Genomic DNA, 56,184 nt, shown 5'->3' on the forward strand with positions numbered 1-56,184 from the left:
TCGGCCAGTAGGCGTAGGGCTCTTGTTTTGAGTTCTTGGGGGTATTTGGTGGGCATGGGTGAAGTTCCTTTGCTCTTTTTTGTTTGTTTCCAATGTACGGGGTCGGAACTAAACCCAGTACATATCAGAATGAGGGGGGTGTTCCGACGTTGAGTTTTGGTGTTGGTGATGAGTCTTTTGTGTTTACTCCTTCTGGTCGGTCGGTGCGGAAGTTGACGGTGGAGCGTGTGGAGGATGCGATGCTTGATCGGGGGTTTGCGGGTTTGGGTGTGTTTTTGCCTGATGGTGGGAATATTGGTGGTGTTTCTGATTTGGTGGTGGAGGATACGGTGGTGGCTGTTCAGGGTGAGTTGGAGTATTACACGTTGGTGCCGGCGTATGGTGAGGAGGATCGGCGGTTGATTTTGGATGCTGTTGATCGGTGGGAGGCTGAGCGTGCTGGCGGGGAGTCTTAGAAGGTGATATGTACTGGGTTCAGTCCACACCTTCCACCCACACCCCACCGGAAGGAACAATAAAAACCATGCCCACCAAATACCCCCAAGAATTCAAAGAACGAGCAGTACGACTCGTCGGTGACCGGCTCAACCACCCCGACGCCCCGTCCATAACCGCAGCAATCAAAGACATCGCCCCTCGGCTAGGAATTTCCCACAACACTCTGGCCCGCTGGTGCAACAACGCCGCCCTCGACACCGGCAAAGAAATCACTACTACGAGTGACGCGGCGGCCGAAATCAGACGCCTAAAACGAGAAAACGCGGAACTACGCAGGGCCAACGAAATCCTGAAGACAGCCTCAGCTTTTTTCGCAGCGGAGCTCGAGGCACCGGCCCGATGATGATCCGATTCATCAACACTTATAAGGATCTTTTCGGGGTCGAGCCTATTTGCCGAGTCCTATCCGAGCATCTTGACGGTGGCTTCATGACGGCTAGCGGCTATTACCGCGCAATGAGCCGTGTCGCTTCAGCCAGGTCACTATCCGACCAGCTGCTCATCCCCGAACTGGTAAGAATCTACCAGGAGAACTATGGAGTCTATGGTGTGCGCAAAATGTGGCAGGCCATGAGACGGGCAGGCTGGGCTATTGGCCGGGACCAAACCTACCGGCTCATGCGTGCAGCTGGTATCCAGGGTGTGCATCGGGGCCGTAAACCTGTGACCACCAGGGCTACCAAGGCTCCTGATCGCCGCCCTGATCTGGTCAACCGCCAGTTCACCGCTAAAGCGCCGAACCGCTTGTGGGTCGCGGACTTCACCTATGTGCGCACAGGTAGTGGCTTCTGCTACACGGCCTTCATCACTGATGTGTTCAGTCGAAAGATTGTGGGTTGGGGTGTTTCCTCGAGTATGCATACGCTGGGGATGCCGCTGATGGCTTTGAAGCAGGCTTTGTTTGAAGCCAGGCGGTCAGGGTCTGATTTGACGCAGGGGGACTGTCAGGAAAACGGTGTAAACCCTCCCAACCCCAACAGGAGAAAATAACACCATGACAACAGAACACCAACTCGCCCAAAACCTCATCACCCAAGCCAAAGAACAAGGCCTAGACCTCAGCAGCGACACCCTACTCAAAACCCTCACCCAAGACATCATCCAAGCTGCCCTCGACGAAGAACTCACCGACCACCTCGGCTACCCCAAACACGCCGAAAACCCCAACCAAACAAGCCAAAACACCAGAAACGGCTACCGCACCAAAAGAATCCTCACCGACACCGTCGGCCCCATCGACATCAAAGTCCCCCGCGACCGCGACGGCTCCTTCGAACCGACCATCGTGCCCAAACGAGCCCGTCGACTCAAAAACGTCGATGAAATCATCCTCTCCCTGGCCGCCAAAGGACTCACCTACGGTGACATCGCAGCCCACTTCGAGCAAATCTATGGGGCCAGCATCAGTAAAGACACCATCAGCCGTATCACCGCAACGGTCCTTGACCAGATGAATGAATGGGCCGCCAGGCCCCTAGAAACGGTCTACCTGGCTGTGTTTATCGATGCAATCTACCTGACAGTCCCTCCACCGGTGAGAGCGTTCCTAAAGCCTTCCTCTACGAATTTACGGGGTGTCTTTGCTTCATTGTCGTTGCTCGGTGAAATCAGATAATTCGTTTCATAAGGTAGTCCAGAATATTTTATTTCTGAATTGGATGCCCATCGAGGTCAGCAGCTTTAGCTTCATAAGGCCATGAAAACAAGCGGATTGGCCCAACATGGAAACGAACTTTCTCGCCACTTTTCTTGTTCAGCTCATCAGCTAAATCTTGGGCAGTATCAAAACCTTCATTACGCATTCGTACGAACACAATATTTCCGCAGTCTTGTGTAGTAACGGTTACACTCGGACTGGAACTTGAGGTTTTGAGACCGCCCCCACCGCTACTTCCTGTAGCGCTGACGACAGTGCAATCAATAGGTCGATCGAATTTTATGTTAATCAGATAATATCCACATACCACAACGGCGAAAATAACCAGAAAATAACTAACAAATTTCCCAAATGTTTTATTTGATGCGGGTGGTTGTTGGGAAAGGTTTTTCTTTAATTTTACTGAACTATCTAGACTATCTTTTTTCATAAATTATTGATTCTCCTGACCGTGGGGTGCTCCTGGAATATTTCCTGTTAGAAGATCACGGCGACTTAAGCTCAGGCCATCTAGATGATCGGGAACTGCATCATCAATTATTTGATTAGTTCTTGTATTCAAGTACTTACCTGAAGACGTAGAACCGCCAGCCAAGGAGTTTTTGAGCCCCTCTTCAATAAATTTCATAGGAGTTTTCTCTTGATTGTCATTGATCGGAGATAACAAATAGTTGGTACCACCAGCTGCAAAATCGGTTATCCGGTCAATCGCCGCCTTCTCTATACCTTGTGCTCCTCGAAGCACAACAGTACCTTCGGCAACACCTGGCGTTAACATACCAAGCCCAAAACCAGTCTGAAGTGCCCCGGGAGCAAGCTAACACTCCCACCACCCCGAACCCGGCGGGCTGGGAGGGGATAATAGAACCCATGCCTAGCGTACTCATTCGACACGGACAGACCGACTGGAACCTCGTACACCGCCTACAGGGCTCCAGCGACATACCCCTCAACGACACCGGCCGCGCCCAGGCGCTTGCCGCCGCCCACAACGTGCTCGAATACGCCAAGACCCAAGCGGACGCCCACCCCGGCTTCACCTGGCACGGCGTCGTCACCTCCCCCCTCTCCCGCGCCGCAGAAACCGGTGCCATTATCGCCGACGAGCTGGGCCTACCCGTCCTTGGCTCCTACCCGGGCCTCGCAGAACGCTCCTTCAAAGAGCTCGAAGGCGTCACTAACACCCCCGCCCTCTGGGAAACAATCGAAAACGAAACCGCAGACATCGAACCCCTGTCAGACTTTCTAGCCCGCGTTGAAGATGCCCTTGACCAGGTTGAAGCCGACTACCCGGGTAAGAACCTGATTATCGTGGTGCACGGCATGCTGATTTCCCGCCTACAAACCGCCCGCACCGGCCAGAAAGTGCTGGTGCCCCACAACGGTGAGGTGGTGCCTCTGGCCCCTGCCCGCCGGGCGTCCTCTATCATGCTGATCCGCCACGGCCAGACCGACTGGAACAAGGCCCATCTCATGCAGGGCTCCAGCGATATTCCCCTCAACGACACCGGCCGCGCCCAGGCCCACGAGACCGCTGCCTCTCTTAGGGCTCGGGGTTTCGAGTTCGATGTGGTGGTGTCGTCCCCGCTCTCCCGCGCCCACGAGACCGCAGAAATTATCGGCGCAGCCTTCGGTCTGACCGTCGACCGCACCTACGACGACCTGGTCGAACGCGGCTACGGCGAAGCCGAAGGGCTCGACATTTCAGCCGAGGCCCGCAAGGAGCCCGACGCCTACTACAGCGGCGTTGAAAGCGAACGCTCCGTCTACCTGCGCGGCATCAAGGTGCTGCGCCAGATTGCCCGCGATTACCCGGGCCAGCGCGTCATCGCCGTCTCCCACGGCTCCCTGATTCGCCGTGCCCTCTCTGCCACCCATGGCCGGGAGTTCGGTACCATCGCTAACGCTGAACCCTTCGAAGTTGACCTGCCGGGTCTTGCCCACTGGCTAGAGGTCAGGGAGCCCCTGCTGGTAGGTAAGCCCTAGTGGGGCGTATCTTTCTCTGGGGTATCACCTGCCTGTACGTTGCTGCCGTTGCTTTTATCGTCCTCTGGCCCACCCACGTTGACTCCGGAGAATCGGGTGAAACCCTAGCCCGGATACTTGCGGACGGCCACGCCCGCGGCTGGCTGCCCGGCTGGTTTGGCTACGGGCAGGTGGAATGGCTGTCGAACGTGGTCATGTTTGTACCCGGTGGCTTTTTCTTCACCTGGCTGCTGCGCCCGGCCCGCACCTGGCTCGTACCCCTGGGCGGTCTGGCCTGTACCCTGGCTATCGAAGCCACCCAGCACTTCATGCCCGGGCGCACCAGCTCGCCCCTGGACGTCCTCGCCAACACCCTCGGGTGTGCTATCGGTTGGGTTTTGGCACTGACCCTAGTGAAAGTGACCGAAAAACCCAACCAAAACACCGAAATACACCGGTAGCCGTGGGTTTTACATTGACGTGCCCACAGAAACCCACATAAAATCAACTGTAGATAGGGTCACCCGACCCACCTTCCAGTTGTATAAGGTGATAAACACATGTTCGCTGAAGAACGACGTGCCGAAATAGCGAAGCTTGTAGCTTCTGCACGCCGTGTCAACGGCGCAGACCTGGCTAGACGCTACGAAGTCACGATGGAAACCGTCCGCCGTGACCTAGCAGCCCTCGAAGCTGACGGTAAGCTGCGCCGTGTGCACGGCGGTGCCGTAACCGTAGAGCAGTCGACCTCTGTAGAGTCGTCTATCGCCCTACGTCAAAACATGAACACCCCCGAAAAGCAGAAGATCGCCCTGCGTGCCTACGAGCTGTTGCGCGATTCGGACGCCGGTGCGGTAGTTCTTGACGCCGGTACCACCATCGAAATCCTCGCCGACCGTATCGCCGCCGCTGATTTCTCCCTCAAGTCAGGCGCCGACCGCCTCATCATCACCCATGCCCTTCACATCGCCGTGAAGCTGGCCGAGGCTGACGGCGTGGTACTCGATATGGTAGGCGGTCAGTTGCGCAAAATGACCTGGGCCGCCGTTGGTACCCGGGCCGCCGCCCACTTCGAAACCATCCGTCCCGACATCGCCTTTATCGGCGTCAACGGCCTGGATGCCGAGTTTGGGCTCTCCACTCCCGGTCTCAACGAAGCCATCGTTAAGACCGCCATCGTCAAGTCAGCCCGCCGCGTGGTGCTCCTGTGCGACTCCGCCAAGTTCGGCCAGGAGTCCCTGGTGCGTTTTGCCGGGCTTGAAGACATCGATACTCTCATTACCGATAAAGCGCCCGAGGGTGACCTCGCCGCAGCGCTTGAAGAATCTAACGTAGAGGTGCTTATCGCATGATCGTTACCCTAACCGCTAACCCCAGCATGGACCGCACCGTGGAACTGAACCACGAAATCAAGCGCGGTGCCGTTCAGCGTGCCGTCGCGGCGGCGTCCGACCCCGGTGGCAAGGGCGTGAACATTGCCCGCGCCCTCAACATCTCCGGCTTCGAAACCGTAGCGGTGCTGCCCGGCGACAACGAAGACCCCGTACTGGCCAGCCTCAAAGAGGCAGAGGTGCCCTTCGTTAACATGCCCATCGGCGCGCCGATTCGCTCCAACATCACCGTTGTTGAGCCCGACGGCACCACCACCAAGATCAACGCCCCCGGTGAGCCCCTGAACGATGTGGCCCAGCAGCAGCTGACCCGCCTCATGATCAAGGAAACCATCGAGGCCTCCTGGCTAGTGCTGGCAGGGTCCCTGCCCGCCGGCGTCCCCTCCGACTACTACGCCGTTGTGGGCCGCTCAATCCGCGAGTCCCTGGGCGAGAAGGCCCCCCGCGTTGCCGTTGATACCTCCGGTGCAGCCCTGCGCGACGCCCTCGTTGGCCTGGATGGCATGCCCAACCTCATCAAGCCCAACTCCGAAGAACTCGCTGAGCTGGTCGGCAAAATCGAGATGGCGGACGAGCTTGAAGCCAGCCCCGAACTCACCGCAGCTACCGCCAAAGAACTGGTCGACCGAGGTGTCGAAATGGTCCTTGCTACCCTCGGCGGGGGAGGAGCCGTGCTGGTGACAGCAGAAGGCGCCTGGCACGCCGTCCACGCCCCCGTCAAGGTGCGCTCCACCGTTGGCGCAGGCGACTGCTCCCTGGCCGGCTTCCTGATTGCCCACGAGCAGGGCAAAACCCTGCCCGAATGCCTGGTGCAGGCGGTAGCCCACGGCTCAGCTGCAGCCTCCCTCCCCGGCACCCAGGTGCCCACCCTAGAATCAACCACGCCCGAAGCAGTCACCCTGCGCGAGCTGGCCCTCTAAACCCCAACCGAACCACATTCTCAAAACCCTAAAACACAATCCGAGGAGGAGCACATGTCTGCTCTCATCACTGCGGATCTCATCAGCCTCGATGAGAACCTCGGCGAGACCCGCTTCGATGTCATCGAGCATCTAGCTGGTGCCGTCGTAGGTGCTGGCCGCGCCACCGACTTTGAGACCCTCTACGCCGCTGCGCGCGCCCGCGAGGAAAAGACCGACACCGGCATCCCCGGTGGTATCGCTATTCCCCACTGCCGCAGTGAAGCAGTCACCGAGCCCACCCTGGCTATGGCCCGCCCCAACCCCGCCGTCGACTTCGGCGCTAAGGACGGCCCCGCCGACCTCATCTTCTTCATCGCAGCTCCCGCAGACGGCGACGAAGCCCACCTGAAGATCCTTTCTCAGATGGCTCGCTCCCTCATGAAGAAGTCCTTCACCGCTGCCCTGCGCGAAGCCAAGACTGCTGACGAGGTCGTCGTCCTCGTTGAAGAGGCCCTGGGCCTGCGCGAAAAGGCAGCTGAGGCACCCGCTGCGGGCGCCGCGTCCGGCTCTGTTGCAGCCGCTGGCGCTGCCGATGCAGCACCTGCCCGCCGCAAGAAGATTGTGGCTGTGACCAACTGCCCCACCGGTATCGCTCACACCTACATGGCAGCCGACGGCCTCAAGTACGCCGCCGAAGAGCTGGGCTACGACTTCAAGGTTGAGCCCCAGGGTTCATCCGGTGGCGACAAGCTCACCCAGGCCGAAATCGACGAAGCCGACGCCGTCGTCTTCGCCGTTGCCCTGCCTGTTCGCGGCCGCGAACGCTTCGCCGGTAAGCCCTACGTTGAAGCCCCCGTCAAGCGCGGTATCGACGAGCCCAAGGCCATGATCGAAGAAGCCCTTGCCGAAGCTGAGAAGCCCAACGGCAAGCGTGTTGCCGCAGGTGCAGCTGACTCCGCTGAAACCGCAGAAGAGGGCGGTTCCTGGGGCACCCGCATCTACAAGGCCCTGATGACCGGCGTCTCCTACATGATTCCCTTCGTGGCAGCGGGCGGTATCATCCTGGCTATCGGCTTCATGCTCGAAGCCATCACCATGCCCAACCTGGGGGACGTTGACACCGAAGCCATCCTCTCCGGTGCCTCCCTGACCAACCTGGGCGACACCCCCCTCTCCCTCTACCTGGGTGCTGCCCTGCACACCATCGGTGCCTTCGGCCTGGGAGCCATGGTTCCGATTCTGGCAGCCTACATCGCCTACGGCCTGGCCCAGCGCCCCGGCATCGCTCCCGGCTTCATCGCCGGTTCTGTTGCCGTCATGGTCGGCGGTGGCTTCCTCGGCGGTATCGTCGCCGGTCTGCTCGCAGGTCTCTGCGCCTACTGGCTCTCCCTGCTCAAGCTGCCCCGCTGGCTCGCTTCCATGATGCCCGTGGTCATCACCCCGCTGGTTGCTACCCTCTTCGCCGGTGGCCTCATGTTCTTCCTGCTCGGTGGCCCCTTGGCTTGGGTTACCACCTCCCTTGAGAACTGGCTGAACTCCATGACCGGTGCCTCAGCTATCCTGCTGGGCATCATCCTGGGTGCCATGATGGGCTTCGACCTCGGCGGCCCCGTCAACAAGGCAGCCTACCTCTTCGCCACCGCCGGTCTTTCCGCCGGTACCCTGGCTTCCCAGCAGGTCATGGCGGCCGTCATCATCTCCGGTATGGTACCCCCGCTGGCTATGGCCCTGGCCACCGCCGTCCGCCCCAAGCTCTTTAGCGCTCCCGAACGCGAAAACGGCAAGGCAGCCTGGCTGCTGGGTGCCTCCTTCATTTCCGAAGGTGCCATCCCCTTCGCTACCGCCGACCCCCTGCGCGTGATTCCGTCCTCCGTTGTTGGTGCAGCCGTTGCCGGTGCTATCTCCATGGGCGCAGGCGTCGCCTCACCCGCACCCCACGGTGGTGTCTGGATCATCGCCCTGGTTGAGAACCCCCTCATGTTCCTTGTGGCCGCTATCGCAGGTACCGTAGTGGGTGCACTCATGTATATTGTTCTCAAGTCACTTGCAGGCCGTAAGGTCGAGGCAACTGCCTAAATCACTTCAACCTCTTAGAAGGAAAACACTATGACTATCTACAAGGGTGTCGGCGTCTACGCCGGCCGCGTTATCGGCAAAGTCCTTCAGATGCCCGAGCCCATCAAGGCTCCCTCATCATCCCTGAAGCTCTCCGCCGACGAAACCCCCGAGCAGGCCGCCGAGCGTATCAAGGCAGCTGCCGAGACCGTCAAGAACGGCCTGTTGGAACGCGCCGAGCACGCCAGCCGTGACGGCAAGGCCGTGCTCAAGTCCACCTCCCAGATGGCAACCGACCGCGCCCTGCTCAAGAGCGCTATCAAGATTGTCGAGAAGCAGGGCAAGGCCCCCGAGCTGGCAGTCTGGGAAGCCGCATCAGCCTTCGCTGACCAGATGGCAGCCCTGGGTGGCTACATGGCCGAGCGTGTCACCGACATTCACGACGTCCGCGCCCGCATCGTCGCCGAACTGACCGGCCAGCAGGCCCCCGGCATCCCCGTCTCTGCTGAGCCCTTCATCCTGGCAGCTATCGACCTGGCACCGGCAGACACCGCCACCCTTGACCCCAAGCAGGTCGTCGCCCTTATCACCTCCGACGGCGGCCCCCAGGCCCACACCGCGATTCTTGCTCGCGGCCTCGGCCTGCCCGCCATCGTTGCCGCTAAGGGCGTCACCGACATCGAAAACGGCACCGAAGTCTACATTGACTCCAACGAAGGCACCGTCAACACCGAGGTCACCGATGAGCACCGCGACCTGGCCGAAAAGTACGCCAACCGCAAGGAACTGCCCGACTTCGACGGTACCGGCGTCATGGCAGACGGCACTCTCGTGCCCCTCTACGCCAACGTCGGCGACGGCAAGAGCGCAGAAAAGGCAGCAGGCCTCAAGGCTGAAGGCGTTGGCCTGCTCCGCACCGAATTCGGCTTCCTGGGCCACGATGCTGAACCCTCAGTAGAAACCCAGACCGCCAGCTACAAGGCTGTCTTCGACGCCTTCCCCGGCCAGCACATCGTCGTCCGCACCCTCGACGCAGGCGCCGACAAGCCCCTACCCTTCCTCAACGTCAAGGAAGAAGAGAACCCCGCCCTCGGCGTCCGCGGCTACCGCACCGACTGGACCGTGCCCGGCGTCCTCGAACGCCAGCTCGAAGCTATCAAGGCAGCAGCCGACGGCTCCGACGCCGACATCTGGGTCATGGCCCCCATGATCTCAACCACCTCAGAAGCCCGCCGCTTCAAGGAAATGGTTGATGAAGTAGGTCTGGCAACCCGCGGCGTCATGGTCGAAACCCCCGCAGCAGCCGTCAACGCTGAAGCGATCCTCGGTGAAGTCGACTTCGTCTCCATCGGCACCAACGACCTCACCCAGTACACCATGGCAGCAGACCGCCTGCTCGGCGACCTGGCCCACCTCAACAACCCCTGGCAGCCCGCCGTACTCAAGATGATCAAGCTGACCGTCGAAGGCGCCAAGCGAGCATCCGCCAAGGCCGGTGTCAAGAAGTACGTCTCCGTCTGTGGTGAAGCAGCAGCCGACCCCGCACTGGCCGTCGTTCTCGTCGGCCTGGGCGTTGACACCCTCTCCATGAACGCTGGCGCCATGGCAGCTGTCTCCGCCGTGCTCAAGTCGGTCACCCCCGAAAAGGCCCAGCAGATCGCCAACGACGCCCTCGACCAGATCTCCTCAGCAGAAGCTAAGGAAGCAGCGCGCAAGCACCTGCCGATCCTGGACGAGCTCGGCCTCTAACCTCCACCGTCCACTACTGAATAAATCACACCAAAATAAGCGGTTAACACGCGCGAAACATACGCACCTGATTTAGACTCAGTAGTGGACAACAAATCCGCACCCCCTTTATAAGGAGAACACCATGGCAGAACGTATTGCCACCATCGCAAGCCGTGTTGGCCTGCACGCCCGCCCCGCAGCGATCTTCGCTGAAGCAGCAGGCGACCTCCCCGTTGAAGTCACCATCGCAGCTGAAGGCGAGCCCGCAGACGAGGCAATGGACGCAGCATCCATCCTGTCCCTGATGTCACTCGGCGCTAAGCACGGCGACAAGGTCGTTCTGCGCGCAGAGGGCGAAGGCGCTGAAGAAGCACTCGACACCCTGGTCAAGATCCTCGAGACCGACCACGACGCCGAGTAATTTCAGCCTAACGGTTTAAACGTGAAGCCCCCGCTTACTGCAAGCGGGGGCTTCACTGTGCCCGGGTAAGGGGCGACAGAGTAGATACCCAGCTACACCAGATGAAACTCACGGCAGCTGAGGGTGCACACAGTTAACAAGAGTGACTAGACTGGGAATCTGAAACCTTACCCGCGCCTAAGCGCACCCCACACCTAAGTAAAAGAGGGACCTTGCGAGAATTCACAGCCCGCTTCGCAACCGATGCCGAAATTTCCTCCTGGGATGACCACGTAACCGCTAGCCCCGGTGGCGGCGACATGCTCCAGTCCGCATCCTTTGCCTCCGTCAAATCTAAGCACGGCTGGAAGCCCCTCTACCTGGTCTATGAAGGCACCAGCCTGGTCGACGGCCAGCCCACTCCTTTCGCCTCCTACAACCTCGTCCTCGAAAAGACTGTCCCCGCCCTCGGCAAATTCTGGTACATGATCAAGGGCCCCGGCGTTTACTCTGTCGATGACATCCCCGCTATTCTCGACGCCAACAAAGAGCTCAATAAGCGTGAAAAACTGGGCGTTTTCGCCATCAAAATTGAACCCGACATTATCGCCGACGACACCACTACGGCTGTCATGGCAAAAAGCGGTCTCGTGAAGAACTGGAATATCCAGCCCAACGACTCTACCGCCGTCCTTAATACCGATAAGAGCGAAGAAGAAGTCCTCAAATCCCTGTCCTCTCGCGGCCGTAACGCTGTGCGTCGTTCTCTGCGCGAAGGCTGCGAAGTTGAGCGGGTGGAACTGACCGAAGAGAACATGAAGACCATGTACGATCTGATGGGAACCGCGGGGCAGGGAAATGCGAAAATGCACCTGCGTTCCTATGACTACCACCGTGACTTCTGGCTTGCTTTTGAAAAAGCCGGTCAGGGGCGTCTCTACTTCACCTATGAAGACGGAGAGCCTTCGGTTGGTGCTTACGTCGTGGCTTATGGCGAGAAGGGAACCTACAAGCACGGTGGCTCTAAGCCCCGCCGCAAGCAGTACGGTGACTCTCACCAGGTGCAGTGGACCGCTCTGACCGACCTCATGAAGGAATACGGCATCAAAACCTATGACTTCTGCGGTACCCCGCCCAAGGCTGAGCTCAAGAACAAGGAGCACCACTACTACGGCCTGGGTCTCTTCAAGACTTCGTTTACCAAGGACGTCATTGACTACGTTGGTGTCTGGGACCAGGTGCTTTCACCGGTCAAGTACAAGGCCTGGAACCGGGCTGTTGAGAAGGTCATGCGCCAGCTCTGGGTTCGTAAGACCGGTCAGCCCTTCTACTAAAATCACCCCGCAAATCCTACCGGAGCCAAAATCACCGTAAGAGGCGGAAGGAGTAATCCCTTTGACCCCCAGCAAGACTCCCTTGCAGCAAAAGGCTTACCCTTCTGCCTCTGCTTTTGATATAGCTCCCTCTGATGAGGGCACCGGGGCCGGGGCTTTTGGACAGACGGCCCTGCTGCCGCGCGTGGCATCGGGTGAAAGCCCTGCGGCTGGGCAGGGGAGTGCCGGGCAAACTGCACAGGGTTCGGACGCCAGTGGGCAGGACGCCCCCGCCCCCTCGTCCTCTCAGGCTTGGGGGCCCCTGCCGGTCGTGTCGCTTGATGAGGTGCGGGACCCGCAGCTGCGCAACCGCCTGGCCCACCTGGGGCAGGGCGAGAGCGCCTTTGATACTCCTGCTGAAACCGTAGACTCTACAGCTACCGGGGTAGCTGAACCGCCGGCGTCCGCTTTTGATCTGGCAACCCCCGCCACCTATCAGGTGCCCTCAGCTTTTGGCCCGGCTACCGACCTGAGTCTGGGGAGAGCCGATAGCGACAGCGACCCTGGCCCGGTAACTGCGGGAACCCCCACTGTTAACGAGGCAACAGGTCTGCAACAGGCCTCCTACCCCTCGGCTGCTGGGCCCCACACCGTTGCCCTGCCAACGGCTCCCCGCCCGTCCGTCAAGCGTCCCTCTCGAGTGCGGTCCTCCCTCAAGTCTTTTGTGAGCACCGACCAGTCGCTTACCAAACCCATGCGAGGCATCGCCCGCCTGGCCCAGCGTCCTTTCAATATCGCTGCAGCCCACCGGGCCGAATATGTGCGGGAGAAAGAAGAGGCCCGTGAGGTCCTCAACTTCTCCCTGCGTCTGGCTGAGACCATGTTCCACTACGGGGCAGATACCGTCGATGTGGACTCGGCTATCGTAGCTGTGTGTGCAGCCTACGGGCTGGACGACGTAGAAATCGATATCACCAACCAGTCGGTGATTATCAACTACGTCTCCGATATCGACGAGGTCGATGACCGCACCCGGGCTATCAATCTGAGCGAACCTGAAGACACCGCACCCGGTAAAGAACGGTTTAGCCACACGGTCATGCGCGTGGTGCGCTCCTGGTCAGAGAACTACGCTGCCCTGGACGACATCTACAAGCTCATCAACGACATCACCGCGGGCGGGTTGCCCCGCCACCGGGCCGAGCGTCGCCTGCACAAGATCAATACCGCTAAAAAGCCCTACTCGCCCATGATTATCATGCTGGCTAACATTGTGGCGGCCTTCTCCCTGGTTCTGGCCCTGGGCGGGTCTCTCGCTGCGGGGGCTGTGGGCGGTATCGTTTTCCTGGCGATTCACTTCGTTAACAGCCTGATCTCTAAGCTCAAGATGCCCGGATTCTTTAACATGGCTGCGGGTGCCGGTGTGGTTACCTTCGCCGCTATTTATATATCGGATGAGGCATCTATCTTCTCCCAGGTGGGCTTTCACGTTTCGGCTCCCCACATCGTGGCGGCGGGGCTCATTATGCTCCTGCCCACCGCCCGGTTGGTTTCAACGGTGCAGGACGCTCTCAACGGCTTCCCGCTCACGGCGGCGGGTAAGTTCGTCTCAACCGGTATGTCCTTCCTCGGTATCGTGGTGGGGCTGGCCTCGGCGGTAGCGGTGCTGTCGGTACTGGGGGTGAGCGAGCTCGATATCACCGAAACCCGATTTGTGGGTGCGGGTCTGGCGGTCAGCTACACCTTCTTTATGCTGGCCTCTCTTGCCTTTGCTGTGACCACCCACGCCCGTTGGCGAACCCTTCTGTGGATACTGCTGATCGCTACCTGCGGCTTCTGGGTCTACCAGGGCTATACGCTCATGTTTGGCCCCGGGGCGGGGCGAGCCAACACGGCTTTTGCCGCTCTCGTGATTGGCCTGATGAGTACCTTCCTGGCCTATCGCCTGCATGCCCCTGCCTCCATCTTCTACGTGCCTGCCCTGACCTTCCTGCTTCCCGGTCTCTCCGTCTTCCGCGGCCTCTACCTTTTTACGGTCGAAGCTAACTCCGATGCCGGTGTGCCCGGTATGGTAGCGGCTATTGGCATTATTCTTTCTATGGCATCTGGCGTAGTTCTGGGGAGCTACCTCATGCAGTACATCATTCAGCGCTATCTGAGCCCCTCGGTCGAGGGTAGCGAACAGAAAGAAAAGCGTGACCGCTAGCGGGGGGTTTCGCTCTTTTGCCCAGCCCCAGCAGGCTCTAACCGTACCTATCCGCGGGATCGCCCGCGTTGCCCAGCGTCAGGTTGCGCAGGTTGCCTTAGCCCGTTACCGCCAGCGGGTCAGACAGAAGGAAGAAACCCGCGAAATCCTGGCTTTCGCCCTGCGCCTGGCTGAGACCCTCTTCCACTATGGCGCCGACGCAGCAGATGTAGATACTGCGGTAGTGACCGTATGCGCCATGTACGGTATTCACGATGTAGAAGTTGATATCACCTATCAGTCCATCGTGATTAACTACGTCTCTGAGTTCGACGAAGCGGCTAGTCGCGGGCAGCTGCCCGAAGCCGGAGGGCTGGAGAACGAAAAACTGGGCTTGACCCTGGTGCGGGTCGTTCGCTCTACCTCCGAGAACTACTGGGCTCTGCACCAGCTCTACCGACTGGTGCACGATATCGCTCAGGGGACCGTGAGCCGGGCCCGGGCCGAACGCCGCCTAGCTCGGGTCAACGCTCAAAAGAAACCCTATTCACCGGCCGTTTTATTGGCGTGGAACCTGCTGATCGCGGGGGCATTTACCCTGGGTGTGGGAGGGTCTTGGCGGGCTGCGGTTACTTCTCTTGCGGTGTTTACCGTGGTGAACTTCGTTCTGGTGTGGGCGGGGCGTTTGCGCCTGCCCAGCTACTTCATGATGGCCCTGGGTGCTGCAACGATTACGGTGCTGGCCCTACTCGTATCAGATCCCTTAGGGTGGCTGTACAGTAGAGGGTTTTACGTTTCTGCCCCGCACATCGTGGCAGCCGGGCTGATGATGTTCCTTCCCACCTTCCGCCTGGTTTCAGCGGTGCAGGACGCCCTCCACGGCTTCCCGCTGACTGCCGCCGGTAAATTCGTGGTGACGGGAGCAAACTTTACCGGTTTGATTGCCGGGATCTCGGTAGCGGTAACCCTCATGAACTATTTTGATGCCACCAGTCTTGACGTCCAGCAGTCGGTCTTTAGCCCCCCGCCCCTGTGGGTTTCTATTGCCGGTATGGTCATCGGTAGTGCTATGTCTGCAGCTGCCTGGCAGGGGTCAGCGCGCACTATCGTGCTGTCTGGACTGGTGTCTTTGGTGGGGCAGCTAGCCTACTACGGGGTAGGGGCGGTCGCCGGTGAGGACGGCGCCCGTCTGCAGGTGCTGGCAGGGGCAACAGCCGTAGGGCTGAGTGCTGGCTTCCTCGGGTATCTTCTCCATAGCCCAGCGTCGATTTATTATGTTCCGGGCATGATGTTTATGCTGCCCGGTCTCACTATCTTCCGCTCTTCCTACCTCATCTTGAACGGGCAGGATACGCTGATGGGGTTGCAGGGGCTCACTCTTGCTGGCGTGACTGTTTTGCTGATGGCAACAGGTATTGTGTGCGGCACCTATCTATGGGACGCTCTGACAGAGCGGCTGCGCACCTTGGCAAAAAATTAGGTATATGCCTTCATAGCTATGAACTGATAGGCTTCTGACAAGCAGATACTGCGTTTGTGGCTATCGGGGGAGCTGCCAGTTAACGGGCTCTGCCCCCTGCTGAACCAGAAGCTCGTTGACCCGGCTAAAAGGACGAGAACCGAAGAAACCCCGCGAGGCCGAAAGCGGGGACGGGTGCGGGGACTCCACACAGGGGTAGCCGCCGAGCAGGGGCCTGCATTTGCGGGCGTCCGCACCCCAGAGCAACCCCACCAGGGGCATGCCCCGCTGCGCCAGCGCCTCGATGGCGGCGGTCGTGACCTGCTCCCAGCCCAGATTGCGGTGCGACCCCGCCTGACCTGCTCCCACCGAGAGCACCCTGTTCATGAGCATAACCCCCTGGGCGCTCCACGCCGTAAGATCCCCGTGGGCCGGAGGTACCAGCCCGGTGTCGGCCTGGAGCTCCTTATAAATGTTCTGCAGCGACCGGGGAATCGGGCGCACCTCGGGGCGCACCGAAAAACTCAGACCCATCGCGTGACCGGGGGTAGGGTAGGGGTCCTGCCCAATCACCAGCACCTTCACCTCGTTCATGGGGTAGGTAAAGGCCCGAAAAATATCGGTTCCAGGGGGAAGGGTTGCCCGCCCGGCCTCGTGCTCTGCGCGCAGGAAGTTACCCATAGCTCGAATCTGAGGCTCCACCGGGGCGAGGGCTTGAGCCCAGTCAGGGGACATAATCTCATGCAGGGGACGGGCAGGCACAGTACTCCTTGAAAGGGATGCGGTATTCTCCCTACTAAGACTAGACCACTGAAAGTTAAGAGATGAGCAGCGAGACCACCGAACCCGCAGAGGGCTTGAGCGAGCTTGAGGTAGCTATTCTCAGTCTCGAGAAAAAACGCTTCAAATACCAGGGCAGCAAAGAACAGGCTATTACCCGTACTCTGGGGCTGACCCCGGTTGCCTACTATCAGCAGCTCAACGCTCTGATCGACAACCCCAAGGCAGTTGCCGCCGAACCCGCGCTCACCCGCCGCCTACGGCTCAAGCGCGATGCCCTAACCTAAGCCTCTTAGTCGGTAGGGAGGGTGAGCCCGCTTCACCGGCACCTAGCGTGTACCCTAGTAACTAAAAGCCCGCCACCGCGCACAATCATGAGGATGCCCGTGAACAGCTACCCCCGCGATGAGTTTGACGACATCGATGAGAACAACGCCCGCCGCGGCGCCTATCGCGGTGCTGTTGACGATACTGCGACGTCCCGCGCTGGTCTGCTCGCTATTATTGTTAGCGGCGTGCTGGCCCTCATCGTGGGTGGCACCATGTACGTGATCTCTCCGCGCACCGCTGCCCCCGAGGCGTCCGGCTCAACCAGTGCCACCGCTGCCGCATCGGCAAGCCCGAGCGCTGAAGCTACTCCCACCACTAACCCTTCTAGCGTGACCGTTGAGGTGTATAACTCCAGTGCACCTGCTGGCGCTGCTGCCCAGGCTACCGCAGCCCTCGAAGAGGCCGGCTACACCGTTACCTCTACCGCTAACTGGGCAGGAGCCTACACAGCGGAGTCTTTGGTGTACTTCGCCACCGGGGCCTCCTCAGAAGCTAACGAAATAGCCGACACCCTGGGCCTGCCCACCATCGCCCAGGACTACCAGGCTGAGACCGGTCTCGTCTACGTGGTGCTCGGAGCCGACTTTGACCCCACCAGCCTGCCTGGGGCGCCGTCCTCACCTTCAGCTACTGCCCAAGAAACTGCCGATAGCGGCACCGGAGCGGCAGAGATAGGGCCTAACCCCGGTATACCCACCTCCGTTGATCGCTATAGCTATGACCCGGCCACCGCTACCTTCTACCTAGACCCCACCGGTAACTACATCTACGACTCAGCAACCGGCACCTACCAGCTAGGCTAGGGACGCTTACTCGCGGCCAGCGGACGTCCGCCTACCACCTGCCCGGCACCTCTTGTGCGCTGTGGGCGATTAAGGCTCAGCTGGGGGAGCAATAGGTTTGCGCCCCTAGAGCTCAAGTGCCAAGATTGGTATTAGCACTCAGAGGCTTCGACTGCTAAATCATGTGCTAGGTTTAGCCGCCGAACCGCTCTTGAGTAAAACACCTGAAGCGATGCTCTGGTGAGGCGCACCCTACCCGCCCCGACGGCGAGAGATAGGCTGCGCCGTCCGTCGCGGGCACCGAAGAATCGCGCTCACCCCGAATGTTCCAGAAGGAGCGAAAGCCATATGGCAAAGCTGATTGCTTTTGATGAAGAGGCACGCCGCGGTCTTGAAAAGGGTCTGAACACCCTGGCAGACGCAGTGAAGGTAACCCTCGGCCCCCGCGGTCGCAACGTTGTACTGGAGAAGGCCTGGGGCGCACCCACCATCACCAACGACGGTGTTTCCATCGCCAAGGAAATCGAACTCGAAGACCCCTACGAAAAGATCGGCGCAGAGCTGGTCAAGGAAGTCGCCAAGAAGACCGACGACATCGCCGGTGACGGTACCACCACCGCAACCGTCCTGGCTCAGGCTCTCGTCCGCGAAGGCCTGCGCAACGTCGCCGCTGGCGCCGACCCCCTCTCCCTCAAGCGCGGCATCGAAAAGGCTGTAGAAGCCGTCACCGCCGAACTGCTGGAGTCAGCTAAGGAAGTAGAAACCGAAGAAGAGATCGCTGCAACCGCATCTATCTCAGCCGGCGACCCCGAAATTGGTAAGCTGATTGCCCAGGCCATGGAAAAGGTCGGCAAGGAAGGCGTCATCACCGTCGAAGAGTCCAACACCTTCGGCCTGACCCTGGAACTGACCGAGGGTATGCGCTTCGACAAGGGCTTCCTCTCCGGCTACTTCGTCACCGACGCAGACCGCCAGGAAGCTGTTCTTGAAGACCCCTACATCCTGATCGTTAGCTCCAAGATTTCTAACGTCAAGGACCTCGTCCCCGTCCTCGAAAAGGTCATGCAGTCCGGCAAGCCCCTGCTGATTGTCGCTGAGGACGTCGAGGGCGAAGCTCTGGCTCTGCTGGTCCTCAACAAGATGCGCGGTTCCATCAAGTCTGTAGCTGTTAAGGCCCCCGGCTTCGGTGACCGCCGTAAGGCCCAGCTGGCCGACATCGCTATTCTCACCGGCGGCCAGGTCATCACCGAAGAGGTCGGCCTCTCCCTCGACACCGCAACCATCGACCTGCTCGGCCAGGCCCGCAAGGTTGTTGTCACCAAGGACGAGACCACCATCATCGAGGGCGCCGGCGATGCCGACGCTATCGAGGGTCGCGTAGCCCAGATCCGCGGTGAAATCGCTAACTCCGATTCCGACTACGACCGCGAGAAGCTGCAGGAGCGCCTGGCCAAGCTGGCTGGCGGCGTTGCAGTTCTTAAGGCAGGTGCCGCCACTGAGGTCGAGCTCAAGGAACGCAAGCACCGCATCGAGGACGCCGTCCGCAACGCTAAGGCAGCTGTTGAAGAGGGCATCGTCCCTGGCGGTGGCGTAGCCCTGATTCAGGCCGGCGTTAAGGCCTTCGAGAAGCTGGAACTTTCCGGCGACGAAGCAACCGGTGCCAACATCGTCCGCGTCGCTATCGATGCTCCCCTCAAGCAGATTGCCTTCAACGCAGGCCTGGAGCCCGGCGTTGTTGTGGATAAGGTCCGCAACCTGCCCGCAGGTACCGGCCTGAATGCTGCAACCGGTGAGTACGAAGACCTCATGGCAGCAGGCATCAACGACCCCGTGAAGGTAACCCGCTCTGCCCTGCAGAACGCCGCCTCCATCGCTGGTCTCTTCCTGACCACCGAGGCCGTCGTTGCTGACAAGCCCGAACCCGCAGCAGCAGCTGCCGCCCCCGACATGGGTGGCATGGGCGGCATGATGTAATCGCGCCCGCCTGAAAACCGGTTCACGTCCGGTTTCTCATGTGCTGTAAGCTCCGCCGCTTCTTGCCCCCTGGCAAGGAGCGGCGGAGCTTTTTTGCACCCTTCTGAAAATATGACTAAAAATTTTAGATAATAGTATTGCACTTCACACCAATCTGTGGGTATGCTTTAAATCACTAAAGAGGTCTTCTCTTACTTTTACTCATCAGTATCAAAGGCGAAACTGAAAGGTGTGAGGCATATGGTTACCATTGTCGATCTTGTTCTCTACGCAATCATCGTGGGGCTCCTGGCCATGCTACTTGTTGCCTACGCATCCGACGGTTGGACCAAGCTCGAGAAGAAGAGCGCTGAGGCTCTCCATCGCGATCTTGCATTTGGTGCAGGTGGCTAAGAGTTAATAGTGATTGTGTTTTCCTGGAACCGGCGTCTCGGCAACGAGGCGCCGGTTTCTCTTTGCCCGAAGCCCCGCCTATACGCCAGGTGGCAAGGGCTGTAAAATAGTGAAGCTATGCGTTGCCACTACTTCGATGCCGGCCTCTGCCGCTCATGCTCCCTACTTGAAACCCCCTACACCGACCAGCTAGCGGGTAAGCAGCATGACGCCCAGACCCTGCTCGAACCCTGGGGTAACCTCAACTGGCTCCCACCCGTAGCAAGTGCAGACCAAGCCTTCCGCAACAAGGCCAAGCTGGTCGTAGGTGGAACCTCCCAGCAGCCCACCCTCGGTATTCTCGACAGGCAGGGGCAAGGCATTGACCTCACCGACTGCCAGCTTTACCTGCCCGCAATTAGCCGAGCCATACCCGTCCTTGCTGACCTAATCCAGCGGGCTGACCTTACCCCCTACAACGTTCAGAAACGCAAAGGGGAACTGAAAAACATTCTGGTGACCGCTTCCGATAGCGGCGAACTGATGGTCCGCTTCGTTCTGCGTTCCAAAAAACTCATCGTAGCGCTCAAACGAGAACTGCCCCGGCTTCACGAACAGCTACCCCAGCTTGCGGTAGTGAGCGTCAACCTGCTGCGCGAACACGTTGCCCTGGTTGAGGGGAGCGAAGAAATTATTCTGACCGAGCGCACTACCCTGCCCATGCAGGTCAACGATATGACCCTGCACCTGCGCCCCCAGAGCTTCTTCCAGACCAACACCCCCATCGCAGCTGCCCTATACCGTCAGGCCCAGGCCTGGGTTAGCGAAGCAGCACCGGCCAGCCTCTGGGACCTCTACTGTGGGGTAGGAGGCTTCGCCCTGCACGCTGCAGCGGTCATGCCGACGGGGGCTACCGTGACCGGTATTGAAATTAGTAACGAGGCTATTGCCTCTGCCCAGCGCACCGTCGCTGAACGCGGTCTAACGGGTTTACACTTCATTGCCCAGGATGCGCCCGACTACGCCACCAGCAGTGGCCAGGTACCCGAGATGCTGATTGTGAACCCGCCCCGCCGGGGGCTGGGGCCGCAGCTTTCTCACTGGATCGAGGGCAGCGGTATCGACCAGGTGATCTATTCGAGCTGCAACCTGCGCTCTCTCGTTAAAGACCTCAAAAGCATGCCGTCGATGGAGCCCGTACAGGGGCAAGTAATGGACATGTTCCCGCACAGTAGCCACTACGAGACGATTATGCTGCTTAAGCGCAGCCGCTAGTGCGCCACCATTTTTAGGCTCTCGTCAGGCCTGTGTACTAGGGTGAAAGAAGCCCAACTCCGCTCCCCAAATAAGTGTGAAAGAAAGTAAAATGCCTCAGCTCCCTGCCCTGCCTTCGCCTTTTATGCTGGCTAAAGGCACTACCGTAGTACGGGCTGAAGGTGCCCTGACTCCGGTGGACGAGGCAGACGCCCTGAGCCTGGCCCAGCGCCGGGGCTCAGCGGTAGTGGGGCTGATACCTTTTGACCCGGACGCTCCGGCCCAGCTTGCTGTCCCTGACCGCTGGGTGCGAGAAGATATTCCCTTGCCCGCTGATGACACGATGGAACAGCCTGCTCCAAGCCGAGTAGATGGGGAAGATAACGAGGGCTACCGGTCCTCTGTGGCTCGAGCTGTTGAACTCATGAACCGGGGGAAGCTCGATAAGGTCGTCTTGGCCCGCCTGCTACGGGTGCGGTACGAGCAAGAACTGAACCTGCCCCGTCTCTTTGATACCCTGCGTGCTCAGCAGCAGCGGGCTACCGTTTTTAGCGCCCAACTACCCAATGGAAACTACCTCATGGGTGCCTCGCCCGAGCTTGTGTTTCAGACTGAGGGAAGTTCGTTTCGAACTGTGCCCCTAGCTGGCTCCGCTGCCCGAACTGCTGCCCCGGGGAGTACCGACGATGCCCAAATCGGTGAGGCTCTCATGCGGTCTGCTAAAGACAGGGCTGAACACGCAACGGTGGTTAACGACATCCGCCAGCGGCTAGAGGCCCTTACCGTGCAGATGGATGTGCCCGCCGTACCTTCACTTATTTCTACACCCCAGCTCTGGCACCTCAGTACGCCGGTCACCGGCCAACTGCTGCCCGGTGTCTCGTCGCTGCAGGCTGCCCGTGCTATTCACCCCACCCCGGCTATTTGCGGCACACCTACAGAGGTGGCTCGGGGGCTGATTGAAGAGCTAGAGCCTTTCGACCGGGGCTTCTTCGGCGGCCTGGTGGGCTACATGGACGCCCACGGGCAGGGGAGCTGGTACCTGGTTTTGCGCTGTGCCGAGGTCGCCCCGCAAGAGGCTACCCTTTTTGCTGGCGCCGGTATTGTGAAGGATTCAACCCCGGCCGGTGAGCACTCTGAGACCGCAACCAAGCTGGGGACCTTCGCCCGGGCCCTGGGGCTTAATCTGGGCTCCCTATAGCTCTAGTGCATTTCTTGCCCTAGCGCCCGGCGCACCATGAGCGGCGTCGTAACCCTGTGGCTGGTGAGGGTATGGGGCTGGTCGCTGGCAACAGCTAGTAGGTAGGTGCCCTCGTGGACCTGCCAGGTCACCCAGTAGGTGCGGGGCTGCGCCTCACCGGGTAGTTGTACCGAGGCCCTAGCCGTAAGCCCGTGGGCATCTTCCAGAGCGGCGGGCAGGGGCGGCAGAGCCAGCATAACGGTGCTGGGCGCTAATGCCAGGCCGTAGCCGGTAGCCTTGAGTACCGCTTCTTTGGCGCCCCAGAGTAGGTGCCTTGCCAGGGCTGCCTCCGCGGCAGGTAAGGACGCCACCACCCGCTTTTCGTAGTCGGCGAGGGCGATACGGTCGAAGCTATCGTAATAGCTACCGCGCACAGTAATGAGATCGAGCCCTATACTGAGCCCTGCCGGTCCGGTTACCCCGGCCGCCAGCCCTAGGGCCCTTGCCATGCTGAGGTTGACCCCTTCAATACGTGGCTTGCCGTGGGGCTGCCCGCTTCCACATAAAAGGCAGGTGCGGTCTACCGCTATATCTGCGGCCGCCGTCGCCTTAACCCCGAGCAGAGTCGCCGCCATACACCGCATGAGGGTGTGCTGGGCTGCAAAGGCAAGCGCTTCGTCCGGGTTCTTGAATTCAGCGGCCTTCACCTGCTCCTCAATACCGACGTAAGCCAGCCAACTCACCCCGTGGCCCGTGCGGAGGGTCTCTGCGGGCATGCTAAAAAGGGTGAGCTGGGCGCTCGCTGACCCGGCGAAAGCTGAAGGGTGAACCATGATGACCATTCTAGCGGTGACGCCCCAGGTGAGGCGGCGCGTAGAATAAAAGGCGCCTGCAACCTGAAAGTTCGAGGACTATGACCGAAAAAATCATCGCTGCCGCCGACGGCTCTGCCCTGGGTAACCCCGGGCCCGCTGGCTGGGCCTGGTATATCGATAGGGACAACTGGGCTGCCGGTGGCTGGGAGCACGGTACCAATAATATGGGTGAGCTCAAAGCGGTGCTTGACCTCTTTGAATCAACCGCAGACCGGGCAGATGAGCACCTGCACGTTATCTGCGATAGTCAGTACACCATCAACTCCATCACCAAATGGATGCCCGGGTGGAAGAAAAAGGGCTGGAAGAAAAGCGATGGTAAGCCTGTGCTCAACGTTGATTTGATGCAGGCCCTCGACCGGGCTATTCAGGGGCGGAGCTATTCCTTTGAGTGGGTGAAAGGGCATACCGGTCACCCTCTGAACGAGGCCGCTGATGAACGGGCTAACCGGGCAGCCCAAGCCTACCGCGACGGCACTCCGGTAGAGACCGGGCCAGGCTTGGGATCTAAGCGTGGTCTTAGCCCCGTGAACAGTGCAAGCCTTGAACCGCATAGTAGGGGCTCGGAGCAGAGTCTGGCACCGCAGGCTTCCGAGAGCGATTTAGACCCCGTAGCTGAAGCCCTGGCCCACGAAGAGCAGATGCTCAAGCCCTCTATCTACGGGTCAGAAAAGCTTGTGGGGGCTCTGATGCACCCTGAGCTTACCTGGGTCGTCCCGACCGGCCAGGTGACAGATCGGGCAACCGTCCTGGCCTACCGGGAGCGGGCCTGTGCGGCAACAGGAACACCTGAGATTCTTTCCTCGGTTGCCCTGGGGCAGAATGCTGCCCTACTGGTATCGAAGGTACCTACGGCACGAGGAACCCTGCTACGTTCAAGCACCTGGGTGCTCACCGGCGGCAGCTGGAAGCTCCGCTACCGCCAGGACACCGCGACGAGAGACTAACCCACAAACATGGCAGCGTTCGCCATTTCGGTTTCTGAATAGTTCACGCCTGCTCGTGAGAGCGCTTCGTTAATCTGGGCAATCGACTCTTCCACCTGGTGCTGGGTAGCCCGCCAGTGGGCGAGCACGCCCTGGAAATTGGCGGACGCCGAGCCCGTCCACGACCCCTGAAGGTCCTGGAGCGAGGCGGTGAGGGCATTGACCTCTGAAACGATGGTCTCTACCTGGGCGCGGGCCTGGGCTGATTTGCTGGCAATGAGGTCTGCATCGACATTGAACTGGGCCATGGGGCTCTCCTTTGAACAGGGGGTATGTAAGGGGTATCAGGTGCCGATAGGGTGGGCTGCCTGATACCTTTGAGCCTACGGGGGAGCTATCTCTGGCCGGAAGAAAAAGAGCACCTGTGGAAAACCCCGCCCCGGCAGTTGAGCTGCCAGGGCGGGGTTTTGCACACCTCTAGAAGAAAAATATGGTGCAGTGATGACGTCTCTATGACGGCTTCTAGCAGCTATCCACAGGGGCTCTGCACCAGCGGCTCTGCACCAGGGGCGTAGCAAGCTGCCGAGGACAAGAAAGCCCCGACCAAACTTCTAGAGCGTCAGGATAAGGCCTGGTCTAGACCTGCTCACCCGCTGCAAGCGGAATAGGGCCGGTGTGGTCACTGTACTGGGGAATGCGAATAGTGAAGGTAGCTCCGCCGCCTTCTGTCTCTTCAACCCGTACCGTGCCGTCATGCTGGCCTACAATCGCAGCGACGATTGCTAGCCCCAGACCGGTTCCACCCGTCTCACGAGTACGTGAGGTATCAGCCCGGTAGAAACGCTCAAAGACGCGCTCGGCGTCCTCCCCGTGAATACCCGGGCCATGGTCACGGACCTGGAGCACGGACGTCCACGTGCCATCAACGCCCGGTACCGACCCGACCGCAATTTCAATCGGGGAGCCCGCCGGGGTGTAGCGCAGGGCGTTGGTCATCAGGTTGGCGATGACCTGGCGCAGTCTTTGCTCATCGCCCCAGACCAGGGAGGTAAGAGCTTCTGCACCCTCTAGCCCCACCACCTCGATGGTGCGGTCGGGGGCCGAGGCGAAGGCGTCATTAGCGGCGTCCGTAGCTAGCTTCAGCAGGTCTACCGGGGCGTTCTCGGCAACCCGGCGCTCGTCGAGACGAGCCAGGGTCAAGAGGTCTTCTACCAGCTGGCCCATGCGCTTCGACTCTGACTCAATGCGGTCCATAGCCATAGCCACTGCCTCGTCATTGGGCAGACCACCCATACGATAGAGCTCCGAATACCCCCGAATCGAGACCAGAGGGGTACGCAGCTCATGGGAGGCGTCGCCCACGAAACGCCTCATCTTCACCTCTGACCGCTTTTGGGCGTCAAAGGCCTCTTCAATATGCGAGAGCATGGTGTTCAGGGACGTAGTCAGGTGCCCAATCTCGTTATAGGGGCTGTAGTTCTCAATGCGCTGGGAGAGGTCGCCTGCGGCAATCTGGGCTGCGGTTTGCTCCACACGGGCAAGGGGCTCAAAGGCCCTGGTGACGATTACCCAGGTCAGCGCAATAGAGGCCAAGAGTGTAGCCACACCAAAGAGCATGGTCAAGCCCCCCACGATAGCTACCGTCTGATTGATCTGGGTCAGGGGAGCGGCGATGACCAGGGTCTGATTGGTGTCCTCAACCGGGAAAGCGATCAGGCGCCATTCGGTGTGGCCGCTGGCTGAACGTACCGTCAGGGCAGCCTTGTTGTAGCGCTTGACGTTATCGGCGGTGAGACCCGAAATGACGGGGGAGGAGGACTCATCAGCCAGAGTTGCCACCGGGCGTACGATATTCCCGTCGCTGTCTAGCAAATATGCTTCGTAGGGAATGAAAGTTCCCTGGGTTTGCGATAGCTGTTGATCAGCGTAAACCGCAGTCACCAGGTAGCTGTAACTGGCACTAATCTCATCGTCGAGTTGGTCCATCATCTTGGCTCGAATCGCTGAAATAGCGACCAGAGACATCACAGAGATGGCCAGAGCCAGCAGCATAGATGTTAAAAGCACGAGCTGGGTTCGCAAGGACAGCGAACCCAGCCGGTGCACAGAGAGACGAGAGCGCAAACTCGTAACCCCTTAGTTTTTGTTGGCGGTACGAAGCAGGTAGCCGACGCCGCGCTTGGTGTGAATCAGCGGGGGCAGGTTCTGGTCGTTATCGATCTTGCGACGCAGGTAGGAGATGTAGGACTCCACGATAGAGGCGTCGCCATTGAAGTCGTATTCCCACACATGGTCCAGAATCTGGGCTTTAGACAGCACACGGTTGGGGTTGAGCATCAGGTAGCGCAGGAGCTTGAACTCGGTGGGTGAGAGGTCGATTTCGCGGTCGCCGCGGAAGACTTCGTGGGCGTCGTCGTCCAGCACCAAGTCGTCCACGCGTAGGCGGGAATCTTCTTCAATGTGGGGCTGGGTACGGCGCAGGACGGCGCGGATGCGAGCCACAACTTCATCGAGGCTGAAGGGCTTGGTGACGTAGTCATCGCCGCCGACGGTCAGGCCGGTCACCTTGTCTTCGGTGTCGTCCTTAGCGGTGAGGAAGAGAACGGGGAAGAGGCGGCCGGAGCTACGCAGCTTGCGGGTGACGGTGAAGCCGTCCATATCGGGCAGCATGACATCGAGTACAGCCAGGTCGGGTGACTCGGTCTCAGCCTTCTCAAGGGCTTCACGGCCGTTGGCTGCGGTGACAACCTCAAAGCCCGCAAAACGCAGGGAGGTTGCGAGGAGCTCTAGAATGTTGGGTTCGTCGTCGACGACCAGCAGTTTTGCTTCAGGTTCTTTGGTATTCACGCTTTTAATTGTGCGCTTACTACCTGTGGACTAGCTGTGTGCAGCTGTATGTTCTGCTGAGTTTGCCTTAGCCCTGCTGGGAAAATGCGGTAAGTACGCCGTGAGCAAAAGGGCAGAGCCCAGTCTCTAGCTAGCTCGGCGGCGAAGCAGAGTGAGAAACAGGGCTCCTAATAAGGCCAGAAAAGCCAGGGGTAGGGTGAGCAGGGGAGCTAGGCTCAAAAAATTGGGTGCCTGCCCGGTAGCCCACTTGAGCAGGAGCATGGTGACGCCGCAGACAGTTCCCACCAGCATGAGGACGCCGGCGGTAAGCCCCAGCGCCCGGATAGCTCCGCCGTAGGGCAGCTCTGGAATTTCGGTTCGTTCAGAAGACATACCTCTACGCTATCAAGGCCAGCTATACCTACCTAAAGAAGCACGGGTATTACGCCGGGAGGAAGAGCAGCGGCCACAGCCTCTACCGGCCTGCTTTAATAGGAGTATGACTGAAGAGGTAAAAGACGAGCTAACAGCCCCCGGCGCTTCGAGCGCAGAAAGCTACGAGCAGCCCGGCCCCGAAGCCGCTGAGCAGGCACCGGCGTCCGCCCCTGAACCAACCCTGGGTGAACCCACCCGCCGTCGCCGTACCAGCAAGGTCGACGCCGTCCTTGCCGCGGCTAAAGACGTAGCCCTCGCAGGCCTAGCCGATATCGCACCCGAAAACTCCATCGGCCCCGTCCACCACCTGCGCGGTGAAGAAGAACGCCTCACCACCCACCTTTTTGAATGTACCCTTCCCGGCTATCGCGGCTGGTTCTGGTTTGCCACCCTTTCGCGTGCCCCCCGCTCAAAGGTAGCAACCGTCTGTGAGATCGGCCTGCTCCCCGGCGACGACGCCCTACTGGCCCCGGCCTGGGTGCCCTGGGCCGACCGTCTCCTGCCCGAAGACCGGGAGGAAGAAGAGTACGACCATGACGATGCGGACTACGGTGACAGCGCCTCAGAGAGCGAGGACGATACCGACTTCACCGAAGAAGCTCAGGTAGGTGCCAGCGCTAAATGACAGCTGCCCAGAGACCAGAACCCCAACCAGTAACTAAGCGGAATAAAACCTTCCGCTCCCTATGGATTTTTAACTACCGAATCTGGTTTATTGGGGCACTGGTCTCTAACATCGGCACCTGGATGCAGCGCACCGCCCAGGACTGGCTGGTTTTCAACGACCTCTCAAGCCATGACTCTACCCAGATGGGTATCGTCATCGCTCTGCAGTTCGCCCCGCCCCTCTTCCTCGCCCCCTATGCCGGTGCGCTTGCCGATAGGGGCGATCGGCGAAAAATTCTCCTATGGACCCAGAGCACCATGGGCTTGCTGGCTCTCGGGCTGGGCCTCTTGGTGCTATCGGGTCATGTCGCTATCTGGCACGTCTACCTCTTCGCGCTAGCCTTGGGCATCGTCTCAGCCCTTGACTCCCCGGTGCGCTCTACTTTTGTTTCAGAACTTGTTTCAGATGCAGACCTCCCTAATGCCGTAGCGCTCAACTCCATGTCGTTCAATGTTGCCCGTATGATTGGCCCGGCGGTCGCCGGCCTGCTGGTGGTGGTCATAGGCACAGGGCCGGTTTTCCTGCTGAATACCCTGACCTTCATCGCCATGATCCTGGCAATTATCGCTATCCGTGAGAATGAATTACGGCAGTTGCCACGGTCGTCCGCCGCTCACAACCGGGTGCGCGACGGCCTTACCTACCTCAAACATCGCCCCGACATCATCGTGGTGATGGTGGCAGCCTTCCTCATTGGTACTTTCGGCCTGAATACAGCCCTCAATATTGCTGCTATGGCCACCACCGAATTCGGGCAGGGCGCGGGTGAATTCGGGCTGCTGAACTCCGTTGTTGCCATCGGCTCGGTGACAGGCACCCTGCTAGCTGCTCGGCGGGATACCCCACGCATGCGGTTCATGTTTGCCTCCTGCCTGGGATTCGGCGTGGCAACCCTACTGGCGGCGCTCGCCCCCAACCTCTGGCTGTTTGCCCTGGCCCTGATTCCGCTCGGGCTCATGGCGCTGACCATCATCACCTCAGCAAACGCCTACGTGCAGGTAACAACCGAGCCTGCCATGCGAGGGCGGGTTATGAGCGTGTATATGGCAGTATTCATCGGCGGAACCCCTATCGGCTCACCCCTGGTTGGGCTGGTCAACGACGTCTTCGGCGCTCGCTGGGGCCTGGGTGTTGCCTCTGCCTCCGGTTTTCTGGCGGCCCTGATCGGGCTGATCTGGATTATGAAATATAAGCACCTGCACCTGCACTACGACAGGCAGGCCCGCACCCGCCTGGTGCTGCGTCCGCGCCCTGAAACCGCTGAGAGCCCTGACCGGGAGCCGCCCCCGGTCACAGCAGCAATCGACCTGCAAGAACCCCGCTAAAGATTAAGAAAAGAAGGACGCCGCCCCCGACTTCCTGCCCGGTGGCAGGTTGGCGGGGGAGCGGCGTCCTTATCTTTGCCTAGCTACAACTACTTGAGCTTTTCGACCACGTAGTCGATGCAGGTAAGCAGAGCCGAGACGTCCTCGGGGTCAATAGCGGTGAAGGTGGCAATACGCAGCTGGTTGCGGCCCAGCTTGCGGTAGGGCTCGGTATCGACGATGCCGTTAGCGCGCAGGGTCTTGGCAATAGCAGCGGCATCGATGCTCTCATCGAAATCAACGGTAGCGATGACGTTGGAGCGCTCAGCCGGGTTAGCCACAAAGGGGGTGGCATACTCGCTAGCCTCGGCCCAGGCGTAGACGCGGCCTGCAGAATCAGCGGTACGGGCTGCTGCAAAAGCCAGGCCGCCCTGCTCGTTCATCCACTTAATCTGCTCATTGAGCATAATCATGGTGGCCAGAGCCGGGGTGTTGTAGGTCTGGTTGAGGCGGGAGTTGCTAATAGCAGTAACCAGGTTCAGGGAATCGGGAATCCAACGGTCAGAAGCGGCGATACGCTCAGCGCGCTCAACCGCTGCCGGTGACCAGAGCCCCAGCCACAGGCCGCCGTCGGAGGCAAAGTTCTTCTGGGGTGAGAAGTAGTAGACGTCGGACTCGGCCACGTTAACATCCAGACCGCCAGCGGCACTGGTAGCGTCAATCAGCACCAGGGCATCATCAGCGATACCGGCAGGGCGGGCTACCGGGGCAAAAACACCGGTTGAGGTTTCGTTGTGGGGCCAAGCATAAACGTCTACGCCCTCTTCAGCACGGGCCTCGGGGCGGGTGCCGGCTTCAGAAGAAATAACGGTGGAATCAGCCAGGAAAGGGGCCGCCTTGGTGGCTGAAGCAAACTTAGAGCCAAACTCACCGAAGGTCAGGTGCTGAGCCTTGTTCTCAACCAGGCCGAAGGTTGCGGCATCCCAGAACGCGGTGGCGCCGCCGTTGCCCAGGATCACCTCGTAGCCATCGGGTGCAGAGTAGAAAGCGCGCAGGCCCTCGCGAATCTCACCGACCAGGTTCTTGACCGGGGCCTGGCGGTGGGAGGTACCTAGCAGGGTGGTGGCGGCAGCTGATACGGCGGCAACCTGCTCGGGGCGTACCTTAGAGGGGCCAGCGCCGAAACGGCCGTCGGCAGGTAGCATCTCGGTGGGAATCACGGGAAAAGTGGTCACTGAATATCTCCTAGACATGAGCAGCACATGTGCCGTGGCGGCTATGCGTTGATGTGAGGGAGGGGGTGCCGCCGGCGTCCTGCTGTTTCTATTGTGCAACCTGCGCGGGCCCCGCGGCCCTCAAGTACCCCGTACCGGCCCAAAATGTGGGGAATAAATTTATATAGTGAGATGGTCCTGGGGTGTAGCCGTTGAGGTGCGGGCGCAACAATTTCAGCTCTTGAAGAGAGTAAACGCTTCCCTGACCTAGTAGCGCATACAATTAAGGTCAAAACCACTGCACCTAACAACCCGTGCACCGTGCGGGCTGGCCCAAGGAGATTCGAGAAGGCATGACAGACCTCATTGATACCACCGAAATGTATCTGCGCACCGTGCTGGAGCTTGAGGAAGAGGGCATCACCCCCATGCGCGCCCGTATTGCAGAGCGCCTTGAGCACTCCGGCCCCACCGTTTCTCAGACCGTCGCCCGCATGGAACGCCACGGTCTGCTCACCGTCGCTAGCGACCGCTCCCTTCAGCTCACCGAAGAAGGACGACAGAAGGCAGTGGAAGTCATGCGCAAGCACCGCCTAGCTGAGCGCCTACTCGCCGACGTCATTGGTCTTGACCTGGAATACATCCACGAAGAGGCCTGCCGCTGGGAACACGTCATGAGTGAACGCGTGGAGCGCCGTCTTCTAGAGCTGCTCAACGAGCCCAAGTTCTCCCCCTACGGCAACGCGATTCCCGGCCTGGAAGAGCTGGGTGCCGAGAGTGAGGAGAACGACGGACGCACCGTCACCATGTCGATTGCGGGCCGTGACTCGTCTGAAGATGACCGCTTTACCGTGTCTCGTCTGCCCGAGTTTATTCAGACCGACGTGCAGCTACTGAAGCTTCTGGGCGACGCGGGCATTGTCTACGGTGCAACGGTGTCGATTCTGGGTAATAAGGACGGCTCCGTGCTGGTTCACGCGGACGGCGAGGACGAATCATTGACACTCAGCAACGAGGTTGCAGAAGCAATTATCGTCAAGAGATAACGATTTGGTAACAAAATAAGAGCCTTGCCTGCGGGTGGGGCTCTTATTTTGTTACCAAATCGTGATGCTTTTGTGGGTGAAGGGTGTCTTCTGGCTTCACCGTAAGAGTTTGGTGAGTGAATTTAAGGCCCTGCAGGGGTGGATTTTGCCCCCATAAACCCTTAAGTGGTGGGGTTCTCAGTTAAATTAAGGCTGGCAAAACCCTGATAGCGGGAAGCGATGCTGGAGTTTTTGAGAGGCGGCAGAATGCTTTTGTATCTCCTTGTCAAGCCCAACTCTATGTGCCGCATAAGCCTCAGCTGGGTGCGTCCTGAGAGTTAAAAAATCAATCACCCTACTTTGTAGTTCAGGGTTGTTGCAACAAAATCGTGACCAAAGCGTGACAAACCGCTCGAGGGTGTGTAATGTTCTATTTCGTGCTCATCACTGGTCGGATTAGCACCCTACGAACAGCACCGCCTAGTTCTGCCACTGTTCACAGGACAACAAGCAAAATAACATCACGGCAGAAGCGGGGGACCCACTTTTTGGGATCTCCACCGAGAACCCTAGGGGTTAAGTCGCAGACTCTGCGGCCGAGCGAACTTCATGCTCGAACCCGACAGCTCACCTCGTTCGGCAATGGAGGAAAACAAAATGGCTAAGTCAACCGTCGTACGTACCGCAGGTATCGTTGCAGCATCAGGCGCTATGCTCGCCGCAACCGTTGCACCCGCAAACGCATTCGCAGTAGCTGAAGTTTCAGCACCCGCACACTCAGCCCCCTCACTGGCTTCACACTCTTACAACTACAACACCTGGGGCTACGAAGCTACCACCACTGTAGTTGAAAACACCGTCGTTGAGACCCCCTCAACCGTTGCTCCCCAGGCAACCACCACCACCGAGGTTTCCAGCAACGTTGACCTCTCAAACGCTCGTGAGACCGTTCTGGCCGCTGCCTACGACGGCATCGGCGGCTCCTACGTTTGGGGCGGCAAGTCCTACAAGGCTTGGGACTGCTCAGGCTTCGTATCCTACGTTTACGCACAGGCTGGCATCAACCTGACCGCCTACACCTACACCATGGCAACCGAGCTGACCCCCACCTCAAACCCCCAGCCCGGTGACATCGTCTTCACCAACGGCTACGCACACGTTGGCATCTACGTCGGCAACGGCCAGATGATCTCAGCTCTCAACCCCTCACAGGGCACCATGCTAACCTCAGTTGACGGTGGCGGCTTCATGCCCGTCGACGGTTACTACACCGCTGGCATCTAAGACCTCTCACACGGTGCGGGGCAGTCACAACTGCCCCAGCCGGTGACGTTCACTCAGTAACTGGTCACTTTCCTGCTGAAGAACGAACATAAGAATTCCTACCACACATCACACGGTAAGGATCCCCCGCAAACACAGGTTTGCATATGCGCACCAGACGACCAGCTGGGGCGCATTTTTTATACCCACTTTTCGACTCCGGCAGAAGGCACAGCTAGGATTGGAACTATGTCGCAGAAGTTAAACAGCCCCCACTACGAAAGCCCAGCCGGCTCCTCCGACCAAGAATTCACCTACATGGCCATCGGCATGGTAGCCGGCGCCGTACCCGGTATCATCGCCGGACTCCTGATCGCCCTCTTCGCTGGGCACGCCGCCATGTGGGTGTCCATCACCGGCGGCATCGGCATCGTCCTCGGTCTTATTGCCTCCCGAGTAGCCTACCGAAAAAAGAAAACTCGCAACTAACGCCTCCAGACGGGCACAAGAAGTGAGGGTATGCCAGCGCTTCGCGCAGTATGGCATCGGCACAGCAAATTCTAAAACCGGCTAAATCCGGCCTGGGGGCCGTATTTTTAACGCCGGGCACAAAAAGTGAGGGTATGCCAGCGCTCCGCGCAGTATGGCATCAGTAAAGCTAGCTCTAAAACCGGCTAAATCCGGCCTGGGGGCCGTATTTTTAACGCCGGGCACAAAAAGAGAGGGTATGCCAGCGCTCCGCGCAGTATGGCATACCCTCTCTTTTTGTGCCCCCGAGACGATTCGAACGTCCGACACCCGCTTTAGGAGAGCGGTGCTCTATCCCCTGAGCTACGAGGGCGCAACTCCACCAGTTTACACGAAAACCTGTACGCCACCCGAAAAATGCAAACGCCTGTGGATAAGTCGACGGCATATGCACTTTTCCTGCGGCGTTAAGACGCGCTAACCGGCCCCTGCGTCCACAGGGCTAGCGTCAACACCCCTGATTCAGTCACCCTATACACCATGAGCCAGCACCTATATAACTCAGTACTTCTTACCGGTGACCTACGACTACAGGGACTGACCAGTCGCAAAATTAGTGACGCAGTGCGGTCCAAAGAGCTCGTCCGACTCAGACAGGGAGCCTACATCAAAACCCAGACTCTCGCCCAGGCAACCCCTACCGAGCGTGCCCTGATACACCACATAGCGGTGAGCAAAACCCGCTCACACGCCGTCCTTACACGCACGTCCGCTGCTCTTGCCTGGGGAGCGCCCCTCCTTGAACTCCCCTCTCATATCTACCTCGCGAGTTCCTGGCGCGATCGCGGCAAACAGCAGGGCATTCGCCGCTGCGTCACTCCTGCTGAAGCAATAAATAGGGCACAGGAGTACCAGGGCCTTATGGTTCTCTCACCTATAGACACTGTCCTGAGCTGTATCGGTCACCAGCGGGCGCTCACCACGGTGACGGTTGCACACTATTTTCTCCACCAGAACCTTTGCAACCAGTACCTGCTGCACGATGCGCTACTAGCCGTCTCCGACCGTGGTGCGAAGCAAGCTCGTACCCTGGCACGGAGCCTGACGACCGAGCTCGAATCACCGCTAGAATCTCAGGCGTATTTTCTGATGGTGCTTGAAAATCTTGAGCTACCCGCTGTGCAGCGGTGGGTGGTTACGAGCAGTAGCCGCCGCTATCGTCCTGATTTTATGTGGCGGCGCCTCAGGCTTATCCTCGAGGTCGACGGCCGTATCAAGTACACCGGGGCTTATCGGTCTTTTGACGAACAGCGACAGCAAGATCTCTTCCGACAGCGCGAGTTAGAGAACGAGGGCTGGAAGGTCTTGCGAATCACCTATGAAGACCTCACCCACCGCCCGCAGCACGTGGTTTGTCTGTTGCTACGGCACGGGGTGCGGCGACTAGATGCCGCTTAAAAAGTGCAAGTGCCTGTCACTTTTGCACAGGCACTTGCACTTTTCGGGGCGGACGCGGGTGGACGGACGCGGGCGGGCGGGACGCTAGCCTAACATCACTGCCCGGGCAGCTCGCCGCGGGCGAAGGCATCCATCTTGCTTCTGACCAGTCGCAGCGCCAGGTAACCCAGCTGCACCAGGCAGAGCACGAACAGGGCCCAGCGGGCCGTCATGAGAAGAGAAGCAAGCCCGGTAGCGCCGCCCAGCGGGTCGGCTAGGGCTGAATCAACGGCAAAACCACCGGCAATAAAAACAAAAGCGTAGGCCACCGGCAGGGTCAGCATCAGCCGGCCCACCAGTAGCTCAAACTTGGAGGCTCGCACCATATTCCACCAGGTGAAAGCAAAAATCAGGGGCAGAATGAGCCCCGTAGAGCGGTGGAGCACCTGGTAGGCCTGCAAGCCCTCTACGCCCAGGCCCGCCGCTACAGTCTGCAGGTGCTGGGCATCAAAACGCAGCATGAGTTCCGGGGCAGTCGCACCGGCAGCTGCCGACACCCCCGGCAGCAGCATGAGGTAGTAGTAGAGCAAAAACAGCACCGTCACGACAAAGGCAACGCCCAAGAAAATATAGGAACCCCCGCCCTTTTCCGGCTCGGCGGCAAGCTCTGCCCGGCTGTAGTCGGTGACAACGCGCGGCCCTGCCCCTTGCCCGCGAGGGGGCGCGGACGTCCGCCCCGCTTGAGCTGCGGACGGCGCGGGGGAGTGCGCTTGCGTGTTTTCGCCGTAGAGACGTTTCTTCTGACCTTTTGAAAGACCCATGCTGTCTATCTTATCTGTCAGCTCAATCGGGTGTGGGCTGTGGCCCTCTCGCCTAAAATGGGGAGTTGACGGTTGATTTTTGGAGGGTTCTTCTATGTTTGATGACGACGATTTTATGCCTGCGCCCGTCCCGCCGCGCTCTGCTGCGCCTGAGGGGGAGCCTTTCTTTGACGAGCCTCCTTTCGATCCCTTCTACGATGCGGCTCCTCCGGCTGATGATTTTGTGCCCCCTGCCTACCAGGTGGGCGGGTTTATGCCTGATTTTGAGGATGCCCGCCCCGCTCCCAGCGTCAATCCCGAGACACTGGTGGCGGGCCTGAACGAGCACCAGGCTGAGGCGGTAAAGCATGCCGGTAGCCCCCTGCTGATTGTGGCGGGTGCCGGGTCGGGTAAGACCCGCGTGCTAACCCACCGTATCGCCTACCTGTTGGCAACGGGGCGCGCCCACCAGGGGCAGATTCTGGCAATTACCTTCACCAATAAAGCTGCCGCCGAGATGAGGGAGCGCATCACCGCCCTGGTGGGGCCGCGGGCGCAGAGCATGTGGATTTCAACCTTCCACTCCTTCTGCGTGCGGGTGTTGCGCCGCGAGGCGAAAGCCCTGGGCCTCAAATCAACCTTCTCCATCTACGATTCGGCTGACTCCCAGCGCCTGCTGACCCTGATTATCAAGCAGATGAATCTCGATACCAAGAAGTTCACCGCCAAGGTGGTGGGCAACCGTATCTCTAACCTCAAGAATGAGCTGGTCAGCGCCAAACAGTTCGCAGCTGAAACCAGCCCCACCGACCCCTGGGAAGGCGTGATTTCGAAGGTCTACACGGCCTACACCGAGCGCCTGCGGGCAGCGAACTCCCTCGACTTCGATGACCTCATCTTCGAGACCGTCAACCTTCTGAAGAACCACCCTCAGGTAGCCGAGTACTACCGCCGCCGCTTCCGCCATATCCTGGTTGACGAATACCAGGACACCAACCACGCCCAGTACCAGCTGGTGCGGCAACTGGTGGGGGGTGCGGCGTCCTTGCGCCCTGAGACCGGCCCCGCCGATAACGGCCCCTACCCCGATGCCTACCCGCCCGCTGAGCTGACGGTGGTGGGTGACTCTGACCAGTCCATCTATGCCTTCCGCGGGGCTGATATTCGCAATATTACCGACTTTGAGCAGGACTACCCGGCGGCCCATACCATCTTGCTGGAGCAGAACTATCGCTCTACCCAGAACATCCTCTCGGCAGCGAACGCCGTGATTGAGCGCAACAAGGGCCGCCGCCCCAAGAAGCTCTGGACGGCCAGCGGCGACGGTGCCAAAATCACCGGCTACGTGGCAGAGTCCGAGCACGCTGAGGCCCGCTACATCGCCCAGGAAATTGACCGCCTGCGCGATGAACACGGCACCGCCCCCGGCGACGTGGCGATCTTCTACCGCACCAACGCCCAGTCCCGCACCCTTGAAGAAATGCTCATGCGCGTGGGCCTGCCCTACCGCGTGGTCGGCGGTACCCGCTTCTATGAGCGCAAGGAAATCAAGGACGCCCTGGCCTACCTGCGCGTGCTGGTGAACCCTGATGACGACATCAACGTGCGCCGCGTGCTCAACGAGCCTAAGCGGGGTATCGGCGCTAAGTCCGAGAGCGTGGTGGCCGACCACGCCCGCGCTACCGGTATCTCCTTCATGGCTGCCCTGCGCCAGGGCAGCGAGGTGCCCGGTCTGGGCGCAGCCGCCGTGAAAAAAATGGCTGCCTTTGCCCAGATGATTGACGACCTGGCCCAACTCGCTGCCACCGAGTCGGCAGCCACCTGTCTCGAAGCCGTGCTGGAGCAGACCGGCTACCTGGCGGCCCTGCGCGAGTCCAAGGATATTCAGGACGAATCCCGCGTTGAGAACCTCTCCGAGCTGGTGGACGCCGTGCGCGAGTTCGAAATCGACAACGCAGGCGCAACCCTGGAGGACTTCCTCGAACACGTCGCCCTGGTCGCTGACGCCGACCAGATCCCCAACAAGCCCAAGGCCGAGCAGGAGGGCGGGCCGTCCGCCGCCCAGATTGCAGCTGAGGTGGCAGAAGCCCGCTCCCAGGGCGTCATTACCCTCATGACCCTGCACACCGCCAAGGGCCTGGAATTCCCCGTGGTCTTTCTCACCGGTATGGAGCACGGCCTCTTCCCCCACCAGCGGGCCCTCACCGACGACTCTGAGATGAGCGAAGAGCGCCGCCTGGCCTACGTGGGCCTGACCCGCGCCATGGAACGCCTCTACCTCACCCGCGCTGAGAACCGCTCCATGTGGGGCCAGAGCCAGTTCAACCCGCCCTCCCCCTTCCTCGAAGAGATCCCCGAGGAACTCATTGACTGGAAGCGTACCGGCTCCTCCTTTGGCGGATACTCCGGTAGCGGCTACGGGGGCGCTTACGCGGGCGGACGCGGCGGCTGGGCAGGCAACCGCGGCGGCTCATCGAGCGGGTACGGTTCTTCGTACGGGTCCTCCACCTACTCCAGCCGCTTTGACGAACCGGCCGAGCGGCGGCGTCCTGCCGAACCGTCCACCAGCGAAGTCAACGGGTCTTCCACCTACGGACTCAAGGCAGCAGCCCGGCAGGTCTCCCGCGTGCAGCAGAACAAGGAAATTCCGGCGCTCGCGGTTGGCGACCGCGTTGAGCACACCAGCTTTGGTGAGGGCCGCGTGACCGCGGTTGAAGGGGCCGGCGATAAAACCGTCGCCAAGGTGCGCTTCGCCAAAGAAGAGAAACGACTCCTGCTGCGCTACGCGCCGCTGACTAAAAAGACCGACTAAGATATAAGAAGCCCGGTACCGCCCGTGGTGCCGGGCTCTTTTCTGCCCGATTCACTCAAGGATGACCATGGATCACGACTCTAACCTTCCCTCTATCGCCGAAGAATTTGTGGAGGCAATGGATGAGGTGACCGATACCCGCGTGCAGCTTCAGGAGATTTCTGATCTTTTCCTTTTTCGTATTGAAATTGACCCCTCGACCGATGCTGCCCGCCGCATTGAGAAGGTGCTGGGCGCTGCCCTACCGACTACTCGCGGGCAGGTAACGGGCGATGCGACCGCCCTGCATCTGCTGTATGGCACCCGCCAGGTCGTGGCCTGCCTCTACGTTGAAGAGGGCGTGTACCTGGTGGTGACCAGGGTGGACGCCGTAAAACTGGGGCGCGCGCTCACCGCGGCCCTGGGGCGCGATGAGGGGTTGGTGCTCGATGTATCGGTCAATCGCACCGTGCTGAACCTGAGCGGGGTTGCCGCGGCGGACGTCATCGACGAGGTCGTGCACTTCGACTTCCCGCCGGACTTCTTCGACCCGGGCAAGGCCCTGTCCTGCACCGTGGCTGAGGCCCGTATTATGCTCTGGCGTATCGATGAGCTGGAGTACCTGATGGTACCCCGCGCCTCCGATACAGCCCCCTTCCTGGTCAATATTTTGGATGCCTGCGAGAAGGTTAAATAGTCCCGATGGGGGAGCGTCGGTCATAACTGACAGGTTTGTTTCATTCAAAGGGAAATAAGTTCGCACCCCTATAGGCAAGTACGCTAAAGTTTCTTTGTGGAGAAGCTTTGTGTGCTCCAGCTCTCGCAATGGGGCGGGCACCGAACTTCGTACATGTAAACGCCGGGAGCACCGCTTTCTGGCATGACTTCGACGAAGAAGGAATCCCTGTGGACCTGTTTGAATACCAGGCACGCGATCTCTTTGAGAAGCACGGCGTTCCCGTGCTCCAGGGCATCGTAGCTACCACCCCTGAAGAAGCAAAGGCAGCAGCTGAGAAGATCGGTGGCGTCACCGTAGTCAAGGCCCAGGTTAAGGTGGGCGGGCGCGGTAAGGCCGGTGGCGTGAAGGTCGCTAAGACCGCTGACGAGGCTTACGAGTACGCCCAGCAGATTCTGGGTATGGACATCAAGGGCCACACCGTTCACCGTGTGATGATTGCCCAGGGCGCAGACATCGCTGAAGAATACTACTTCTCCATGCTGCTTGACCGCGCTAACCGCTCCTACCTGGCTATGTGCTCCGTTGAGGGTGGCATGGACATCGAGACCCTGGCTGCTGAGCGCCCCGAGGCCCTGGCCAAGGTTGAGGTCAACCCCATGGACGGCATCACCGCCGAAAAGGCCGCCGAGATTGTGGAGGCCGCTGGCTTCGCTGAGGACGTACGCGAGGACGTCGCCGCCGTGCTGGTCAAGCTGGGCGAGGTCTACAAGAAGGAAGACGCCACCCTGGTTGAGGTCAACCCGCTGGTCAAGACCGGCGACGGCAAGATTCTGGCCCTGGACGGTAAGGTCTCCCTCGATGACAACGCTGAGTTCCGCCAGCCCGAGCACGAGGCTCTGGTCGATAAGTCAGCCGAGAACCCCCTCGAAGCTAAGGCCAAGGAAAACGACCTCAACTACGTCAAGCTCGACGGTGAAGTCGGCATCATCGGTAACGGTGCAGGCCTGGTCATGTCTACCCTCGACGTCGTTGCCTACGCCGGTGAAAACCACGGCAACGTCAAGCCCGCTAACTTCCTCGATATTGGTGGCGGTGCGTCCGCTGAGGTGATGGCAGCTGGCCTCGACATCATCCTCAACGACGAGCAGGTCAAGTCTGTTTTCGTCAACGTATTCGGTGGCATCACCTCCTGCGACGCTGTAGCTAACGGCATCGTCAAGGCCCTGGAAATCCTGGGTGATAAGGCAACCAAGCCCCTGGTCGTCCGCCTGGACGGTAACAACGTTGATGAGGGCCGCCGCATTCTCTCTGAGGCTAACCATCCGCTGGTTCACCAGGCAGAGACCATGGATTCCGGCGCAGACAAGGCAGCCGAACTGGCCCACACCGCATAAATCACCGCTGATTATTACTAGAAGGTTTTTACAATGTCTATCTTTTTGAACAAGGACTCCAAGGTCATCGTTCAGGGCATCACCGGCGGTGAAGGTACCAAGCACACCGCCCGCATGCTCGCAGCTGGCACCCAGATCGTGGGCGGCGTTAACGCCCGCAAGGCTGGCACCACCGTTTCCCACAAGGACGCAGCCGGTAACGATGTTGAGCTGAACGTCTACGGCTCCGTTGCTGAAGCCGTCAAGGAGACCGGCGCAGACGTCTCTATCGTCTTCGTTCCCCCGGCCTTCACCAAGGACGCCGTCATCGAGGCTATCGACGCTGAGGTTCCCCTGGTTGTTGTCATTACCGAGGGCGTGCCCGTAGGCGATACCGCTGAGTTCTGGGCCTACGCCAAGAGCAAGGTTGACGCTGATGGCAAGCAGATTACCCGCATCATCGGCCCCAACTGCCCCGGCATCATCACCCCTGGTGAGTCCCTGGTCGGTATTACCCCCGCCAATATCACCGGTAAGGGCAAGATTGGTCTGGTCTCCAAGTCAGGTACCCTGACCTACCAGATGATGTTCGAGCTGCGCGACATCGGCTTCACCACCGCTATCGGCATCGGCGGCGACCCCATCATCGGCACCACCCACATCGATGCCCTCGAGGCCTTCGAGGCTGACCCCGAGACCGAAGCTATCGTCATGATCGGTGAGATTGGTGGTGACGCTGAGGAGCGCGCTGCTGAGTTCATCAAGGCTAACGTCACCAAGCCCGTTGTTGGCTACGTTGCCGGCTTTACCGCCCCCGAGGGTAAGACCATGGGCCACGCGGGTGCGATTGTTTCCGGTTCATCTGGCACCGCCCAGGCCAAGAAGGAGGCCCTGGAAGCTGCTGGCGTGAAGGTCGGTAAGACCCCGTCGGAGGCTGCCCAGCTCATGCGCGAGATTTTCGCTAAAAAGTAAGCTAGTTTCCCCTAGCCGGTAGGACGCCGGTGGTCACGCAGGTGCGTGACCACCGGCGTCCTTGTTCATATGGGGGAAGGGAACCGCCCTGCCCCGTATTCCTGGGGTAGGGGAGCAGACATAGGAAGGGGCCCTGACCAGCAAGCTGGTCAGGGCCCCTGTTCTGCCGGGCAGATTAGTTAGATGAGGTGCCGGTTGAGCAGACGTTCAGAGTGGTGTTGCCACCGATAACGAAGTTCTGGGAACCAGTACGGTTACTGCCGTTGCTCCATGTGAGGGTAATGGTATCAATGGGTTCGGGGAAGCTCAGAGTGACGTTGCCTGCAGATGAAGTGGGGGCCAGTGAGTTCTGGTTCGCTGTGAAAGTTGTGGTGGTGGCGCCAGTAGAGATGGTAGCCCCACCCGATGCAACAGGAGCAGACGTCGCCACACCGTTAAGGGAGGAACTTACAGTGAAGACATCCTGCCAGGGGCCACCGGAACCGCTAGAAGCCTGGTCGACGTCTCCGATAGTGAAAGTGAAACCTGCAATGGGAGCTGAGAAACTCATAGTGATGGTGGACTGCTGGTTACCGCCAGTATAACCGTTGGTGCCGCTCTGCAAACTTTGGAAGAAAAGATAATCTGACAAGCCTGAGTAGCTAGACCAAGTAACGGTGCCCGCTACGTTTTTATTAGTGATGAGATTCTGAGAATTTGAAAGAGAAGGCCCGGTTGAGGAGGTATGAGTGATGGTGAGGACCGCCTGGCCATCATTGGTGGTAACGGAGCCTGAGTGGCTGGTGCTACCCTGGGCAGTGACGGGAGTATCTCGAACGAAATTAGCCCAGGTGATGCTGGTAGCAGGTGAGGTGCTAGAACAGACATCGGAAGGGCTAGCTGCGTAAGCAGGAATAGCAGCGGTGGAGATAACGACGGGAGCTGCCCAAGCGGCGCCCTTTGCCAGGGTACGGCGTGAAACGTTGTTCATTGTTTTCCTTCTAAAGTGAGGCCAAGCGAGTGAATGAAGGCCCCAGTAATTGCGAGTGATTCCAGTGGCGATACGGCTTGAAAGAGTTTTAGGCGACCTCTAATAATGCGCGAGAAAGCCAAAAATTTCACACTGCTATCAAAAAGTATCTGGAAAATTTAGGTTTTAAAACATAGTAGCAGGGGTGTGCTGTTTAGAAGGTGGGGAAATGTGCTGAAACAGTGTGATTTGGGAGCCAAATCTTGGTTTGTCCCCCATAAATATAGGGTTTAGCCTAAAAATCCTGGAATTTATCTGATACTTCTGTGTTGAATAGGTGCTCTTGTGGGGACAAGTGTAGGCTTTTGGGATTTTATGTCTATAAAAAACATATAAATTTTCAGGTGTATCGAACCCTGTTTTCTAATTTATTGTAAATAAATAGTCAGGTTTTTGTGTATTTATACTCTTTAGTTTGATTAGGGGTAAACTTTTTTAACTAGATGATTTTCTGGTGTGCCCCAGGGTGGCTGTATGAAGTCTTGTTTCGACACGCTTGTATCTAATTGACCACTCTTATGGGGACAAATTTGGAATACTTTACCCAGAATCTGTTTCATGTCTAAATTGTTTGCCCAGGTAAATTGACTTTTCCATACTTGATTTTTGTTGTAGCGGTGTCTCTGCAGGGTTCCGTGAATCTTGCGCTTCACCTGGAAAGCCTGGCTTTTCTTGTACATTAACTATGGACTTGTTTTTTATATGAATAAATTTTAGGGAGATAAGTGATGGGCTTAGAGCTGTCACGTCGTTCACTCGTTCAAGCTGGCGCCTGGTCAACCCCTATAGTTCTTGCTGGTACAGCGGTGCCAGCCTATGCGGCGTCTATGTCGCGCCAAAGCGGTATTCAGGCTGGCTTATTTGTCTCGGCGGCCCTGAACGGGGGCAACGTGGGATATGTGCAAAGCCAGGAGTCAACCGGCTGGCCGACAACCCCTCAGAGCTACTTTGAAGCAAAAGCTGCTGGTACCAACCCCGAATCTGACTTCAACTGGGACGATTCGCGTGAACGCGCCCAAGACCTGTCGAGCAGCTGGATCGCGAACGGGGAAGGTTCGTTCACCCCGGTTACCAACAGCGGGTCTGGAAAGCCCGGTGCCTATGCAAACTCTAGTGGCTTCTGGTTTTCCGTCCCCACGACCAATGTCGGAACCGGAACCGACTATGTCGCAGGGGGTAGTGCTACCTTGGCGGCGGGTGCTGTCTTCGTAACGGACGTTGAGTTTTACGTTCCCCAGCAGGCTAACTTTCTTTTTAATGGGAACCCTCAGCTGAATACGGGTATGCAGATTGGTAGCCGCACCAAATGGAACCAGCGGCGCACGGGCACGCTCTCAGACGTGCTCAATACCGGTGCGACCTACCTGGCTCAGGCCGGTGTGCAGTCCAACTGGGTTGCTGATGCCCCAACTGTCACCCTCAATCCTGACGGGTCTGGTACCTTCCGCGGCCGAATTACCGTCACCACAGCTAAGCCTCTCACCGTTACTTACGACTCTAAGGGGCGCCTATATGCTCAGGTCGTTATTATGCCAAGCCCGGTAACGATTCAAAGCGCCTACTACACCGCTCAGAGTCGCCTGCAATTTACCTCGTATATTCAGTCAGGTACGATTACCTACTCTTCTAACGGGGTCACCGGCAGTCGAGTGTTCTCAAATGAGCTGCATACAACGACTGTTCTTCGGTGGGGCTAGGTAAGACGCTGTTGGGGTGGGCCCTTGAAACGCCCACCCCTAACTTTTTCGGGACGGGCTATTTACAGCACCGCCGTATTGAACAGCAGGCCCAGTAGGTAGGTGGCCAGAGCTGCGCCGTAGCCGATCGCTAGCTGGCGCAGGCCGCGCTTGAGAGGTGAGGCACCTGAGAGTAGGCCCACCACACCGCCGGTGACCATCAGGGCAAAGCCCACCAGCAGCATGGAAATCAGCATGGCTGCCCCGCCCGACATGCCGAAAATGTAGGGCAGGATCGGGATGAGGGCTCCGGATGCAAAGAAACAGAAGCTTGAGGCGGCAGCCCCCACATCGCTGCCGAGCGCACCGTGGGCGTCCTCGGCGTCCGCCCCTTCAATATCGTCGCGGAAGGAGAGCGAGGGGTCGCAGTCGCAGGTGAAGTAGCCGAAGCGTTCCATGGCGCGGTGGCGGGCGGCCTCCTCGCTCATGCCGCGAGCCTTGTAAATCAGTTCTAGCTCATTCTGGTTAATATCGAGCTGATGGGCCACATCGAGGGTGACCTGGGTGGGGCGGGAAGCGTCCAAAAGTTCGCGCTGGGAGCGCACCGAAACGAACTCGCCGGCGGCCATGGAGAGAGCGCCTGCAAGTAGGCCGGCAACGCCGGAGAGAAGCACCATGGAGCTGCTGACGCCGGTCGCGCCCACACCCATGATGAGGGCAGCGTTTGAGACCAGGCCGTCGTTAGCGCCAAAGACGGCGGCGCGGAAGTTGCCCGAGAGCTTTTCGCGGCCAGAGGTGGAGAGCGCTCGAATGATTTCTTCATGGATTGCCTCGTCGGCGGCCATGGCTTCGGTGGCGTCGGGGTCTTCCGCGTAGGGGGAGCGGCCCTCGGCGCGCTGGGCTAGGGCGAGTACGAAGACTGAGCCGAAGTTCTTGGCAAGAAGCTCTAGAAAGCGGGCAGATACGGACGGGCGCGGCTCAGGCGTGGCGTGTTCGCCCAGTAGGGTGCGCCAGTGGTCCTGGTGTCGGAGTTCTGCCTGGGCGACTTCTCTGAGGATTTCTGCTTCTTTTCCCTCGGCCCGGTCGGCCAGGGCGGCATAGATGCGGGCTTCTGAGATTTCTTCGGCGAGATAGCGGCGCCAGCGGCGAATCTGGGCGCGGCTTGGCTGGGTGGAGGGGGCGTGCGGGGCGGCTGCTGGCATGGTGTTTACCTTTGGTCAGGAGCCGAAGCGGGGCTAAACTGCATACACTTCGGCTAAAGAAACTGTAGTTTTCTTAGCCGAAGGTCTCGCTCGCCGCTTGTGAGAAGCGGTGGTTTACCGGGTGCCGCACCTAGGGGGTGGGCGAGCCAGTATGTCGATAAACCGCTTTGGCGCTGGGCGCCTGTGGGAACTACTCCCCTTCGTCGCCTACTACTCTATCTATTCAGGTACTTTCTGTGCAAAGTGATATGTAGCTCTGCGCGGACGCCTGTGGGTGGGGAGCGAGCTGAAGGCAGAAAATTTTTTTTGACGGTTTTAATTAGCGCTGGTTCTTTTGCGCTAATTCAGATATGTAGTGTTTGTGGCGGTGTTTGTACTGGTCACCACCGCTGAGGTTAGGCTTGCATAAGCTGAAATGTAGGTATATTTCCTAGTCATGCCAGGTTTTACTTATTATGATTTATTCACAATAAGCCTTGAAAAGCTGCAACGAGATGCGTAAGGTTAGATGTAGACAAGTCACCGGGCTCTCCCGCACAGCCCGGTACACTCACGAAAGGAAAGCCTGCCATGAGCAAGTACGCATCATTCACCGTCCCCGGTCTCACCGAAGAATCAGGCCACCACGTAGCCGACGTTCTGCAGCTTCGCCTGCACGCCCTGAACGACCTGCACCTGGTGCTTAAGCACGCCCATTGGAACGTCGTTGGCCCCAACTTCATCGCTGTTCACGAAATGCTCGACCCCCAGGTCGACCTGGTACGTGGCTTCGTCGATGCCATTGCAGAGCGCATGGCCACCATGGGCGTAGCTCCCAACGGCCTCTCTGGCGACCTGGTCGAAAAGCGCACCTGGGCTGAATACGATGTTGACCGCGCGGATGCTATGACTCACATCCGTGCCCTGAACGAGGTCTACAACGTTGTAGTTGAAGACCACCGTGCAGCTATTGCAAAGGTGGGCGACATTGACCCCATTACCGAGGATCTGCTGATTGGCCAGACCGCTGAACTGGAGCTCTTCCAGTGGTTCCTGCGCGGCCACCTCGAAGACGGCCAGGGTAACCTCAAGTAAGCCTCAGAGCTTCAAAACTCGAACCACGCACTAGAGGCGGGTCTATCATGCGATAGACCCGCCTTTCTATGTGGCAATGTAGCTCTTAGCCCTCGATCAATGCCCGAATCTTATCGAGGGTGAGTTCTGTGTGGGCGTAGCGGGCGTGGCCCAGGTGCTCGGGCACCTCGGTCATGCCAGGCACTACGACCACTTTCATGCCTGCAGCCATGGCGCTCTGAGTGCCAGAAGCAGAGTCCTCTACGGCAACACAGTTTGCGGGATCTACCCCTAGATTCTGAGCTGCGAGCAGGTAGGGCTCGGGGTCGGGCTTAGCGTGGGTGACCTGTTCGTCGGTGACCAGGGTTTTGAAAAGCCCCTCCGGTGCCAGCTTGGCGGTGTTGGCGGCAACCTCGGTAGTCGCGTTGGTGACAATTCCTGCGGGGACGCCCGCCTCAGCCACCTGCACCAAGAGCGCCTCAATGCCGGGCAGGAGCTCCACACGGGCGTCCTTCAAGAGAACCGACATCTTAGCCTTAAGGCGTTCGTAGAGTTCGTCAGTAGAAACATCTGCACCCAGCTCCTGCATGCGGGCAAAGGTGACTGCGGCAGGTTTGCCCAGGGCCATGAGCGTATCCTGTTCGGTCCAGGTAGCTCCGAACTCGGCAGTCAGTGCGGTTTTAGCCTCTGCCCAGAGGGGCTCGGTGTCTACAAGGGTTCCGTCGTGGTCAAAGAAAATAGCTTCAAGTCTGCTCATATATACCACCCTACCCGTCCGCAGGGGGCTCTGCCCGGTTAAGATAGGTGGGGTGAACCAAGAGCACTCTACATCTAGCCCTGACTCTGCTTCTGCCCACCCGCGTCTACAGCGGCAGCCGGGCCTTGTGCGTCAGGCCCTAGCCTACTTGCTGGTACCTATGGCTTTTATCTCGGCCACCTGGATTACTGCCGGGCGCGCCCTCTTTGGCGCCGGGGGAGAGCTTGTGCCTATCTATGCGATATCGTTCGGGCCCGCCTTACTCATCATTCTGCTGGTGGCTGCACTGTTTTCTTATAAAGAGATGGGGCTGCAGGGCGCCGGAAAGCGGGCGGGGTTGCCACCTGTCACCGCCCTTGTGGCGGCGTCTACATGGGTGTTAGCCGGGTTCTTCGGCATGGTTGCTCCCGACCGGCTAGAGGGGCAGAATATCTCGGCGGCGGCAGCCCTGCTGGGGCCCGACGTCATTGGCCTCTCTGCGGCCTTCGGGAATACCAGTGGAATCCTGACCTTCTCATTCGCCATTGCCACCCTACTTCTGGCCATGAGTGACTACCGAAAAGCGCGGGCTCTCACGCGTGGGCTGGACGAAGCAACCCGCGAACGCCTCGAACGAGAAGAGTCTATGTACGACTTTCTCGACTAGAAAAGTACCACAGACCCTTAGAGCCCTAGTTTCTTCAGCCAGCCGTTGAGTACCTCGGTGGCGGCCGCAGTGAGTTTTTCAGCGTAGAGGGAGGCTTCGCGGCGAATGACCGCTACATCCTGCTCTGAGGTCCTGATGTAGTCGGCATAGGCGATGAGCCACTGCTCGATGTGGCGGGGGTTGACCTCAAGGTGGAACTGGAGAGCCAGTGCGTAGGGGCGCCCCGCGGCGTCCTCTAGGGTAAAGGCCTGATTTTCGCACATCTGGGTGCGGGCTAGGCTTGAGGTGCCCTCGGGTAGGGTGAAGGCGTCTCCGTGCCAGTGGAGGACGGGGGTGTTGCCCAGTGGCGCGAGAACAGATTCTTTCCCGGCTTCGGTAAGTTCCACCGGGGAATAACCCAGCTCGATGGCGCCGGTGGGGTCAACCTGGGCTCCTGCAGCTAGAGCAATCTGCTGGGCGCCCAGGCAGATGCCCAGGACTGGTTTCTGTGCGGCGATACGCGCCTTGATGAGTTCTACTTCTTCAAAGAGGAAGGGGTAGTCCTGGGTGTCGTTCACGCTGATGGGAGCGCCCAGAATAACCAGCAAATCCGCCTCGCGCACCTCGGGGGTGTTGAGGGCGTCAATACCGGCGTCACGGTATTCGACGGTAAAACCGCGTTCGGTCAATAAATCTTCAAAGATGCCTAAATCTTCAAAGGCGACGTGGCGAATAGCGTAGGCGGTGCGGGTCATGGTTCTCCCTGTATGTGAAGCGATTGACAGATAGCTTACCCGAGGGAGGGGTCTACCTTATAACCGCTGGACGCAAGACTCTGCCCGCCTGCCAAGAGAAGGGCAACCAGTAAGGCCGCTATGAGAAGGGGCATGAAGGGGAGCTCTGCCCCGAAAGTAAGGGCAGCTTCGCTGGATGGGGAGGATAGCAGCAGGGCTATATGGGTGGCAGCGTAGGCACCCACTGCTAGGAGTAGTGGTAGCCCCATCGGGTAGCGGGCTAGAACCAGCAGGGTGGCTGCGATAACCCAGCTCATGGCGACCCCGCTCAGGCCCCACTGGAGGAAATAGAGCGGAGCAAAGAAGACTAGAAAGAGCGGGGTAAGGGCTTTCATGCCGAGAACCTGAGGCAGAGAGCGGGCCAGGGCTGTGAGCATGATGAGCGGTGTGAGCGTCAGGCTAAGCGAGAACAGCCCTAGCCAGAGGGCATAGCGGTCGACGAAGTGTTCGGTGATGCCGTAGAAGGGGGCTGAAAATGTCCAGCCGAGATGCTGTTCGGCTAGGGCGGGGAGGGCATAGGCGACGGCAAGGAGGCCGAGTAAGGCAGATGTAGCGAGGGCTACCCAGCCGTAGGTGGATTTGATAGGACGGTCTTCCCCGGCTTCGGTTGATGGGGTGAGCGTTCGTAGCACCCGACTGGCAATGAGGTAGAAGATGAGGGCAGAGGGTAACTGTAGGGCCACAAGGCCCGCAAAAATAGGGCCGATAATCGTGAGATAGGCCGGAGAAAAGAGGAGGTAGAGGGGCGCTGCCAGGGTGGCGATGGCAGTGAAGAGGAAGGTGCCCCAATAAAGCCGGTGCGGGGCGTAGAGGTAGGACGGCGGATGTGAAGAAAACATGGGAGTCCTCCATCGGTTGGTAGCTGGCAACGTGAAGCGGACTTCCTGTTTAAATCTAGTTCAGAAATATTAGGCAGGTCAATGGCTGGCCAATGCTGGGTGTGAAAAAGTTCTTGTAAACATCTAGTGCAAATAAGTTGAGTGTAGTAGACTCAAGTTAAAGCTGAGTGGAGTACACTCAAGTATGAACGAACTACCTACGCAAAAGGTAAAGGAGAACAATGAACGCCCAATTTACAACCAAGAGCCAAGAAGCCCTCTCGGCCGCCAATATGAATGCCCAAACCGCGGGCAACCCCACCTTTGACACTCCCCATCTGCTTAAGGCCCTCATGGACCAGCGCGGGGGAGTGGCAGTGGCCGTCCTCAAAGCCGCCGGGCTCGACGTCGACGCCATCTCGCTGGCAGCGTCCACCGAGATTTCCAAGCTACCCAAGGTGCAGGGAGCATCCGCTGCCCAAGCCCAGCCGAGCCGAGCCGTCCTGACCGCCATTCAAACCGCCCAAGCTAAAGCAGCCCAGCTCGGCGATACCTATATCTCCACCGAAATCCTGCTGCTGGCGCTCGCCGCCGGTGACGACGCCACCGCCCGCGCCCTGCAGAAAGCCGGGGCCACCGAAAAGACCCTTGAAGAAGCCATCCCCACCGTGAGAGGAGACCGCACCGTGACAACCCCCGACCCCGAAGGCACCTTCGGTGCCCTAGAACAGTACGGCACCGACCTGACCGCCGTTGCCCGTGAAGGCAAACTCGACCCCGTCATCGGGCGCGATAGCGAAATCCGCCGCGTCATCCAGGTGCTCTCCCGCCGCACCAAAAACAACCCCGTGCTCATCGGTGAACCCGGTGTCGGTAAAACCGCCGTCGTTGAGGGCCTGGCCCAGCGCATGGTTTCCGGCGACGTGCCCGAATCCCTGCGCGGCAAGACCCTAATCTCCCTGGACCTAGGTGCCATGGTCGCCGGTGCCAAGTACCGCGGCGAATTCGAAGAGCGCCTCAAGGCTGTGCTCGAAGACATCAAGAAGTCTGAGGGGCAGATTGTTACCTTCATCGACGAGATTCACACGGTTGTGGGAGCCGGTGCCTCTGAGGGCTCCATGGACGCCGGTAACATGCTCAAGCCCATGCTGGCCCGCGGTGAGCTGCGCCTGATCGGTGCAACCACCCTGGATGAGTACCGCGAAAACATCGAAAAGGACGCCGCCCTAGAGCGCCGCTTCCAGCAGGTCTACGTGGGTGAGCCCAGTGTTGAAGATACCATCGGTATTCTGCGCGGCCTCAAAGAGCGCTACGAAGCCCACCACAAGGTCGCCATCGCAGACTCCGCCCTGGTGGCTGCCGCCAACCTGTCCAACCGCTACATCCCCTCACGCCAGCTGCCCGATAAGGCTATCGACCTCATTGACGAGGCAGCCTCCCGCCTGCGCATGGAAATCGACTCCGCCCCCGAAGAGATCGATGCCCTGCGCCGCGCCGTTGACCGCCTAACCATGGAAGAGCTGGCCCTGGCCAACGAAACCGACCCCGCCTCCGTCGAGCGCCTTGAAGCCCTGCGGGCAGATATGGCTGACAAGAAGGAAGAGCTGGACGCCCTCAACGCCCGCTGGGAAGCCGAAAAGGCTGGCCTTAACCGCGTTGGTGACCTCAAAACCCAGATTGACGAGCTGCGCTCCAAGGCAGAAGTTGCCCAGCGCGAAGGTAACCTAGCTGAAGCTTCCCGCGTGCTCTACGGTGAGATTCCCGCCCTTGAAGCTGAACTCGCCGCAGCCCAGCAGGCTGAGAACACCGCGTCCGAAGAGTCCATGGTCTCTGAAGAGGTTACCGCCGACGATATCGCCGAGGTCATCTCTTCCTGGACGGGTATTCCCGCCGGCCGTATGCTCCAGGGCGAATCCGAGAAGCTGCTGCACATGGAAGACGAACTGGGCAAGCGCCTGATCGGCCAGAAGAAGGCCGTCACCGCCGTGGCCGATGCCGTGCGTCGCTCCCGCGCCGGAATCTCTGACCCCGACCGCCCCATCGGCTCCTTCCTGTTCCTGGGCCCCACCGGCGTCGGTAAAACCGAGCTGGCCAAGGCCCTGGCCGAGTTCCAGTTCGACGACGAACGCGCCCTGGTGCGTATCGACATGAGCGAATACGCCGAAAAGCACGCCGTCGCCCGCCTGGTTGGTGCCCCTCCCGGCTACGTTGGCTACGAAGAGGGTGGCCAGCTTACCGAAGCTGTGCGCCGTCGCCCCTACTCGGTCGTGCTGCTCGATGAGGTCGAAAAGGCCCACCCTGAGGTCTTCGACATCCTGCTCCAGGTGCTCGATGATGGACGTCTGACCGACGGTCAGGGCCGCACCGTGGACTTCCGCAATGTCATCCTGATTCTGACCTCTAACCTGGGCTCCCAGTTCCTGATTGACCAGAGTCTCGACGATGAAGCCCGCAAGAGCGCGGTCATGAACACCGTGAATGCCAGCTTCAAGCCGGAGTTCCTCAACCGCCTGGATGAGGTCATCATGTTTGAGCCCCTCTCAGCCGATGACCTGGCCTCCATTGTGGGTCTACAGATCGCTTCGATGGCCCGCCGCCTGGAAGACCGCCGCCTGACCCTGGACGTCACGCCTGCCGCCACCGAGTGGCTGGGTCTTGCCGGCTACGACCCGGCCTACGGGGCCCGTCCGCTCCGCCGCCTCGTGCAGCGTGAAATCGGCGACCGCCTGGCCAAGGGAATCCTGGCCGGTGCCATCAAGGACGGCGACACCGTGCGCGTGGACGTCAACCCCGACGTTGCCGTTGACGGGCTGGTCGTCACCGCCGAGTAAAAACGGAGCATGACCCTATTGTTTCTCTCTTGACCCTACGGATTATCTCGGGGTCAAGAGAGAAGCGATAGGGTCTTCAGTTTTTAACTTGGGTGGGGTCTAAAGGAAATCTTTTACCCAGCGGCGGAGCTCCGCAAGGGTGGTCGCGTCGACGGTACCAATGCGGGCGGTGAGGCGGTGCCGGGAGATAGTGCGCACCTGCTCGGTCATGGCCCAGGAGTCCTTGCCGAGCCCGCAGTTCGGCGGCACGAGAACATGGTTGCTCCAGCCCCGCTCCTGGGATGTCAGGGGTACAGCAACAGCAAGAGTATCAACCAGCCTGTTATAGAAGGGGTTGCTGATGATCAGGACGGGGCGACGGCCGGACTGCTCCCTGCCGACCGTGGCGTCAGGCTTAGCCCACCACAGTTCACCTTCCTGAACCTCTAGCTCCATGCGTCACTCTGCCATTCTTCGGCTTCTCGGTGATAAGAGGCATCGGGCGGGCTTTTCTTTAAATCCCGGGCGAGCTGTTCAAAGCGCATAGCGCGTTCCTCTTCATCAAGCAGCGCTATGAGGTGCTCGTTGAGGGTATGACCGTAGGCCTTAGCGTGGCTTTTGAGGCGGTCCCGCACTTCCTGGGTTACTCGAATCGTTGTGGCACTCATACATTAAGTATGAGTTATTGAGGGTGAAAGTGTCGAGGGTGGGTAAGTCCTGCAAGAATGGCACTGCATGACCCTATTGTTTCTCTCTTGACCCTACGGATTATCTCGGGGTCAAGAGAGAAGCGATAGGGTCTTTGTCTTTTAAACTGGAAGAGTGAACCAGCCCCAGCCCGCACCCACCCCGATCGATACCCGCTTTGCCGGGGCGTCCGCGTCCATCACCGCCCGCGCTGACATTGCAGCCACCCACGCAGCCGCCCTGCGCTCCATCGACCGGGTCGTTGCCGAAACGGCTCAACCTACCGACCCGCAGGTGGCGGCGGACGGCATCCGGAATCTCCTGCGCGACGGGCAGGTTCTAGTGCTCACCGGGGCGGGCATATCCACCGGCTCAGGAATCCCTGACTACCGCGGCCCCGCCGGCTCCTTACGCAACCACCGGCCCATGACCTACCAGGAATTTCGCTTCGATGAGGTAGCCCGCCAGCGCTACTGGGCTCGCTCCTTTGTGGGCTGGCGGCAGATGAACCGGGCGCGCCCCAACACCGCCCACTACCTGCTGGCTGACCTCGAAGCCCGCGGGCACCTGGCCGGGCTCATTACCCAGAACGTGGACGGCCTGCACACCGCAGCCGGATCCCGCACAGTCATTACCTTGCACGGGGACCTCTCCCGCATCGAGTGCCTAGACTGCGGGGCGGACGAGGGGCGCACCTCCCTGGACGCCCGCATTGAGGCCGCCAACCCCGGCTACCTCGAACGCCTTGCCAGCACTACCTTGCAGGTTAACCCCGACGGGGACGCTGAGATCGACGCCCGTTTTATTCAAGATTTTCAGATGGTCGGCTGCCTGGCCTGCGGCTCGACCAAGCTCAAACCCGCAGTGGTCTACTTCGGCGAACCTGTGCCGTCTGCCCGTAAGCAGGCCGTGAAAGAACTGGGGGAGCGGGCGCGCTCCCTGCTGGTTCTCGGCTCATCCCTGGCTGTGATGAGCTCCTACAAAATCGCCCTCGACTTTGCCCGCGCGGGCAAGCCCATCGCCGTCATCAACCAGGGCCCGGGCCGGGCGGACGCGCGTGCCACCTACCTCTGGCGCGCCGACGTCACCGACGCCCTCTACGCCGTTACAGCCCCGCACGAAGGCATCTAAAACTTTTTCTTCTGTGAGTTTCACCAGGTCAAAGGCACTAAAAGGGCTGTCTGTAGGTGCTCATAAGTGAAGGCTAAGTACAACACAGGCTAAACACAGACTCTGAGAGAACACTGGTTATCAAGCAAAACAAGACCAGATACACCCCTCGGAGAACCCCGTGAACACCATCATCACAGCAGCTGCCCTCGACCTCGTCGCCATTCTGATTCTGTGCGGCATGTACGTCACTCGCCACCGGCTCCCTTACCAGCGTGCGCTAGGGGTCAGTGAGCGAGCAGGACGCCCGCACCCGCTTTACTTGCCAGGGGCAAGGAAGCCGGGGTGGGCGTCCTTATTTTTACCTTTTGACAAGGGGAAATAAAAAAGTTTGGCATGCATAAGTTCAAGCTAAGTTCACCACAGCTTAAACATAGCTTCGCCCACCAGGCTGTTAACAACAGCCCGAACAGAGCACGACAGAACGACCGCCATGACTGCTACAGCCTTCACCCAGAACACCGCCACCCTGGTCCCGGCCCACTGGCCCGGCATCAGCCTGGACGAGCTGAACGCCAAAGCAGCCATGCAGACCCGCGTTGACCGCAAGTGCATCGTCGACGGCCTCTACGCCCGCACCGACCTGACCCTGGCCGGTGAAGGTACCCTGAATGTCACCGGTAACTACGGCGACGGCATCGCCAGCGGCGACGGCCTCACCATCAGCGTCAACGGCTCAGAGGCCGGTACCGCTACCGCAACCTCCGGTGCTGCCGCGGGTGGCATGGGTGGTATGGCACCCGGCGGCCGCTCCTAAAGCCCCATAGACTCAGCCGGCGATAACGACACTCGCAGCCTAGAACTTCGCCGGCTGCCTTACCGCTCCGCGTCACCTCTTTCTGGTCGGGTGACGCGGAGCTTCTCTTTGCCAGGAGGGGAGCTATATGAAATAAAACGACCGTTCTCTATATTTTTGTGGTTTTTAGCAGTTTCTTACATCTCATGTGGCGAACAGGCAAGCAAAGACGCGCAAAAACATGTACCCTTAGATACAGAAAAGACTGAAAGTTTTTCTGGCACACCCCTGCGCGCACGCGGGTGGCCAGATACGAGCGATAAAGAGGGGGTCTCGCCATGGGGCGCGGCCGTCAGAAGGCTAAAGCAACTCGGCAGGCTCGGGAGATGAAGTACTTCAGCCCCGACACCGACTACACTGCACTCGAACGCGAACTGAGCAAGAGCACCAGCTCTCAGCCTAAGACGTCTGGTTATCAGTACGATGACGAGGACGACTACGCAGAATACGCAGATAAGTACGCCGACGATTATCAGGAGAAGTAACCCGCGTAGTACCACGCGGGTTCTTCCCGTCTCTTTTTCTAGCCCGCTACCGCCCGCCGGTGGCGGGCTTTTGTATGGGCGGGGGCGCAACATGTTGTGGCTACCGCCAAATGTGGCAGTGGCGTCGCCACATTTGGCGGTCAGTGCCACAGTTAGAAAAGGGTTAGCGGTGTAGGCGCGGACGTCCGTGCTCGGCTAGGCGCGTCGCGCAGAGTCGTCTGTCTTCGCGGCTCCTGGAGCAGCGCCGATACTTGCAAAGCTGTCAAGCCCTGTGGACGATTCTTAACACATAGCGAGGCCGCTACGACATACAGGCTGATAAGAGCAAAAAATAGCTGAAGTTATCCACAGATTTACCGCCCCCTCTAGAAAACGCGAGGTCTGGTGGTCAAGGTAGTGGGTATGAGCAGGATATACGATCAGATCAAAACCTCATCGGAGCTGAAAGACGAAGGTATCAGCTCGTCCGAAATTTCTCGGCGGTGTCGACGGGGTCTACTGTATAAGATCGCGACCAATGCTTACACGCCGGTGCAGACGTGGCAGAGCTGGGACGGCCGTCACCGGTTTATGGCTCAGCATGTGGCGTTTATGAAGACGCACCCTCAGTATGTGCTGAGTCATTCATCTGCAGCTCTTTGGTGGGGAGCACCTTTATTAGAAGCACCCGCGAAAATGTGGGTGAGCAGCGCTTCTTCTGCTGTGCGGTCAAAACCGGGTGTACATGTGAGTAGGTCGCGCAAAGAGATCTGTGACCAGGCAGTACTGAATCAGGGGCTAGCTGTGACTACGCCTCTTCAGACGATACTTGACTGCTGCCAGAGTCTTCCTTTTTTGAGTGCTTTGTGCGTTGCGGACTATTTTCTGCACCACCGTTTGGTGCCAGCTGCCGAGCTGCGGAGTGCCCTGCTCAAAAGCAGCGGTAGGTATTCGAAACAGCGTCAAAAGATAGCTGAGTATATGAGCGAAAAATCTGAGTCGCCTGCAGAGACGGTTGCACGGTATCTGGTGATGTCGTG

Annotated in this window: 55 protein-coding genes, 1 tRNA gene, 1 pseudogene and 1 riboswitch (1 of these 58 only partly in view); of the genes and pseudogenes, 39 read left to right on the forward strand and 18 right to left on the reverse strand. The window is 59.3% G+C overall.

Annotated elements, in window-relative coordinates:
* The first annotated feature begins 149 nt into the window (after positions 1-149).
* The 4 genes and pseudogenes from L6758_RS10120 to L6758_RS10135 all read left to right on the forward strand — a co-directional run.
* Positions 150-455 carry a hypothetical protein gene (locus L6758_RS10120; RefSeq protein WP_237205984.1) on the forward strand — a complete coding sequence of 102 codons (306 nt, stop codon included), beginning with the start codon at positions 150-152 and terminating at the stop codon, positions 453-455.
* 68 nt (positions 456-523) lie between these two features.
* Entirely contained in the window at positions 524-841 is a 318-nt protein-coding gene (locus tag L6758_RS10125; RefSeq protein WP_237205985.1) for a transposase, read from the forward strand.
* Entirely contained in the window at positions 841-1,488 is a 648-nt protein-coding gene (locus L6758_RS10130) for an IS3 family transposase (RefSeq protein ID WP_237218649.1), read from the forward strand. The genes L6758_RS10125 and L6758_RS10130 overlap by 1 nt, the downstream gene beginning before the upstream one ends.
* Before the next feature lie 4 nt (positions 1,489-1,492).
* Positions 1,493-2,023, forward strand: a pseudogene (locus L6758_RS10135) (transposase); the annotation flags it as partial.
* A 118-nt stretch (positions 2,024-2,141) separates the two neighbouring features.
* Here L6758_RS10135 and L6758_RS10140 read toward each other — a convergent pair.
* Together L6758_RS10140 and L6758_RS10145 are read right to left on the reverse strand one after the other, a co-directional pair.
* Positions 2,142-2,585, reverse strand: coding sequence for a hypothetical protein (locus tag L6758_RS10140; protein ID WP_237195134.1), 444 nt, complete (start codon positions 2,583-2,585; stop codon positions 2,142-2,144).
* Between the two features lie 3 nt (positions 2,586-2,588).
* Positions 2,589-2,933 (reverse strand): hypothetical protein, encoded by a 345-nt coding sequence (locus tag L6758_RS10145; RefSeq protein ID WP_237195133.1) that lies wholly within the window; start codon positions 2,931-2,933, stop codon positions 2,589-2,591.
* A gap of 92 nt (positions 2,934-3,025) precedes the next feature.
* On the opposite strand from L6758_RS10145, the gene L6758_RS10150 reads away from it, so the two are divergent.
* The 10 genes from L6758_RS10150 (at position 3,026) to L6758_RS10195 (ending at position 15,577) form a co-directional block, all read left to right on the forward strand.
* A complete protein-coding gene (locus L6758_RS10150) occupies positions 3,026-4,141 on the forward strand; it encodes a histidine phosphatase family protein (RefSeq protein WP_237205988.1) in 1,116 nt (371 codons plus the stop codon).
* Complete coding sequence (locus L6758_RS10155; protein WP_237205989.1) at positions 4,141-4,581, forward strand: VanZ family protein; 441 nt, start codon at positions 4,141-4,143, stop codon at positions 4,579-4,581. The genes L6758_RS10150 and L6758_RS10155 overlap by 1 nt, the downstream gene beginning before the upstream one ends.
* Before the next feature lie 99 nt (positions 4,582-4,680).
* Positions 4,681-5,472: a DeoR/GlpR family DNA-binding transcription regulator gene (locus tag L6758_RS10160; RefSeq protein WP_237195130.1), complete on the forward strand. Its 792-nt coding sequence runs from the start codon at positions 4,681-4,683 to the stop codon at positions 5,470-5,472.
* The gene (locus L6758_RS10165; protein ID WP_237205990.1) at positions 5,469-6,431 is read left to right on the forward strand and encodes a 1-phosphofructokinase family hexose kinase; all 963 of its coding nucleotides are present in this window, start codon (positions 5,469-5,471) and stop codon (positions 6,429-6,431) included. The genes L6758_RS10160 and L6758_RS10165 overlap by 4 nt, the downstream gene beginning before the upstream one ends.
* 54 nt (positions 6,432-6,485) lie before the next feature.
* Positions 6,486-8,489 carry a PTS fructose transporter subunit IIABC gene (locus L6758_RS10170; RefSeq protein WP_237205991.1) on the forward strand — a complete coding sequence of 668 codons (2,004 nt, stop codon included), beginning with the start codon at positions 6,486-6,488 and terminating at the stop codon, positions 8,487-8,489.
* Positions 8,490-8,519: 30 nt separating this feature from the next.
* Positions 8,520-10,217, forward strand: a complete 1,698-nt coding sequence (ptsP, locus tag L6758_RS10175; RefSeq protein ID WP_237195118.1) for a phosphoenolpyruvate--protein phosphotransferase — start codon at positions 8,520-8,522, stop codon at positions 10,215-10,217.
* Between the two features lie 124 nt (positions 10,218-10,341).
* Positions 10,342-10,620: an HPr family phosphocarrier protein gene (locus L6758_RS10180; RefSeq protein ID WP_135013272.1), complete on the forward strand. Its 279-nt coding sequence runs from the start codon at positions 10,342-10,344 to the stop codon at positions 10,618-10,620.
* Between the two features lie 212 nt (positions 10,621-10,832).
* The gene (locus L6758_RS10185) at positions 10,833-11,933 is read left to right on the forward strand and encodes a lipid II:glycine glycyltransferase FemX (protein WP_237205992.1); all 1,101 of its coding nucleotides are present in this window, start codon (positions 10,833-10,835) and stop codon (positions 11,931-11,933) included.
* 61 nt (positions 11,934-11,994) lie between these two features.
* On the forward strand, positions 11,995-14,118 hold the full coding sequence (locus L6758_RS10190; RefSeq protein ID WP_237195115.1) for a threonine/serine ThrE exporter family protein: 2,124 nt from the start codon (positions 11,995-11,997) through the stop codon (positions 14,116-14,118).
* On the forward strand, positions 14,108-15,577 hold the full coding sequence (locus L6758_RS10195; RefSeq protein WP_237199286.1) for a threonine/serine ThrE exporter family protein: 1,470 nt from the start codon (positions 14,108-14,110) through the stop codon (positions 15,575-15,577). Before L6758_RS10190 ends, L6758_RS10195 begins: the two co-directional genes overlap by 11 nt.
* A 60-nt stretch (positions 15,578-15,637) precedes the next feature.
* On the opposite strand, the gene L6758_RS10200 is transcribed toward L6758_RS10195, so the two are convergent.
* Positions 15,638-16,318 carry a uracil-DNA glycosylase gene (locus tag L6758_RS10200; RefSeq protein ID WP_272878605.1) on the reverse strand — a complete coding sequence of 227 codons (681 nt, stop codon included), beginning with the start codon at positions 16,316-16,318 and terminating at the stop codon, positions 15,638-15,640.
* 62 nt (positions 16,319-16,380) lie between these two features.
* On the opposite strand from L6758_RS10200, the gene L6758_RS10205 reads away from it, so the two are divergent.
* The 6 genes from L6758_RS10205 to L6758_RS10230 all read left to right on the forward strand — a co-directional run bounded on the left by L6758_RS10205 (position 16,381) and on the right by L6758_RS10230 (position 22,249).
* Positions 16,381-16,623, forward strand: coding sequence for a DUF3263 domain-containing protein (locus L6758_RS10205; RefSeq protein ID WP_237205993.1), 243 nt, complete (start codon positions 16,381-16,383; stop codon positions 16,621-16,623).
* A 99-nt stretch (positions 16,624-16,722) separates the two neighbouring features.
* Positions 16,723-17,469 (forward strand): LytR C-terminal domain-containing protein, encoded by a 747-nt coding sequence (locus L6758_RS10210; protein ID WP_237205994.1) that lies wholly within the window; start codon positions 16,723-16,725, stop codon positions 17,467-17,469.
* A gap of 327 nt (positions 17,470-17,796) precedes the next feature.
* Positions 17,797-19,422, forward strand: coding sequence for a chaperonin GroEL (gene groL / locus L6758_RS10215; RefSeq protein ID WP_135013265.1), 1,626 nt, complete (start codon positions 17,797-17,799; stop codon positions 19,420-19,422).
* A gap of 240 nt (positions 19,423-19,662) precedes the next feature.
* Entirely contained in the window at positions 19,663-19,815 is a 153-nt protein-coding gene (locus tag L6758_RS10220) for a hypothetical protein (protein WP_237205995.1), read from the forward strand.
* 117 nt (positions 19,816-19,932) lie between these two features.
* Entirely contained in the window at positions 19,933-21,069 is a 1,137-nt protein-coding gene (rlmC, locus tag L6758_RS10225; RefSeq protein ID WP_237205996.1) for a 23S rRNA (uracil(747)-C(5))-methyltransferase RlmC, read from the forward strand.
* A gap of 91 nt (positions 21,070-21,160) precedes the next feature.
* Positions 21,161-22,249, forward strand: coding sequence for an isochorismate synthase (locus tag L6758_RS10230; RefSeq protein WP_237205997.1), 1,089 nt, complete (start codon positions 21,161-21,163; stop codon positions 22,247-22,249).
* A 2-nt stretch (positions 22,250-22,251) separates the two neighbouring features.
* On the opposite strand, the gene L6758_RS10235 is transcribed toward L6758_RS10230, so the two are convergent.
* On the reverse strand, positions 22,252-23,061 hold the full coding sequence (locus L6758_RS10235) for a 4'-phosphopantetheinyl transferase family protein (RefSeq protein ID WP_237205998.1): 810 nt from the start codon (positions 23,059-23,061) through the stop codon (positions 22,252-22,254).
* Positions 23,062-23,141: 80 nt separating this feature from the next.
* Between L6758_RS10235 and L6758_RS10240 the strand changes: the two genes are divergently transcribed.
* The gene (locus L6758_RS10240; protein WP_237205999.1) at positions 23,142-24,050 is read left to right on the forward strand and encodes a ribonuclease HI family protein; all 909 of its coding nucleotides are present in this window, start codon (positions 23,142-23,144) and stop codon (positions 24,048-24,050) included.
* On the opposite strand, the gene L6758_RS10245 is transcribed toward L6758_RS10240, so the two are convergent.
* From L6758_RS10245 to L6758_RS10260, 4 genes are all read right to left on the reverse strand, one after another.
* Complete coding sequence (locus tag L6758_RS10245; RefSeq protein ID WP_237195082.1) at positions 24,047-24,337, reverse strand: WXG100 family type VII secretion target; 291 nt, start codon at positions 24,335-24,337, stop codon at positions 24,047-24,049. The genes L6758_RS10240 and L6758_RS10245 overlap by 4 nt on opposite strands.
* Before the next feature lie 328 nt (positions 24,338-24,665).
* A complete protein-coding gene (locus tag L6758_RS10250) occupies positions 24,666-26,081 on the reverse strand; it encodes a sensor histidine kinase (RefSeq protein ID WP_237206028.1) in 1,416 nt (471 codons plus the stop codon).
* 84 nt (positions 26,082-26,165) lie between these two features.
* Positions 26,166-26,876, reverse strand: a complete 711-nt coding sequence (locus L6758_RS10255) for a response regulator transcription factor (protein WP_185174100.1) — start codon at positions 26,874-26,876, stop codon at positions 26,166-26,168.
* A 126-nt stretch (positions 26,877-27,002) separates the two neighbouring features.
* Entirely contained in the window at positions 27,003-27,248 is a 246-nt protein-coding gene (locus L6758_RS10260) for a hypothetical protein (protein ID WP_237206000.1), read from the reverse strand.
* Positions 27,249-27,354: 106 nt separating this feature from the next.
* On the opposite strand from L6758_RS10260, the gene L6758_RS10265 reads away from it, so the two are divergent.
* Positions 27,355-27,915, forward strand: a complete 561-nt coding sequence (locus L6758_RS10265) for a DUF3027 domain-containing protein (protein WP_237206001.1) — start codon at positions 27,355-27,357, stop codon at positions 27,913-27,915.
* On the forward strand, positions 27,912-29,282 hold the full coding sequence (locus tag L6758_RS10270) for an MFS transporter (protein WP_237206002.1): 1,371 nt from the start codon (positions 27,912-27,914) through the stop codon (positions 29,280-29,282). Before L6758_RS10265 ends, L6758_RS10270 begins: the two co-directional genes overlap by 4 nt.
* Before the next feature lie 89 nt (positions 29,283-29,371).
* Here L6758_RS10270 and serC read toward each other — a convergent pair whose 3' ends face one another.
* Entirely contained in the window at positions 29,372-30,514 is a 1,143-nt protein-coding gene (serC, locus tag L6758_RS10275) for a phosphoserine transaminase (RefSeq protein ID WP_237206003.1), read from the reverse strand.
* Between the two features lie 314 nt (positions 30,515-30,828).
* Between serC and L6758_RS10280 the strand changes: the two genes are divergently transcribed.
* From L6758_RS10280 to L6758_RS10290, 3 genes are all read left to right on the forward strand, one after another.
* The gene (locus L6758_RS10280) at positions 30,829-31,521 is read left to right on the forward strand and encodes a metal-dependent transcriptional regulator (RefSeq protein WP_237206004.1); all 693 of its coding nucleotides are present in this window, start codon (positions 30,829-30,831) and stop codon (positions 31,519-31,521) included.
* 487 nt (positions 31,522-32,008) lie between these two features.
* Positions 32,009-32,153, forward strand: a riboswitch (cyclic di-AMP (ydaO/yuaA leader).
* 4 nt (positions 32,154-32,157) lie between these two features.
* Complete coding sequence (locus L6758_RS10285) at positions 32,158-32,784, forward strand: C40 family peptidase (protein WP_237195068.1); 627 nt, start codon at positions 32,158-32,160, stop codon at positions 32,782-32,784.
* Positions 32,785-33,012: 228 nt separating this feature from the next.
* Positions 33,013-33,252, forward strand: coding sequence for a hypothetical protein (locus L6758_RS10290; protein ID WP_237206005.1), 240 nt, complete (start codon positions 33,013-33,015; stop codon positions 33,250-33,252).
* Positions 33,253-33,531: 279 nt separating this feature from the next.
* Here the strand turns inward: L6758_RS10290 and L6758_RS10295 are convergent.
* Positions 33,532-33,604, reverse strand: a tRNA-Arg gene (locus L6758_RS10295).
* 251 nt (positions 33,605-33,855) lie between these two features.
* Here L6758_RS10295 and L6758_RS10300 point away from each other — a divergent pair.
* Positions 33,856-34,689 (forward strand): endonuclease domain-containing protein, encoded by an 834-nt coding sequence (locus L6758_RS10300; RefSeq protein WP_237212170.1) that lies wholly within the window; start codon positions 33,856-33,858, stop codon positions 34,687-34,689.
* Between the two features lie 95 nt (positions 34,690-34,784).
* Here the strand turns inward: L6758_RS10300 and L6758_RS10305 are convergent, their stop codons facing one another.
* Positions 34,785-35,489, reverse strand: a complete 705-nt coding sequence (locus L6758_RS10305) for a hypothetical protein (RefSeq protein WP_237206007.1) — start codon at positions 35,487-35,489, stop codon at positions 34,785-34,787.
* 94 nt (positions 35,490-35,583) lie between these two features.
* On the opposite strand from L6758_RS10305, the gene pcrA reads away from it, so the two are divergent.
* From pcrA to sucD, 4 genes are all read left to right on the forward strand, one after another.
* Complete coding sequence (pcrA, locus tag L6758_RS10310) at positions 35,584-38,280, forward strand: DNA helicase PcrA (RefSeq protein WP_423817207.1); 2,697 nt, start codon at positions 35,584-35,586, stop codon at positions 38,278-38,280.
* A 67-nt stretch (positions 38,281-38,347) separates the two neighbouring features.
* A complete protein-coding gene (locus tag L6758_RS10315; protein ID WP_237199300.1) occupies positions 38,348-38,956 on the forward strand; it encodes a sarcosine oxidase subunit gamma family protein in 609 nt (202 codons plus the stop codon).
* Positions 38,957-39,165: 209 nt separating this feature from the next.
* Complete coding sequence (gene sucC, locus L6758_RS10320; protein WP_237199301.1) at positions 39,166-40,332, forward strand: ADP-forming succinate--CoA ligase subunit beta; 1,167 nt, start codon at positions 39,166-39,168, stop codon at positions 40,330-40,332.
* 33 nt (positions 40,333-40,365) lie between these two features.
* Positions 40,366-41,283, forward strand: coding sequence for a succinate--CoA ligase subunit alpha (gene sucD / locus L6758_RS10325; RefSeq protein ID WP_237206008.1), 918 nt, complete (start codon positions 40,366-40,368; stop codon positions 41,281-41,283).
* Positions 41,284-41,458: 175 nt separating this feature from the next.
* Here the strand turns inward: sucD and L6758_RS10330 are convergent, their stop codons facing one another.
* Positions 41,459-42,253 carry a hypothetical protein gene (locus tag L6758_RS10330; protein WP_237206009.1) on the reverse strand — a complete coding sequence of 265 codons (795 nt, stop codon included), beginning with the start codon at positions 42,251-42,253 and terminating at the stop codon, positions 41,459-41,461.
* Positions 42,254-43,119: 866 nt separating this feature from the next.
* On the opposite strand from L6758_RS10330, the gene L6758_RS10335 reads away from it, so the two are divergent.
* Positions 43,120-43,989 carry an amino acid oxidase gene (locus L6758_RS10335; protein ID WP_237206010.1) on the forward strand — a complete coding sequence of 290 codons (870 nt, stop codon included), beginning with the start codon at positions 43,120-43,122 and terminating at the stop codon, positions 43,987-43,989.
* 62 nt (positions 43,990-44,051) lie between these two features.
* Here L6758_RS10335 and L6758_RS10340 read toward each other — a convergent pair whose 3' ends face one another.
* Complete coding sequence (locus L6758_RS10340; RefSeq protein ID WP_237206011.1) at positions 44,052-45,170, reverse strand: VIT1/CCC1 transporter family protein; 1,119 nt, start codon at positions 45,168-45,170, stop codon at positions 44,052-44,054.
* 570 nt (positions 45,171-45,740) lie between these two features.
* Between L6758_RS10340 and L6758_RS10345 the strand changes: the two genes are divergently transcribed.
* Positions 45,741-46,244 carry a Dps family protein gene (locus L6758_RS10345; protein ID WP_135012503.1) on the forward strand — a complete coding sequence of 168 codons (504 nt, stop codon included), beginning with the start codon at positions 45,741-45,743 and terminating at the stop codon, positions 46,242-46,244.
* An 85-nt stretch (positions 46,245-46,329) separates the two neighbouring features.
* Here the strand turns inward: L6758_RS10345 and L6758_RS10350 are convergent, their stop codons facing one another.
* On the reverse strand, positions 46,330-46,980 hold the full coding sequence (locus tag L6758_RS10350) for an HAD family hydrolase (RefSeq protein WP_237206012.1): 651 nt from the start codon (positions 46,978-46,980) through the stop codon (positions 46,330-46,332).
* A 52-nt stretch (positions 46,981-47,032) separates the two neighbouring features.
* Here L6758_RS10350 and L6758_RS10355 point away from each other — a divergent pair, with 52 nt between their 5' ends.
* Positions 47,033-47,626 (forward strand): hypothetical protein, encoded by a 594-nt coding sequence (locus tag L6758_RS10355; RefSeq protein ID WP_237206013.1) that lies wholly within the window; start codon positions 47,033-47,035, stop codon positions 47,624-47,626.
* Between the two features lie 17 nt (positions 47,627-47,643).
* On the opposite strand, the gene L6758_RS10360 is transcribed toward L6758_RS10355, so the two are convergent.
* Positions 47,644-48,360 carry a glutamine amidotransferase gene (locus L6758_RS10360; RefSeq protein ID WP_237206014.1) on the reverse strand — a complete coding sequence of 239 codons (717 nt, stop codon included), beginning with the start codon at positions 48,358-48,360 and terminating at the stop codon, positions 47,644-47,646.
* 35 nt (positions 48,361-48,395) lie between these two features.
* Entirely contained in the window at positions 48,396-49,238 is an 843-nt protein-coding gene (locus L6758_RS10365; RefSeq protein ID WP_237206015.1) for a hypothetical protein, read from the reverse strand.
* A gap of 221 nt (positions 49,239-49,459) precedes the next feature.
* On the opposite strand from L6758_RS10365, the gene clpB reads away from it, so the two are divergent.
* Positions 49,460-52,048, forward strand: a complete 2,589-nt coding sequence (clpB, locus tag L6758_RS10370; protein ID WP_237206016.1) for an ATP-dependent chaperone ClpB — start codon at positions 49,460-49,462, stop codon at positions 52,046-52,048.
* Positions 52,049-52,147: 99 nt separating this feature from the next.
* Here the strand turns inward: clpB and L6758_RS10375 are convergent, their stop codons facing one another.
* On the reverse strand, positions 52,148-52,483 hold the full coding sequence (locus tag L6758_RS10375; protein ID WP_237206017.1) for a type II toxin-antitoxin system PemK/MazF family toxin: 336 nt from the start codon (positions 52,481-52,483) through the stop codon (positions 52,148-52,150).
* Positions 52,474-52,695 carry a hypothetical protein gene (locus L6758_RS10380; RefSeq protein ID WP_237206018.1) on the reverse strand — a complete coding sequence of 74 codons (222 nt, stop codon included), beginning with the start codon at positions 52,693-52,695 and terminating at the stop codon, positions 52,474-52,476. The genes L6758_RS10375 and L6758_RS10380 overlap by 10 nt, the downstream gene beginning before the upstream one ends.
* Positions 52,696-52,912: 217 nt before the next feature.
* On the opposite strand from L6758_RS10380, the gene L6758_RS10385 reads away from it, so the two are divergent.
* The 4 genes from L6758_RS10385 to L6758_RS10400 all read left to right on the forward strand — a co-directional run.
* The gene (locus L6758_RS10385; RefSeq protein WP_237206030.1) at positions 52,913-53,845 is read left to right on the forward strand and encodes a Sir2 family NAD-dependent protein deacetylase; all 933 of its coding nucleotides are present in this window, start codon (positions 52,913-52,915) and stop codon (positions 53,843-53,845) included.
* A 472-nt stretch (positions 53,846-54,317) separates the two neighbouring features.
* Complete coding sequence (locus tag L6758_RS10390) at positions 54,318-54,641, forward strand: carbohydrate-binding domain-containing protein (RefSeq protein ID WP_237206019.1); 324 nt, start codon at positions 54,318-54,320, stop codon at positions 54,639-54,641.
* Positions 54,642-54,958: 317 nt separating this feature from the next.
* Positions 54,959-55,165 (forward strand): DUF3073 domain-containing protein, encoded by a 207-nt coding sequence (locus tag L6758_RS10395; protein ID WP_237206020.1) that lies wholly within the window; start codon positions 54,959-54,961, stop codon positions 55,163-55,165.
* Between the two features lie 402 nt (positions 55,166-55,567).
* A protein-coding gene (locus tag L6758_RS10400; RefSeq protein ID WP_237218648.1) for a hypothetical protein crosses the window boundary here: on the forward strand, positions 55,568-56,184 show its 5' portion. 280 nt of this gene lie beyond the right edge of the window; the window shows 617 of its 897 coding nt (coding positions 1-617); its start codon is at positions 55,568-55,570; its stop codon lies beyond the right edge, outside the window.

Origin of the sequence: Rothia nasimurium, from assembly GCF_928382285.1 — a bacterium.
In the GTDB taxonomy this organism is placed as follows: domain Bacteria; phylum Actinomycetota; class Actinomycetes; order Actinomycetales; family Micrococcaceae; genus Rothia; species Rothia nasimurium_E.

Bases quoted from the DNA above. Each gene is read 5' to 3' on its own strand.
- L6758_RS10125 (WP_237205985.1), top strand. From the start codon at position 524: ATGCCCACCAAATACCCCCAAGAATTCAAAGAACGAGCAGTACGACTC.
- L6758_RS10130 (WP_237218649.1), top strand. From the start codon at position 841: ATGATCCGATTCATCAACACTTATAAGGATCTTTTCGGGGTCGAGCCT.
- L6758_RS10140 (WP_237195134.1), bottom strand. From the start codon at position 2,585: ATGAAAAAAGATAGTCTAGATAGTTCAGTAAAATTAAAGAAAAACCTT.
- L6758_RS10145 (WP_237195133.1), bottom strand. From the start codon at position 2,933: ATGTTAACGCCAGGTGTTGCCGAAGGTACTGTTGTGCTTCGAGGAGCA.
- L6758_RS10150 (WP_237205988.1), top strand. From the start codon at position 3,026: ATGCCTAGCGTACTCATTCGACACGGACAGACCGACTGGAACCTCGTA.
- L6758_RS10160 (WP_237195130.1), top strand. From the start codon at position 4,681: ATGTTCGCTGAAGAACGACGTGCCGAAATAGCGAAGCTTGTAGCTTCT.
- L6758_RS10165 (WP_237205990.1), top strand. From the start codon at position 5,469: ATGATCGTTACCCTAACCGCTAACCCCAGCATGGACCGCACCGTGGAA.
- L6758_RS10170 (WP_237205991.1), top strand. From the start codon at position 6,486: ATGTCTGCTCTCATCACTGCGGATCTCATCAGCCTCGATGAGAACCTC.
- ptsP (WP_237195118.1), top strand. From the start codon at position 8,520: ATGACTATCTACAAGGGTGTCGGCGTCTACGCCGGCCGCGTTATCGGC.
- L6758_RS10180 (WP_135013272.1), top strand. From the start codon at position 10,342: ATGGCAGAACGTATTGCCACCATCGCAAGCCGTGTTGGCCTGCACGCC.
- L6758_RS10205 (WP_237205993.1), top strand. From the start codon at position 16,381: ATGAGCAGCGAGACCACCGAACCCGCAGAGGGCTTGAGCGAGCTTGAG.
- groL (WP_135013265.1), top strand. From the start codon at position 17,797: ATGGCAAAGCTGATTGCTTTTGATGAAGAGGCACGCCGCGGTCTTGAA.
- L6758_RS10220 (WP_237205995.1), top strand. From the start codon at position 19,663: ATGGTTACCATTGTCGATCTTGTTCTCTACGCAATCATCGTGGGGCTC.
- rlmC (WP_237205996.1), top strand. From the start codon at position 19,933: ATGCGTTGCCACTACTTCGATGCCGGCCTCTGCCGCTCATGCTCCCTA.
- L6758_RS10230 (WP_237205997.1), top strand. From the start codon at position 21,161: ATGCCTCAGCTCCCTGCCCTGCCTTCGCCTTTTATGCTGGCTAAAGGC.
- L6758_RS10235 (WP_237205998.1), bottom strand. From the start codon at position 23,061: ATGGTTCACCCTTCAGCTTTCGCCGGGTCAGCGAGCGCCCAGCTCACC.
- L6758_RS10240 (WP_237205999.1), top strand. From the start codon at position 23,142: ATGACCGAAAAAATCATCGCTGCCGCCGACGGCTCTGCCCTGGGTAAC.
- L6758_RS10245 (WP_237195082.1), bottom strand. From the start codon at position 24,337: ATGGCCCAGTTCAATGTCGATGCAGACCTCATTGCCAGCAAATCAGCC.
- L6758_RS10250 (WP_237206028.1), bottom strand. From the start codon at position 26,081: ATGCTGCTGGCTCTGGCCATCTCTGTGATGTCTCTGGTCGCTATTTCA.
- L6758_RS10260 (WP_237206000.1), bottom strand. From the start codon at position 27,248: ATGTCTTCTGAACGAACCGAAATTCCAGAGCTGCCCTACGGCGGAGCT.
- L6758_RS10265 (WP_237206001.1), top strand. From the start codon at position 27,355: ATGACTGAAGAGGTAAAAGACGAGCTAACAGCCCCCGGCGCTTCGAGC.
- L6758_RS10270 (WP_237206002.1), top strand. From the start codon at position 27,912: ATGACAGCTGCCCAGAGACCAGAACCCCAACCAGTAACTAAGCGGAAT.
- serC (WP_237206003.1), bottom strand. From the start codon at position 30,514: ATGTCTAGGAGATATTCAGTGACCACTTTTCCCGTGATTCCCACCGAG.
- L6758_RS10280 (WP_237206004.1), top strand. From the start codon at position 30,829: ATGACAGACCTCATTGATACCACCGAAATGTATCTGCGCACCGTGCTG.
- L6758_RS10285 (WP_237195068.1), top strand. From the start codon at position 32,158: ATGGCTAAGTCAACCGTCGTACGTACCGCAGGTATCGTTGCAGCATCA.
- L6758_RS10290 (WP_237206005.1), top strand. From the start codon at position 33,013: ATGTCGCAGAAGTTAAACAGCCCCCACTACGAAAGCCCAGCCGGCTCC.
- L6758_RS10305 (WP_237206007.1), bottom strand. From the start codon at position 35,489: ATGGGTCTTTCAAAAGGTCAGAAGAAACGTCTCTACGGCGAAAACACG.
- pcrA (WP_423817207.1), top strand. From the start codon at position 35,584: ATGTTTGATGACGACGATTTTATGCCTGCGCCCGTCCCGCCGCGCTCT.
- L6758_RS10315 (WP_237199300.1), top strand. From the start codon at position 38,348: ATGGATCACGACTCTAACCTTCCCTCTATCGCCGAAGAATTTGTGGAG.
- sucD (WP_237206008.1), top strand. From the start codon at position 40,366: ATGTCTATCTTTTTGAACAAGGACTCCAAGGTCATCGTTCAGGGCATC.
- L6758_RS10330 (WP_237206009.1), bottom strand. From the start codon at position 42,253: ATGAACAACGTTTCACGCCGTACCCTGGCAAAGGGCGCCGCTTGGGCA.
- L6758_RS10335 (WP_237206010.1), top strand. From the start codon at position 43,120: ATGTCGCGCCAAAGCGGTATTCAGGCTGGCTTATTTGTCTCGGCGGCC.
- L6758_RS10340 (WP_237206011.1), bottom strand. From the start codon at position 45,170: ATGCCAGCAGCCGCCCCGCACGCCCCCTCCACCCAGCCAAGCCGCGCC.
- L6758_RS10345 (WP_135012503.1), top strand. From the start codon at position 45,741: ATGAGCAAGTACGCATCATTCACCGTCCCCGGTCTCACCGAAGAATCA.
- L6758_RS10350 (WP_237206012.1), bottom strand. From the start codon at position 46,980: ATGAGCAGACTTGAAGCTATTTTCTTTGACCACGACGGAACCCTTGTA.
- L6758_RS10360 (WP_237206014.1), bottom strand. From the start codon at position 48,360: ATGACCCGCACCGCCTACGCTATTCGCCACGTCGCCTTTGAAGATTTA.
- L6758_RS10365 (WP_237206015.1), bottom strand. From the start codon at position 49,238: ATGTTTTCTTCACATCCGCCGTCCTACCTCTACGCCCCGCACCGGCTT.
- clpB (WP_237206016.1), top strand. From the start codon at position 49,460: ATGAACGCCCAATTTACAACCAAGAGCCAAGAAGCCCTCTCGGCCGCC.
- L6758_RS10375 (WP_237206017.1), bottom strand. From the start codon at position 52,483: ATGGAGCTAGAGGTTCAGGAAGGTGAACTGTGGTGGGCTAAGCCTGAC.
- L6758_RS10380 (WP_237206018.1), bottom strand. From the start codon at position 52,695: ATGAGTGCCACAACGATTCGAGTAACCCAGGAAGTGCGGGACCGCCTC.
- L6758_RS10390 (WP_237206019.1), top strand. From the start codon at position 54,318: ATGACTGCTACAGCCTTCACCCAGAACACCGCCACCCTGGTCCCGGCC.
- L6758_RS10395 (WP_237206020.1), top strand. From the start codon at position 54,959: ATGGGGCGCGGCCGTCAGAAGGCTAAAGCAACTCGGCAGGCTCGGGAG.